This is a genomic window from Vreelandella sp. F11 (genome assembly GCF_042466685.1).
GTDB lineage: Bacteria > Pseudomonadota > Gammaproteobacteria > Pseudomonadales > Halomonadaceae > Vreelandella.
Genome location: NZ_CP170448.1, coordinates 3942245 through 3999635 on the forward strand (window position 1 = coordinate 3942245; position 57391 = coordinate 3999635).

Annotated in this window: 54 protein-coding genes (2 of these 54 cut by a window edge); 15 read left to right on the forward strand and 39 right to left on the reverse strand. The window is 55.9% G+C overall.

Going from position 1 to position 57391, the window contains the following annotated elements:
• A protein-coding gene (locus tag ACFIOZ_RS18055) for a UDP-glucose dehydrogenase family protein (RefSeq protein WP_386080167.1) crosses the window boundary here: on the reverse strand, window positions 1-607 show its start. 719 nt of this gene lie to the left of the window's left edge; only the first 607 of its 1326 coding nucleotides appear in the window; its start codon is at window positions 605-607; its stop codon lies beyond the left edge, outside the window.
• 172 nt (window positions 608-779) lie between these two features.
• Here ACFIOZ_RS18055 and ACFIOZ_RS18060 point away from each other — a divergent pair, with 172 nt between their 5' ends.
• Window positions 780-1121 (forward strand): hypothetical protein, encoded by a 342-nt coding sequence (locus tag ACFIOZ_RS18060; RefSeq protein ID WP_088701960.1) that lies wholly within the window; start codon window positions 780-782, stop codon window positions 1119-1121.
• A 349-nt stretch (window positions 1122-1470) separates the two neighbouring features.
• Here the strand turns inward: ACFIOZ_RS18060 and ACFIOZ_RS18065 are convergent, their stop codons facing one another.
• Both ACFIOZ_RS18065 and ACFIOZ_RS18070 read right to left on the reverse strand, forming a co-directional pair.
• Entirely contained in the window at window positions 1471-2715 is a 1245-nt protein-coding gene (locus ACFIOZ_RS18065; protein WP_386080169.1) for a type II toxin-antitoxin system HipA family toxin, read from the reverse strand.
• Window positions 2712-3008, reverse strand: a complete 297-nt coding sequence (locus ACFIOZ_RS18070; protein WP_386080170.1) for a helix-turn-helix domain-containing protein — start codon at window positions 3006-3008, stop codon at window positions 2712-2714. The genes ACFIOZ_RS18065 and ACFIOZ_RS18070 overlap by 4 nt, the downstream gene beginning before the upstream one ends.
• Window positions 3009-3213: 205 nt before the next feature.
• Between ACFIOZ_RS18070 and ACFIOZ_RS18075 the strand changes: the two genes are divergently transcribed.
• Window positions 3214-4236 (forward strand): serine hydrolase domain-containing protein, encoded by a 1023-nt coding sequence (locus ACFIOZ_RS18075; RefSeq protein WP_386080172.1) that lies wholly within the window; start codon window positions 3214-3216, stop codon window positions 4234-4236.
• A 61-nt stretch (window positions 4237-4297) separates the two neighbouring features.
• On the opposite strand, the gene ACFIOZ_RS18080 is transcribed toward ACFIOZ_RS18075, so the two are convergent.
• The 21 genes from ACFIOZ_RS18080 to ACFIOZ_RS18180 form a co-directional block, all read right to left on the reverse strand.
• The gene (locus ACFIOZ_RS18080; RefSeq protein ID WP_386080173.1) at window positions 4298-4891 is read right to left on the reverse strand and encodes an exopolysaccharide biosynthesis protein; all 594 of its coding nucleotides are present in this window, start codon (window positions 4889-4891) and stop codon (window positions 4298-4300) included.
• The gene (locus ACFIOZ_RS18085) at window positions 4884-5348 is read right to left on the reverse strand and encodes a TerB family tellurite resistance protein (RefSeq protein WP_386080174.1); all 465 of its coding nucleotides are present in this window, start codon (window positions 5346-5348) and stop codon (window positions 4884-4886) included. Before ACFIOZ_RS18085 ends, ACFIOZ_RS18080 begins: the two co-directional genes overlap by 8 nt.
• Window positions 5349-5385: 37 nt before the next feature.
• Window positions 5386-6390, reverse strand: coding sequence for a nucleoid-associated protein (locus ACFIOZ_RS18090; protein ID WP_386080175.1), 1005 nt, complete (start codon window positions 6388-6390; stop codon window positions 5386-5388).
• Between the two features lie 66 nt (window positions 6391-6456).
• Window positions 6457-7218: an ABC transporter permease gene (locus ACFIOZ_RS18095; RefSeq protein WP_386080177.1), complete on the reverse strand. Its 762-nt coding sequence runs from the start codon at window positions 7216-7218 to the stop codon at window positions 6457-6459.
• Entirely contained in the window at window positions 7215-8156 is a 942-nt protein-coding gene (locus ACFIOZ_RS18100) for an ABC transporter ATP-binding protein (protein WP_386080178.1), read from the reverse strand. The genes ACFIOZ_RS18095 and ACFIOZ_RS18100 overlap by 4 nt, the downstream gene beginning before the upstream one ends.
• A 95-nt stretch (window positions 8157-8251) precedes the next feature.
• Window positions 8252-8530 carry a peptidylprolyl isomerase gene (locus ACFIOZ_RS18105; protein WP_211593878.1) on the reverse strand — a complete coding sequence of 93 codons (279 nt, stop codon included), beginning with the start codon at window positions 8528-8530 and terminating at the stop codon, window positions 8252-8254.
• A gap of 77 nt (window positions 8531-8607) precedes the next feature.
• Window positions 8608-9735 (reverse strand): serine hydrolase, encoded by a 1128-nt coding sequence (locus tag ACFIOZ_RS18110; protein WP_386080180.1) that lies wholly within the window; start codon window positions 9733-9735, stop codon window positions 8608-8610.
• Window positions 9736-9764: 29 nt separating this feature from the next.
• Window positions 9765-10874, reverse strand: a complete 1110-nt coding sequence (locus tag ACFIOZ_RS18115) for an acyltransferase family protein (protein ID WP_386080181.1) — start codon at window positions 10872-10874, stop codon at window positions 9765-9767.
• Between the two features lie 187 nt (window positions 10875-11061).
• Window positions 11062-11358 (reverse strand): hypothetical protein, encoded by a 297-nt coding sequence (locus ACFIOZ_RS18120; RefSeq protein ID WP_374694456.1) that lies wholly within the window; start codon window positions 11356-11358, stop codon window positions 11062-11064.
• Between the two features lie 285 nt (window positions 11359-11643).
• Window positions 11644-13050 (reverse strand): sugar porter family MFS transporter, encoded by a 1407-nt coding sequence (locus ACFIOZ_RS18125; protein WP_386080183.1) that lies wholly within the window; start codon window positions 13048-13050, stop codon window positions 11644-11646.
• A gap of 67 nt (window positions 13051-13117) precedes the next feature.
• Window positions 13118-14173, reverse strand: a complete 1056-nt coding sequence (locus ACFIOZ_RS18130) for an ABC transporter ATP-binding protein (protein WP_386080185.1) — start codon at window positions 14171-14173, stop codon at window positions 13118-13120.
• A 4-nt stretch (window positions 14174-14177) separates the two neighbouring features.
• On the reverse strand, window positions 14178-15794 hold the full coding sequence (locus ACFIOZ_RS18135; protein ID WP_386080186.1) for a glycoside hydrolase family 43 protein: 1617 nt from the start codon (window positions 15792-15794) through the stop codon (window positions 14178-14180).
• Between the two features lie 13 nt (window positions 15795-15807).
• Complete coding sequence (locus tag ACFIOZ_RS18140; RefSeq protein ID WP_008959441.1) at window positions 15808-16635, reverse strand: carbohydrate ABC transporter permease; 828 nt, start codon at window positions 16633-16635, stop codon at window positions 15808-15810.
• Window positions 16632-17564, reverse strand: a complete 933-nt coding sequence (locus ACFIOZ_RS18145; protein WP_386080188.1) for a carbohydrate ABC transporter permease — start codon at window positions 17562-17564, stop codon at window positions 16632-16634. Before ACFIOZ_RS18145 ends, ACFIOZ_RS18140 begins: the two co-directional genes overlap by 4 nt.
• Before the next feature lie 66 nt (window positions 17565-17630).
• On the reverse strand, window positions 17631-18920 hold the full coding sequence (locus ACFIOZ_RS18150) for an ABC transporter substrate-binding protein (protein WP_386080190.1): 1290 nt from the start codon (window positions 18918-18920) through the stop codon (window positions 17631-17633).
• Between the two features lie 35 nt (window positions 18921-18955).
• Window positions 18956-19726: an SDR family NAD(P)-dependent oxidoreductase gene (locus tag ACFIOZ_RS18155; protein ID WP_386080191.1), complete on the reverse strand. Its 771-nt coding sequence runs from the start codon at window positions 19724-19726 to the stop codon at window positions 18956-18958.
• Window positions 19727-19766: 40 nt separating this feature from the next.
• On the reverse strand, window positions 19767-20930 hold the full coding sequence (locus ACFIOZ_RS18160) for a Gfo/Idh/MocA family protein (RefSeq protein WP_386080193.1): 1164 nt from the start codon (window positions 20928-20930) through the stop codon (window positions 19767-19769).
• Window positions 20931-20965: 35 nt separating this feature from the next.
• Entirely contained in the window at window positions 20966-22018 is a 1053-nt protein-coding gene (locus ACFIOZ_RS18165; RefSeq protein WP_386080194.1) for a sugar phosphate isomerase/epimerase family protein, read from the reverse strand.
• 89 nt (window positions 22019-22107) lie between these two features.
• Entirely contained in the window at window positions 22108-23061 is a 954-nt protein-coding gene (locus tag ACFIOZ_RS18170; RefSeq protein WP_386080195.1) for an ABC transporter substrate-binding protein, read from the reverse strand.
• Between the two features lie 114 nt (window positions 23062-23175).
• Entirely contained in the window at window positions 23176-24213 is a 1038-nt protein-coding gene (locus ACFIOZ_RS18175; protein ID WP_386080196.1) for an ABC transporter permease, read from the reverse strand.
• Window positions 24206-25717 carry a sugar ABC transporter ATP-binding protein gene (locus ACFIOZ_RS18180; RefSeq protein WP_386080198.1) on the reverse strand — a complete coding sequence of 504 codons (1512 nt, stop codon included), beginning with the start codon at window positions 25715-25717 and terminating at the stop codon, window positions 24206-24208. Before ACFIOZ_RS18180 ends, ACFIOZ_RS18175 begins: the two co-directional genes overlap by 8 nt.
• Before the next feature lie 210 nt (window positions 25718-25927).
• On the opposite strand from ACFIOZ_RS18180, the gene ACFIOZ_RS18185 reads away from it, so the two are divergent.
• Window positions 25928-27154, forward strand: coding sequence for an ROK family protein (locus tag ACFIOZ_RS18185; RefSeq protein ID WP_386080200.1), 1227 nt, complete (start codon window positions 25928-25930; stop codon window positions 27152-27154).
• Window positions 27155-27194: 40 nt separating this feature from the next.
• Here the strand turns inward: ACFIOZ_RS18185 and ACFIOZ_RS18190 are convergent, their stop codons facing one another.
• The 5 genes from ACFIOZ_RS18190 to ACFIOZ_RS18210 form a co-directional block, all read right to left on the reverse strand.
• The gene (locus ACFIOZ_RS18190) at window positions 27195-28940 is read right to left on the reverse strand and encodes an IlvD/Edd family dehydratase (RefSeq protein ID WP_386080202.1); all 1746 of its coding nucleotides are present in this window, start codon (window positions 28938-28940) and stop codon (window positions 27195-27197) included.
• A gap of 63 nt (window positions 28941-29003) precedes the next feature.
• The gene (gene araH, locus ACFIOZ_RS18195; protein WP_386080203.1) at window positions 29004-30014 is read right to left on the reverse strand and encodes an L-arabinose ABC transporter permease AraH; all 1011 of its coding nucleotides are present in this window, start codon (window positions 30012-30014) and stop codon (window positions 29004-29006) included.
• A gap of 54 nt (window positions 30015-30068) precedes the next feature.
• Complete coding sequence (gene araG, locus ACFIOZ_RS18200; RefSeq protein ID WP_386080205.1) at window positions 30069-31562, reverse strand: L-arabinose ABC transporter ATP-binding protein AraG; 1494 nt, start codon at window positions 31560-31562, stop codon at window positions 30069-30071.
• 71 nt (window positions 31563-31633) lie between these two features.
• Window positions 31634-32629: an arabinose ABC transporter substrate-binding protein gene (locus ACFIOZ_RS18205; RefSeq protein ID WP_386080207.1), complete on the reverse strand. Its 996-nt coding sequence runs from the start codon at window positions 32627-32629 to the stop codon at window positions 31634-31636.
• A 114-nt stretch (window positions 32630-32743) separates the two neighbouring features.
• Window positions 32744-33973 (reverse strand): aldose epimerase family protein, encoded by a 1230-nt coding sequence (locus ACFIOZ_RS18210; protein WP_386080208.1) that lies wholly within the window; start codon window positions 33971-33973, stop codon window positions 32744-32746.
• Window positions 33974-34156: 183 nt separating this feature from the next.
• Between ACFIOZ_RS18210 and ACFIOZ_RS18215 the strand changes: the two genes are divergently transcribed.
• The 6 genes from ACFIOZ_RS18215 (at window position 34157) to ACFIOZ_RS18240 (ending at window position 41010) form a co-directional block, all read left to right on the forward strand.
• A complete protein-coding gene (locus tag ACFIOZ_RS18215; RefSeq protein WP_386080209.1) occupies window positions 34157-35098 on the forward strand; it encodes a LysR substrate-binding domain-containing protein in 942 nt (313 codons plus the stop codon).
• 277 nt (window positions 35099-35375) lie between these two features.
• The gene (locus ACFIOZ_RS18220; protein WP_386080210.1) at window positions 35376-36395 is read left to right on the forward strand and encodes a TRAP transporter substrate-binding protein; all 1020 of its coding nucleotides are present in this window, start codon (window positions 35376-35378) and stop codon (window positions 36393-36395) included.
• Window positions 36396-36476: 81 nt separating this feature from the next.
• Window positions 36477-37082, forward strand: a complete 606-nt coding sequence (locus ACFIOZ_RS18225; RefSeq protein ID WP_386080212.1) for a TRAP transporter small permease subunit — start codon at window positions 36477-36479, stop codon at window positions 37080-37082.
• A complete protein-coding gene (locus ACFIOZ_RS18230; RefSeq protein WP_386080214.1) occupies window positions 37082-38383 on the forward strand; it encodes a TRAP transporter large permease in 1302 nt (433 codons plus the stop codon). Before ACFIOZ_RS18225 ends, ACFIOZ_RS18230 begins: the two co-directional genes overlap by 1 nt.
• A 34-nt stretch (window positions 38384-38417) precedes the next feature.
• Window positions 38418-39404 carry an AraD1 family protein gene (araD1, locus tag ACFIOZ_RS18235; RefSeq protein ID WP_386080215.1) on the forward strand — a complete coding sequence of 329 codons (987 nt, stop codon included), beginning with the start codon at window positions 38418-38420 and terminating at the stop codon, window positions 39402-39404.
• Between the two features lie 31 nt (window positions 39405-39435).
• Window positions 39436-41010: an aldehyde dehydrogenase (NADP(+)) gene (locus ACFIOZ_RS18240; RefSeq protein ID WP_386080217.1), complete on the forward strand. Its 1575-nt coding sequence runs from the start codon at window positions 39436-39438 to the stop codon at window positions 41008-41010.
• A gap of 226 nt (window positions 41011-41236) precedes the next feature.
• Here the strand turns inward: ACFIOZ_RS18240 and ACFIOZ_RS18245 are convergent, their stop codons facing one another.
• From ACFIOZ_RS18245 to ACFIOZ_RS18270, 6 genes are all read right to left on the reverse strand, one after another.
• A complete protein-coding gene (locus ACFIOZ_RS18245; RefSeq protein ID WP_386080218.1) occupies window positions 41237-42742 on the reverse strand; it encodes a tripartite tricarboxylate transporter permease in 1506 nt (501 codons plus the stop codon).
• Window positions 42730-43227 carry a tripartite tricarboxylate transporter TctB family protein gene (locus ACFIOZ_RS18250; protein ID WP_386080219.1) on the reverse strand — a complete coding sequence of 166 codons (498 nt, stop codon included), beginning with the start codon at window positions 43225-43227 and terminating at the stop codon, window positions 42730-42732. Before ACFIOZ_RS18250 ends, ACFIOZ_RS18245 begins: the two co-directional genes overlap by 13 nt.
• A 9-nt stretch (window positions 43228-43236) precedes the next feature.
• The gene (locus ACFIOZ_RS18255) at window positions 43237-44223 is read right to left on the reverse strand and encodes a tripartite tricarboxylate transporter substrate binding protein (RefSeq protein WP_386080221.1); all 987 of its coding nucleotides are present in this window, start codon (window positions 44221-44223) and stop codon (window positions 43237-43239) included.
• Between the two features lie 96 nt (window positions 44224-44319).
• Window positions 44320-45117, reverse strand: a complete 798-nt coding sequence (locus ACFIOZ_RS18260; RefSeq protein ID WP_386080223.1) for an HpcH/HpaI aldolase family protein — start codon at window positions 45115-45117, stop codon at window positions 44320-44322.
• A gap of 203 nt (window positions 45118-45320) precedes the next feature.
• Window positions 45321-46247: a tripartite tricarboxylate transporter substrate binding protein gene (locus ACFIOZ_RS18265; RefSeq protein WP_386080224.1), complete on the reverse strand. Its 927-nt coding sequence runs from the start codon at window positions 46245-46247 to the stop codon at window positions 45321-45323.
• A 189-nt stretch (window positions 46248-46436) separates the two neighbouring features.
• Window positions 46437-47570: an iron-containing alcohol dehydrogenase gene (locus ACFIOZ_RS18270; RefSeq protein WP_386080226.1), complete on the reverse strand. Its 1134-nt coding sequence runs from the start codon at window positions 47568-47570 to the stop codon at window positions 46437-46439.
• Window positions 47571-47660: 90 nt separating this feature from the next.
• Here ACFIOZ_RS18270 and ACFIOZ_RS18275 point away from each other — a divergent pair, with 90 nt between their 5' ends.
• From ACFIOZ_RS18275 to ACFIOZ_RS18300, 6 genes are all read left to right on the forward strand, one after another.
• Window positions 47661-47834, forward strand: coding sequence for a hypothetical protein (locus ACFIOZ_RS18275; protein WP_386080227.1), 174 nt, complete (start codon window positions 47661-47663; stop codon window positions 47832-47834).
• Window positions 47835-48018: 184 nt separating this feature from the next.
• A complete protein-coding gene (locus tag ACFIOZ_RS18280) occupies window positions 48019-49548 on the forward strand; it encodes a UxaA family hydrolase (protein WP_386080229.1) in 1530 nt (509 codons plus the stop codon).
• Window positions 49549-49576: 28 nt separating this feature from the next.
• Complete coding sequence (locus ACFIOZ_RS18285) at window positions 49577-50542, forward strand: GntR family transcriptional regulator (protein ID WP_386080231.1); 966 nt, start codon at window positions 49577-49579, stop codon at window positions 50540-50542.
• Between the two features lie 112 nt (window positions 50543-50654).
• Window positions 50655-51533, forward strand: coding sequence for an NAD(P)-dependent oxidoreductase (locus tag ACFIOZ_RS18290; protein ID WP_386080233.1), 879 nt, complete (start codon window positions 50655-50657; stop codon window positions 51531-51533).
• Window positions 51534-51571: 38 nt separating this feature from the next.
• Window positions 51572-52627, forward strand: a complete 1056-nt coding sequence (locus ACFIOZ_RS18295) for an Ldh family oxidoreductase (RefSeq protein WP_386080234.1) — start codon at window positions 51572-51574, stop codon at window positions 52625-52627.
• A 70-nt stretch (window positions 52628-52697) separates the two neighbouring features.
• The gene (locus ACFIOZ_RS18300; protein WP_386080236.1) at window positions 52698-53594 is read left to right on the forward strand and encodes an NAD(P)-dependent oxidoreductase; all 897 of its coding nucleotides are present in this window, start codon (window positions 52698-52700) and stop codon (window positions 53592-53594) included.
• 48 nt (window positions 53595-53642) lie between these two features.
• Here the strand turns inward: ACFIOZ_RS18300 and ACFIOZ_RS18305 are convergent, their stop codons facing one another.
• The 4 genes in view from ACFIOZ_RS18305 to ACFIOZ_RS18320 are tightly spaced (at most 35 nt apart) and all read right to left on the reverse strand, a layout consistent with a single transcriptional unit that may run on beyond the window.
• On the reverse strand, window positions 53643-54569 hold the full coding sequence (locus ACFIOZ_RS18305) for a Gfo/Idh/MocA family protein (RefSeq protein ID WP_386080237.1): 927 nt from the start codon (window positions 54567-54569) through the stop codon (window positions 53643-53645).
• A 35-nt stretch (window positions 54570-54604) separates the two neighbouring features.
• Window positions 54605-55375, reverse strand: a complete 771-nt coding sequence (locus ACFIOZ_RS18310; protein WP_088701807.1) for a FadR/GntR family transcriptional regulator — start codon at window positions 55373-55375, stop codon at window positions 54605-54607.
• Window positions 55376-55406: 31 nt separating this feature from the next.
• Window positions 55407-56351 carry a DMT family transporter gene (locus ACFIOZ_RS18315; RefSeq protein ID WP_386080238.1) on the reverse strand — a complete coding sequence of 315 codons (945 nt, stop codon included), beginning with the start codon at window positions 56349-56351 and terminating at the stop codon, window positions 55407-55409.
• Between the two features lie 17 nt (window positions 56352-56368).
• Window positions 56369-57391: the 3' portion of an IlvD/Edd family dehydratase gene (locus ACFIOZ_RS18320; protein WP_386080240.1), read on the reverse strand. The gene runs 780 nt beyond the window's last position; only the last 1023 of its 1803 coding nucleotides appear in the window; its start codon lies off the right edge, out of view — the gene reads right to left on this strand; its stop codon occupies window positions 56369-56371.

A 57391-nucleotide genomic window follows, 5' to 3' on the forward strand; every position in this document is an offset into this window, starting at 1 on the left:
CGCTCATAAACATCAGTTTTTCGTGGTTGCGATTGTAGGGGGCGTAGCACTCTTGCATACGTGATTTCACGCGTTCGCTTTCGGTGCCGACGATAATCCGCGCGCCGCGGGTAAAGTCCTCAATCGCGGCACCTTCTTTCATAAACTCTGGGTTCGAACAGACGTCAAACGCGAGTGATTCGCCGCGCTGTTGAAGTACATCACTGATCACGGCGTGGACTTTCTCGGCAGTACCCACGGGCACAGTAGATTTATCAATGACCAGCTTATAGCTATCCATATGCTGGCCGATCGTGCGCGCCACCTCTAGCACATAGCGAAGATCGGCACTGCCATCTTCATCGGGCGGCGTTCCCACCGCGATAAATAGCAGTTCACCACTGGCTACCGCTTTAGCAGCATCGGTGGTAAAGCGTAATCGGCCTGCCGCTATGTTGTGGGCAACGATGGTGCTTAGCCCTGGCTCAAAAATGGGTACGTCGCCGCCATTAAGCTGTTCAATCCGCTCAGCATTAACATCCATACAGGTGACTTGATGGCCTACATCGGCTAAACAAGCGCCTGCCACAAGGCCGACATAACCGGTTCCGAATACACTGATATGCATGACTTATTGACTCGCTAAAATACGTGACGACGAGCGTAGCACATTGGCTTAGCGTTGATGAGTTCAATAACGGTAGAGCAACACCAAATGATAGACCTTGGTCTAACATCGACCTTGGTTTATAATGCGCTGCAACAAGCCCGATTTGGTGCTGACCGCTGGAGAACACATGATGACTCCCGAGCCTACGAAAGAACACGCTGCCCCCTCGACAAATGGGCTGTCGACGACTGCGAACGTTCAGCGTAGCCTTCGTCAATGCTTATCAATTGCCGCTGAGCTGCTCTACGACAACGGCCATGTCCTGGAAACCATTACCTTACCCCAGCGCGGTTTAGCCCACCGTGAATTGCTCACACTGTGTGCCGCAACGCCCACCTGGGCAACCTGCCAACAGGTAATGGAAGCCAGTGAAGCCGCCACTTTCAATGAGTATGGTCGCTTTGTTTTGACTCGCCTTGGCCGTGACATAATGTTTGACATGTTCGGCCAGGGGGCTGCTGATTGCGCTTAGGTAAGCTGTTGCCAAACATTGCTGAACACAGCAGCTCATCAAAGATGCTCATAATAAAAACCGCCCGCAAGCAAACGCTTCGGGCGGTTTTTTATTGGCATGTTTTTTGAAACCAGTGCCTAGATGTTAGCGCAGGCCGAGCATCGAAAGAATGAACAGCACAACCACGATAAGACCAATAATGTAAATAATATTACGCATAGGGCGCTCCTTGCTTATTGCGTTTTAGGGAAATCAAAGGCTTGCTTGCCCATGAATCGACACTCCTAGCCTAGCAGGCTTTTTCAGTTTTTGCGTAATATCGCTGCATTTCTCTGTTAGCACATGGCGGAACCCTATGGTCGTATTGCTAGCGTGTTTCAAGGCGTTGACGGTTCTCATCGAATGCTCGCTGAATTATTTGCTGCTGCTTAGCATTGATGTCTAATTCACGACAAAGGGACGACCATTCGGAAAGAGCATCAAGAGTTTGCTCAATATACAGATCTGGATGTAAGTACCTGAAGGAAGCGCAAACCTGATTGAGCTTTTTACGAGTAGCCAAGCCTGCCCCACTGAAAGATGTTGTATGCTCATCTGCGTAGCCCCGGACAGGGGCGTAGGTCAAGTCATACGCTGGCGCTAACGTCCATTGCCCTTGATCATACAGAAAGGCGAAGTTCTTTGCGTGGTCATCATGATTGTGAGTCAGGGCGTTGAACACCATCAACCTGGCCATGCGTTCAACGTCTTCTGCGTGTCGAGTAAAAGCGTTGGTTGCTTTGAGCAGATCTATATAGTCCAGCGATGGAGCACTGTAATCAGCATAGAGAATGCCGCTAGCCGTCATCATATGAATTTTGCGATTACAATCGCGGTCAAAGCGCTGTGTAGCAAAGAAACGCTCGTTTCCCGCTGGGGAGTTAATCTCAATCAGCTTGCTTGCGGCCATTTTCACCCCAGCGCGCTCTGCCAACATCGAGTAGGCATACTCGATGGCGCCGGTATCACGGTGCTCGGTTGGCGCACGAAATTTCACTAGCCAGTGCTGGTAGCTCGCAGGAAGGCGTTTGAAAGATGTGCTGCACTGCTTACCATCTGGGGATAAAGCAACGGCCACCTTGGGCCGAGCACCGCCCGGAGAGCCACCGGCCAGGCGCAGGGTATCTAGAGTAGGTGCGGTTTCCCCTTCGTAGACAGCGTTAGATGCCTGATAGAGTTGGCCTAGGTCAATATCATCTTCGTCAGCGGTGCGCTCAATAGCGGGGTGGTACTCTAATGCCCCCATCCCTCTGTCGGCCATATAAGCTAGCCGATCGAGAGGGGAAATATCTCTTCGGTCTTTTCCATACTCAGCAAGGAAATAGCGATCCATGAGCAACATTCCCCAGCCATCTGGCAACGAGTCAGCAAATGCTCCCGGTAGACCAGCAAAAAGAAGTGGATCCGGCGCCTTTTGTGGTTGGGTAGTAAAATCCATGTTCAGAGGCGACAAATTGAAGCCTTCCGCCACCCAATGGGGGTGGTAGGCAAAGTAGATGCCCTGCCGGCTAGCGACCAGCTCCCCCACAGGATTACCTGCTAGCAGCACCTCGACAGTGTTGATACGCTTCATTTTCGCCCCCGGACACGCCCTGTCTGCTTGATCTCTTCAAGTGATATAGGGCGCTCCTGCTGGAAGAGCTCGGCAATTTGGTGTGTGGCGCCCAGCGCTGTGGCAATGAGCACTAGGCCGTCGAGGGTTATTTGCCCATTGGATTCGAATCGTTTAATGGTGGACTCGGAAACGCCTGCCATCTGCGCCAAGGTTTTACGGGAAAGATTCTTGGCCAATCGAGCTTCTCGAGCATTAGCACCGACCTGCTGAGATAATTCGCCGGGAGCAAGTAGAGAGTGAGTCAGGGCCATAGAAAACCTCTAAATAATGGCTCATTTATAACCTACTATACACCAAAAAATGGTTATAAAATATCAAATATGACCTTTAAGTTCACAGAGATATGACTCCAGGCTCAGAAAGCACTACCTGATCTTACTTCTAGCGAGTATCGGTTGTGGAACCTCTGCTACTTCTAAACCTCGAACCTTTGCCACTTATACCGAAGGTGTTGCGATGCGCGCTACTGCTTTGCTTGTTTCGTTTGCTGTTACTTCGTTGTTACCCACAGCCTATGCAGCCGCCAATGAACCTTCTGCAAACGCACTCCAGACGCTAGACCAGCAAACTAGCCAACTAAACCGCGTACACAGCGTGGTAGTCGCTTACGATGGCGAAATTATCCACGAGCTTCACCAGGGTGGGCCGGGGGTGGCCTCGCCTGCCAACGTTAAGTCGCTGTCCAAAACCGTGCTGGCTGCCATTACCGGGGCAGCAATTGAAGCGGGAATCATTGAATCCGCTGAACAACCTATGGAGACGCTATTTGGCGATCATCTGCCAAGTGGCATCGACCCGCGTGTTAATGAAATTACCGTAGCGCATCTACTCGCCCAGCAGGCAGGGCTAGAACGAACCTCAGGCGGCAATTACAGCGCCTGGGTCGCCAGCGCTAACTGGGTGAATGATGCCATTACCCGCCCTTTTGTGGATGAACCCGGTGGGCGGATGCTCTACTCCACCGGCACCAGCCACCTGCTTTCAGCTGCACTCACCCACGCCAGCGGCGAGTCGACTCACGCCCTTGCCCAGCGCCTATTGGGGGAACCGCTCAATATCACTATTCGCCCCTGGCTACGCGACCCGCAAGGGATCTATTTTGGCGGCAATGATATGCAGCTCTCGCCGCGAGCACTGATAGAGGTGGGCGAGCTGTATCGGAATGATGGCATCGTGTTTAATGAGGCAGGAGACGAACAGCGCGTTCTGCCGGAGGGCTGGGTAGAAGAATCATGGCAGCCGCGGGGTGAGTCACGCTGGACTGGCGACGGATATGGCTACGGTTGGTTTATTACCCAGTTGGCGGGCGAAGATGTTTACTACGGGCGCGGGTACGGCGGCCAGGCGCTGTTCGTTATTCCCGAGCGTGAGATAACCGTAGTGATCACTTCAGACCCTACCCCACCCTCGCCGGGCGGGCAGTTCCAGCAGCGGTTAAATAGCTTGGTAGAAGGTTTGTTAGCCGAAAAGGATGCGTAGCATAGCCCAAGTAGCGGGTGCGATAACGCTTATGCCGCGTGACGCAACCTCACAAGATCTTTTATATCAGACTCATCGTGATGAAGGCGCAGGTGGCGCCGAATAGCGCAAACCCCAGCAACAGCGCAATGCCATCGCGGGCAACCAAGCCTAGCCCCAGTAGCGTCAGCGCCAGCCCAGCACCGTTGGCCGAAAAGGGAATAAACTCCATCGGCGGCATTGCCAGCGCGATCAATAAACAAACGACGGCAGTCACGCGAATACCGATATAGCCCGTCAGCCATGGTAAGCGCACCCGCAATAGTCCATCAATCCAGCGAGCTGGCTTTTTCATCACATGAATGGCTTTATCGAATTTTTGCCGGGAAAGCGAACGCTTAAGCAACCAACGAGGCAACCAGAATGCTTCACTTCCAGCCAGCAGTTGCACAGAAACCAGCAGTACCAGTGCAGCCATCAACGTCGGCATGCCGGGTATATCACCAATGATGGGAGCGAGCGTAATTAGCCCAGCGACCAACAGTAGCGGCCCAAACGATCGCCTACCCACGGCATGAACCACATCGTCAACGCTAACTCGAGAAGCCTCCTGCTCCATTTGCTCTATCGAGCTGATTAAATCCATTAAATTCGAGTCTTCGTTGCGATTATGCATCGTGGTTATTGCGCTCCTCTACCTGCAGTTTGGTACGGATAAAATCGCTGTGGCTAACGTAAAGTAAGTCCGCCAAGCGGCGAATTCGATGCTCCTCTAAGGGATCGACATTGCCGTCGGCCCAGGCCAACTGCCACATTTGCGCGACCAACTCACAGCGCTGGCCGTAATCATAGTGCTCTTTAATCAGGCTTACGAACTGGTAGTGGTCGACCGCCTCGTCCACCTCCGCCTGGGCAAGTGTCATCAGCTCTTCCACATCGCTCGCACTTAGCCGGTAGCGCTCGGTGAGCATAGTACGCAGGGCGGCAAGCTCTTCTTCGCTGGTGTCGTAGTCGGCGCGGATGATTTCACATAGCAGTGCGGCGGTAGCGAGCTCCAGGGTCAGCGCTTGGTTTTCACGCTGTTCAGGGTGCGCCAGCGTGCGCTGGAAGAAATCAGTAATGGCATTCAGCATAGGGGGCTCCTAGGTAGCTACAGCATCCGTCCTTACCTCAATCCTTCTTGGTAAGCTGCTCTCTTAACTGCTTGGGCACTTGCTTGATAATCAGACGATCCTGAGTGGCATCGTACTCGATGCTTGAGCCCAGCAAGTGCGAATCAAAACTAATGGAGACGCCGCCGGCGCGCCCGGTAAAACGACGGAACTGGCTTAAGGTGCGTTTATCGGGAGGGATCTCTGGCGAGAGCCCGTAATCGGCGTTACGTATATGCTCATAAAAGGCTTTCGGCTGCTGTTCGTCTACCAACCCAGAAAGCTCTTCCAGGGTCATCGGCTCGCCACGGCGCAACTGTTCGTTGGCGTAATCCACCAGCGTATCGGTTTTTTCACGACTCACCTCGTCGTCATAATCCTCTTTCTCGACGTAGTCGCTAAACGCTTTGAGCAGCGTACGGGTTTCCGCCGGGGCATCGACGCCCTCCTCCATCCCCAGCAGCGCGACCAAGCCTTCGGCGAGTTTTTTACCGCCACGATCTTTTAAGAACGACACATACTGCGCATTGGGCGCATCGCTCTGCCACTGAGTGAGGTTAATGCGCGCCGCCAGAGTGAGCTGGCTGGTATTGAGCTGAGCAGCGGGCACCGCGTGGTGATCATCGTTAATGCCGATCCCTTCCCGCTGGTGCACCAAAGCCATCAACAGCGTTTCGGTATCGCCCTGACGCTGGTGGCTGATCACTAAGTAACCACTCACTGACAGCTGCTCTTGAAGCTGTTTGGCGAGCCGTCCAGCCAGCGCCACTGACAGCTCAGCAAAGCTCTGCTCACCGGCAAGATAGTCGCGTAGCCATACGGCTAGCGGCCCGGCCTGCTCACCCTCTTCAGCAAAGCGCCCCCAGCCTTTGGGCTTGGTATTGTAGGTGTCGTTGAGCGCACCCACCAGGCTCGCCATCACCGGGTCGTCACTGGGCGAAGGGGCGGGGGCGGCGGTTAGCGTCAAACGCTCACCGTCAAGCGTCGGGTCAAGGCGGTGCACAATACTTTGCATTAACGGCATAAGGGTTTACTAGCGCTCCATGGTGAAGAGTGAGGGGTGAAGGGTGAATAGCGAGCTGGATGGCAATCAGGGTTTGAGGCGATAACCGGTACGGAAAATCCAGCCGATAGTACCCAGGCAAGCAACTAGAAATAGTGCAATCATGCCCACACTCGCCGCCAGGCTAACGTCGCTGATGCCGTAAAAGCTCCAGCGAAAGCCGCTCACCAGATACACCACCGGGTTTGCCAGGGTGAGGGTTTGCCAGAACGGCGGCAGCATATCGATAGAGTAGAAGCTGCCACCCAAAAAGGTCAGCGGGGTAATCACTAACAGCGGCACCAGCTGCAGGCGGTCAAAGCCGTCGGCCCAAATCCCGATAATAAAGCCCAGTAGGCTAAAGGTGACAGCCGTTAGCACCAGAAAGAACAGCATCCAAAACGGGTGGGCGATCTCCAGCGGTACAAAAAAGCCCGAGGTTGCCAGAATAATCAGCCCCAGCAGAATCGATTTCGAGGCCGCTGCGCCTACGTAGCCAATCACAATCTCTAAATGCGAGATAGGCGCCGAAAGCAGCTCATAAATACTGCCGGAAAACTTGGGAAAAAAGATGCCGAAAGAGGCGTTTGAGACGCTCTGGGTCAACAGCATCAACATAATCAGCCCCGGTACAATAAAGGCGCCGTAGCTAACACCGTTGACCTCACTGATGCGTGAGCCAATCGCGGCACCAAAGACCACAAAGTAGAGTGATGTAGAGATCACCGGCGAGACAATACTTTGCAGCAGCGTACGGCGCGTGCGGGCCATTTCCGCCATGTAGATAGCGCGAACAGGGTGAAGGTTCATGCACGCTCCTTAGGATTAACCAGGTCGACAAAGATATCTTCAAGCGAACTCTGCCGGGTATTCAGGTCTTTAAAGGTGATGCCTTCCCGCTCTAAGGCCGTTAACAGTTCTGAAATCGCGTGCCCGTCCTCCTCCTGGCTGCCGTCGTAGGTATAAATCAACTCATACCCCTCCGCCGCAAGACTCAGCTCAAAGCGCTGCAGTGTGGCGGGCATCTCTGTTAACGGGTTGTGCAGATTAAGCGTCAGCTGCTTACTGCCCAGCTTGCTCATCAACGCGGCCTTCTCTTCCACCAACACCAGCTCACCGCGATTGATAACGCCGATGCGGTCAGCCATCTCTTCGGCTTCTTCAATGTAGTGGGTAGTTAAAATAATGGTCACACCGTTATCGCGCAGTTGCCGCACCACCTCCCACATCTCCCGGCGCAGCTCAACGTCGACCCCTGCGGTGGGCTCATCCAGAAACAGTATGCGCGGCTCGTGGGAGAGCGCTTTGGCGATTAGCACACGCCGCTTCATGCCACCCGAGAGTGTCATCAAGCGGTTGTTGCGCTTATCCCAAAGCGCCAGCGACTTGAGCACTTTTTCGATATGCGCTGGGTTGGGCGCCTTGCCAAACAAGCCGCGGCTGAAACTGACGGTATTCCAGACGGTTTCAAACGCTTCGTTGGTTAGCTCTTGGGGCACTAGCCCAATGCGCTCCCTGGCCTGGCGGTAGTGGGTAATATTGTCGAAACCATCTACCAGCACATGGCCAGCGGTTGGATTGACCAAACCGCACACCACGCTGATCAACGTGGTCTTACCTGCCCCGTTGGGGCCAAGCAGAGCAAAGATCTCGCCACGCTGAATGGTTAAATCAATGTGCGTTAACGCCTGAAAGCCACCTTCGTAGGTTTTATTCAGCCCGTTAATGGCAATAATTGGGTCGTTCAAGGCGTACTCCTCACGCCGCGACTCGATAGTTTAAACACCATGGTCGCGGCGCTTGACGGCCTTTTAGGCAGAATTAAGAGCGGCTGGTGGAAAAGTTAAGAGCGTTCGGTAATTTCCAGCAGGTGGTAGCCAAACTGGGTTTTCACCGGGCCGTGTACCTGGCCTACTTCACCGCTGAAAACGACTTTATCGAACTCGGGCACCATTTGGCCGGGGCCAAAACTACCCAGATCGCCGCCTTGACGGCTGGATGGGCAGCTAGAGTGCTCTTTGGCGACTTCCGCAAAGTCACGGCCGTTTTGGATCTCTTCTTTCAGTGCAAGGCACTGCTCTTCACTGCTGACCAAAATGTGGCGGGCGCTGGCGCGTGTCATAACTTTCTCCTGACGAGTTTGATGTTCTTTCGATGATGTTCTATCTGGGGTGTCACTTTTAAAAGGGCAATAGTTTATCACGGCTTGCCGAGAGCACCGCTATAGCGCAACGCTTCACCTACGCGGGTCAAGGCTCGTTCGTGGGCACTCACCGCAACAGGGCCGTGAGTACAGCTGACAATCACCCACGTCCCTTGTGTTGCACTATCGGCGTTGCCACGTTCGGCAACCCCTGCATCGCAGCTCCGCCGCTGCTGAGTGCCGGTTTTGTGGGCAAAGCTTATGCCGCTTCCGAGGCCAGCTTTAAGACGCTGTTTGCCGGAACTGGTTCGCTGCATAATTTCCAAAAGTGCCTGCCGCTGCTCGGCGTCTAACGCCTCCATGGCACGTCCACGTGGGACAGAGCGCAAGCTAGCCAACAGATCACCGTAAGCTCTAAGTGTTCCTACATTCTCACCGGTGGCTTCGTAAGCATCGAAAGCGTGGTCGTAATCCGGCTGAGTAAAGGTATCCGCGTTGACACCCAGGGCGCGGGCTAGCGCTTGCCCGCGCTGGCTGACCGGATGCTGGCGCAGGGCGATAAAATCCATTCCGCCCAGTGCGCGGGCATCCGGGTGCAGCTCGCCGTAAACCCCCTGGCGCACGCCGACCAATTTAGAGATAGGGCCAATGTCATCGGGGTTGCCCCCACTTGCCGCGATCATGGTTCGGGCGCGTTGATTGACCGCTTCCAGTCCCACACGGTCAATCAACATATCGGAGGCGGTGTTATCACTGACGGTAATCATCTGCTCCATTAGGTAACGAATGGAGATTGGCGTACCGGGGTCGTGCCAGTTGGTGGGGCCTGCGCCATCAACAAAATCGCTTTGAGCAAGCGTTAGCCGTTCGTCCAGCGTTAAGGTGCCCGCCTGGCGTTCAGCGAGCACCTGTGCCGCCACCGGTATTTTAATCAGCGAGGCTAAGTACCAAGGGTCGTCGGCGCGCCAGGAGTAGGCCTCGCCACTGTCAAGGTTCTGCACATAAACGCCCAATTCGCCCTCAAACACCCCCTCGATAGCCTGTAGACGTGCGGTTAAGTCTCCCTGCCAGGTGCTCTGCTTATCTACCTCATAGTACCAATTTGTATCGTAGCCCTCTGCATGGACAGGCAGCGCTATGAACAGCGCTATGGCAACCAGCCCACGTTGAATCCAGTGTCGCAAATCGTAAGCTCCAGCAATATAAGTAGTGATTATCGGTGTCTAGCCATCCAGCGGGTCAACCAAATCCACCCCGCGGCACCAAGTATCAACAACCCGCCCACGCCAAGTGCCTGTGGATAGGTGTACATCCCTTCGCCTTCCCATAGAAAGCGCAGCACTAAGAAGATCATCACAATATGGAAGATAAACGCCATGAGGGCGTTAGAGCCAACAATCGTCAGCGGCATTAAAACCTTTGCCGCTTTGGCGCCACCGGCAAGCGCGAGAGCCAATAGCACCAGCGCACCGCCCAGGCTAAACAGCATAAATGCTAGCCCTGGCGGGTGTTTGCCAACATTGTTCGCCACCGCCAGCATCGCCGCATGCACATCACCACTGGCAACTGCCAAGCCATAAAATCCGGCGACCATTAGCGCACCCAGCCCTAGCAGGGTCAACACCAGGCGCCGCCGCATAGCGGGCTCAAAGTAGCAGCGCAGCAAAGCTTCACCAATCAAAAGGCCCGCTAAAATCATGGGGGCACGGCTTATCTGCCCCCAGGTGTAGTGGTCTTCGTGATCTACTAGTAGCGCCTTCAGAATATCGTTGCCACCGAAGGTAAGGCTCTGCAGCCAAACGGTCAGCGCGATTAACACGCCAATCGTGGCTAGTCGGCTCCACAGCGGCGCCCGCGCCCAAAGTGGCAAAATCAGCGGCACCCATAACAGCGCAATGGCGTAGAAGCCTAAGATTTCGACCCAAATCGCAAAGCGCCCATAGAGCAGCGCATCGACAATTTCGCTGGGCGGATAGAACGGCAGCATTTCAATAACGAGCAGCGCTTTGTACCAGAACCACACTTCTACAGCGCGTAGCCACAGCTTTAAACGGCGTTTAGGCCAATCGTCGCTTTGGGTATGAGAAAGAAACGCCACGGCCAGCGCGATGCCAAACACCAGGATAAACAGCGACGAAGAGAATTTGGTCAGGAAATGGATCGGTACCATGCCCCAGTCGGGCACATTGCGAATCCCCACCAACCCACTGACCGCATGGCTTATAATCATTAGACCGATGGCTAGGCCCCGGGCTAAATCTATCGCCTCTATGCGGCCTTCCGCCTTGGGCAGTTGGGGAACTTCCTTCCAGTTCAAAGGCATCGAGACATCCTTGTGGGCACCGTAGGCATTGGTTAAGCATAAAGGTGCTTAACACTTTAGCGTGAAATTATATCGTCCGCTTGGGTTGATAGTGTTAACGGCCACACATAAAGATGCCCCGCAGTTGGCGGGGCATCCGTTGGCTCATCCTTGAGCCCGAGAAAAGTTATTCCTTAAAAAGTTGCAATTACCACCCAGAATCATCCTCCTCTTCATCGGTGGCGGGTACTTCTTGCTCCTCTTCCTCTTCTTCGTAAGTGAATTCTTGCTCTTCCTCTTCGTACTCAGTACCTACATCCGAACCTTTATCTTGCTCAGTGTCGTAGCTGTTGTAGGTGCCTTGATCATCCTGCGTCGTTTCTTCTTGCGGGGTCGGTTCGTACTCGTCGCTGCTGTCCACTTGAGCAAATGCAAGTGGGCTGGCCATTAGGCCAAATGATACACCTAGGATGCCAAGTTTCTTGAGAGATTCCGTCTTCATCATGATACTGCTCCTATCAAACATTGCTACATAAACATCTGTGCGAGCATCGCACTGGGTTTAACGTGTAAGAGCGCCAGGTCATCCTACCTGTGCCACTCTTACTTACTTCATTGCACTGCCCGTGCCAGCCTGTGCCAGTGGCTAATAAAAGTCATTATTAAACAATTGCTTATATGTTTTAAACATGTGCCAACCTATTGATTTTATTAACAAAAACTAGGATTAAACTGTTTAAAATAGGCACATGCCCCCCGATTGATCAGGCCATCGGGGCAACATAGTGGCTTATTCGTAGGCCATCGCCTCCAACTCTTTACCGCGTGTCTCTTTGACGAAGTAAATAACGAAGAAGATCGACGCAACGGCACTGATGGCATAGAAGCCGTAAGCCCCGAATAGCCCGATAGAGGCCAGCATGATCGGGAAGGTCATGGTAATACCGAAGTTGGCCAGCCACTGGAAAAGCCCTGCAATCGCCAGCCCCGAACCGCGCATCTGATTGGGGAACATCTCGCCCAGCATGACCCACATCACCGGCCCCCAAGAGGCGTTGAAGAACAGTACATAGAGGTTGGCGCATAGCAGCGCAAATACGCCCATGTCACTGGATAGCTGTAGGCTTCCATCCACCATCGACGCGGTAGAGAACGCATAGGAGAGGCATGCCAGCGTCGCTGCCATGCCCACCGAACCACCCCAAAGCAGCGGCTTGCGGCCAATTTTGTCGATCAGCGCAATGGCCAATAGGCAAGCGCCAATACTTACGGCGCCAGAGATCACGTTGATCAGCAGCGCATCGCCTTCGGAGAAACCTACCGACTGCCACAGCACCGCGCCGTAGTAGAAGACGACATTAATACCCACTAATTGCTGGAAGACCGCCAAGCCAATCCCCACCCAGACGATAGCGTGCATCTTGCCGGTGCTGCGGTTAATCACATCACTCAACCGTGGCTTGTGATCCTGATCCAGAGTGGCGTTAATTTCATCAATTTTGCTGCTGACATCCCGCTCAGGCATCACTAACCCCAGCACCCGGCGGGCTTCCCCCTGCTTGCCGGTGCTGATCAGATAGCGCGGGCTTTCCGGAATAAACAGCAGTGCCACCAGGAAAACGGCAGCCGGTATCAGCTCAATCCAGAACATCCAGCGCCAGGTTGCGAAACCAAACCATAGTTCGGTGGTTGCTGAACCCGCGACATAAGCCAAGACATAGTTGCTCAGAAAGGCAAAGAACAAACCAGAGATGATCGCTACCTGCTGGATCGTAGCCAAACGCCCACGATAGGCCGATGGCGCGACTTCACTGATATAAGCCGGGGTCATCACGCTGGCGGCGCCTACGGCAAGGCCACCGAGAATGCGGTACACCACAAACTCCATCGAACTACCGGCAACGCCTGACCCCCAGGCACTAATCAGGAAAAATACCGCGGCCACGATCAGCAGCGTGCGGCGGCCAAAGCGATCCGCCAGGCGACCGGCAAAGAAGGCGCCTATCGCACAGCCCAGTAGCATAGAGGCGACATTGAACCCCGTGCCCGCGCTATCCGAGTTAAAAGTGGTCTGCAGGCCATCAACGGTACCGTTGATCACGCCGCTGTCGAAGCCGAACAGGAAACCGCCGATGGCGGCAATACAGCAAATCACCAGAATATAGGATGAGCGGCTAAGCGTTCGTTGTTGTGTCATTGTCGAGTTCCTTGGCTTTGTTATTGAGCGTTTTTGTGCCTATTGATGGCTGGGAAATGGGTAATAGCTAATGGTGTAGCGTGCTCTCGATACTGGTTGAGCGTTGGCGAACCGCGTCGTCAGGCAGCCGCTGTCCGCCGGCATCGAACGCATGGAGCTGGGCCTGCTGGGGAGTAATGAACAGCGTGTCGCCATTACTCAGCTCGGCATCGCCGGAGAGACGCACGGTGAGCGGGCCGGCCTGCTCGCTGTCCACATAGGCGAAGGCGTCAGCGCCGAGCTTCTCAATGAACCGCACACGCCCTTTCCACTCGCCCTGTTCACGACTTACCTCTAGATGCTCGGGCCGGATGCCTAGGGTGGTGGCGCCATAGGCCGCTGCTAGCGGCCCTTCGATTAAGTTCATTTTCGGCGAGCCAATAAAACCCGCCACAAACAGCGTTTCAGGACGCTGATAAAGCGCCATGGGCTTGCCCATTTGCTCAATCTGACCGGCGTTCATCACCACAATGCAGTCGGCAAGGGTCATCGCCTCGACCTGATCGTGGGTGACATACACCATGGTGGTCTCGAGCCGTTGATGCAGTTCGGCCAACTCGACCCGCATGCGGTTGCGCAGCGAGGCATCCAGGTTGGAGAGCGGCTCGTCGAACAGAAACACGCCGGGGCTGCGCACAATGGCACGCCCTATCGCCACCCGCTGGCGCTGCCCGCCGGAGAGCTCAGCAGGTTTACGCTCCAGCAGATCTTCAAGATTGAGCAAGCGAGCGGCCTCGGCCACTTTGGCTTCGCGCTCTTTGGTGGGTACCTTGGCTAGCCGCATGCCAAAGTCGATATTGCGGGCGACCGTCATGTGCGGATAGAGCGCGTAGGACTGGAACACCATGGCAATATCCCGGTCGCTCGGCTCCGCAGTGGTAACGTCTTTCCCGCCGATAGTGATCGAGCCCTGGGTCACAGTCTCCAGGCCTGCAATCATGCGCAGCAAAGTGGATTTTCCGCAGCCAGAAGGCCCAACCAGCACGGTGAAAGAGCCATCTTCGACATGCAGATTCAGATCAGGGATTACCGTGGTTTTGCCATGAAACGTCTTTTCGATGTTGCGTAGTGTTACTTCAGCCATGAGCTTATCTCGTCTCTGAAAGAGGGGCGCGGCGATAGCAAAACGCCTGGAAATCAGCGGGAGTGCCGCGTCCACTAATGTCGTGGGCGGCCATCCCTAAAAAGGTGCCGGTAAAGTAGCCATGGGCGCGACCGCTGCCTTCGTCTGAGAGCAGGCCAGCGTCCAGCACGGGGCCGATCGTCTGCCACGCCTCACCACCTTGGGCATAGCGAAAGCGCAGCTCCCGGGCGTGGATATCCAGCCCGAGCCGAATCGTGGCGCCAGGGGCAAGGCGCACGCACGCATCAGCTATCTCCAGATTCCCGTTAGGCCAATCATCCAGGCAACTGATAACGCTCAGCGCCTTGTCGCCGGTGTCATTCAGGGTCACCGCCAGGTAATGGAATTTGAAGCGGTTGTAGTAGGCGATCAGCCCGGCAAACTGCTGAATATCCTCAGGTTCAAATTCAAGGGTCGTTTCGGCACTGCAGTGGATGTTGTCCTGGCGCCGGGCGACTAACGCCTGCTCAAACCAGGAACCGACCGACTCACGGCCAAACAAGCGCAAGTAGCCGGGCCGCTCGGTAAGCGAAAAGAGCCGATCAGGATAAGGGGTACGCAGCCACTGAAAGTCGGCAGGCAGCGTGTCTGTTTCAAAATCGTAGTGCTCCTCCGGCACAGGGGGCTTTTGCGTTACCCCGCTCACGGCGACCTTTAACGCCGGGGTATTGCCCCCATGATCGAGCCGTAGCCAGCCATCAGCCCCCCACGCCACCCGCTGAATAGCGGTCTCACGCCCCAGCGGTGAAAGCCGGGTTCCCGGCAAGGGGCGGCCACATAAATGCACCAAGTAGGTGTCACCTTCAGGGCTATCGACCAGATCCGCATGGCCCGCTCGCTGAAGTGGGTTATCGGGGTCATGGCTAGCCGTCAGGAGAGGATTTTGAGGGTGTACCTCGTAGGGGCCCATTAGCGTTTTTGAACGCGCCATGGTGACCGCATGCTGGTAGCCCGTGCCACCCTCGGCCACCAGCAGGTGGTACCAGCCATCGCGCCGATAAAGGTGCGGCCCTTCAGTCAGTTTCAGTTCGGTACCGGTGAAAATAGTGGTGATCTCGCCGACTAAGCGGCGCTGCTCCACATCGTACTCTTGCAGCACAATGCCGCCGAAACGATCCCGTCCTTCCCGCTGGCGATAATCCCACTGCAGGTTAATCAGCCACTTGCGGCCATCGTCATCGTGAAACAATGAAGGATCAAAACCACTTGAATTGAGATAGACCGGATCGCTCCAGGGGCCATCTATATGCGGGGCAGTGACCAGGTAGTTATGGCCATCCTTAAAGTTACCCTCGTAACGCTTCATATCGGTGTAGACCAGCCAAAACAGGCCGTCGGCGTAGCTCAAACAGGGCGCCCAGATCCCGCAGGAGTCCGGATTGCCGCGCATATCCAACTGGCTGGCCCGGCTCAATGGCCGTGTAATCAGCTCCCAGTTAGCCAGGTCGCGGGAGTGGTGGATCTGAACGCCGGGGTACCACTCAAAGGTCGATGTGGCCAGGTAGTAGTCGTCGCCTACCCGGCAAATCGAGGGGTCGGGGTTGAACCCGGCCAGAATCGGATTGTAAATAACATCGTTCATTAGGGATCCTCCTTTATCCTTTAACAGAGCCGCCGGTCAGGCCAGCCACAATGTATTTCTGGGCGGCGAGAAAGAAGATAACTGCCGGAATGATGGTCAAGGTCACGAAGGCCAGAATCATGTTCCACTGGGTCAGGTACTCGCCTTGGAACTGCATCATGCCAAGCGGCCAGGTGTAGATAGAGCGGTCGTTTAACACCACCAACGGCAGCAGGAAGTTATTCCAGCTCTGCACAAACACAAACACCCCCACGGTGGCCAGAATGGGGGTCGAGAGCGGCAGCGTGAACGACCAGAAGAAGCGTAAATAGCTGCATCCATCCACATAGGCTGCTTCAAACAGCTCTTTAGGCAGTTGGTCGAAGAAGGCCTTAAACAGCAGGATGGCTAACGACAAACCAAACGCCGTCTGGGGCAGAATCACCGCCCAATAGGTATCCAGCAGACCCAAGTCCCGCACCTTGATAAACAGCGGCAAAATGGCTGCTGCGAAGGGAAACATCAGCCCCAGGAGCAGGTAGGAGAGGATCATCTTGGCGCCGAAGAAGCGGATCTGCGAAAACACGTAAGCCGCAGCGGCCCCCACCACCAGGGTTAAGAACACCGTCATTAGCGAGATGAAAAACGAGTTCCCCAAGTAGCGCCAGAAGTTGCCATCCAGCAGGATGCCGATGTAATTGCCCGCATCCCAACTGTCGGGCAGCCACAGCGGATTGGTACGCAGCTCAGAATTGCCCTTAAAGCCACCGAAGAACGCCGCTAACAGCGGGCCAATAACAACACTTGCCACCACAATCAGGATGATCACGCGCAGAGTGTTTCGGGTAGTGATACTTTTCATGCCTTACTCCCCTTGGCCGTGGTGCGTTGGTAGAAGAAGGCGATCCCGATAGCGAGCACAAACAGCACCACCGCAGCGGCGCTACCGAAGCCAATATTGAGCCGTGAGAGGCCGAAGCTGTAGAGGTAGGTAACGATGGTGTGGGTCGAGTTGGAGGGGCCACCGTTGGTCATCGGGATAATAATGTCGAAAATCTGTAGCGAGCCGATAATGGCAAAGAAACCACTGACGACGAGGGCGTGCTTAATCAGCGGAATTTGCACAAAGAGAGCAACCTGTCTGGGTTTCGCCCCTTCCAGCTTGGCGGCCTCGACAAGATCCTTGGGCACGCTCTGCAGGGCGGCAATATAGATCATCATATGGAAGCCAAAGTACTTCCAAACGATCACGGTCATAATCGCTGGAAACGCCCACTGGTGATTGGCCAACACATACACCGACTCCTGCCCCATGGCATGCAGCAGCGAGCTGGTAATGCCGTAGTCACCGTCGAAAACAAAGCTCCAGATAAGCCCGGCAGCCACTTCCGCCAGAATATAGGGCAGGAAAAATACCAACCTAAACAGGGTATTAGTGGGTGTTTTACGGTACACCAACAGCGCCAGCCCCAGCGCCAGGGGCATCTGGATCAGTAGCGAGACCAGAATAAGCTTAGCGGTATTCCACAGCGCAGTATGAAACACCGAGTGATCCAGCAGACGCTGATAATTTTGCGCGCCGACAAAGTCACTGGGCGCGCCATAGCCATTCCAAGAAAAGCCACTGTAATAAATAGCATCCGCGAGCGGCAGAATGACGAACAGCGAAAACAGAATTAACGCCGGAGGCAGCAGAATAAGCAGCGCGGTGAACTTACCGCTCACCAAGCCTTTCTTCACCCGGTCAGCATTCCCTCTCCGCGGCACGGCGGTTCGGTCAAGCGTGGTCATGGCAAACTCCGAGACAGGACATGGGGGAGCACGAGCGAAAACGCGCGTGCTCTTTTAGCGGGGAGATCATCTAAACTGCCAAGCTTCTTCGACTTGAGCGGCGGCCTCTTCCGGCGTGATAACGCCTTGGGCCAAGTCACCGCTGATATCGTTAATCGTCGCGCCAACTGATGTGCCCAGCGCTTGATCCAGGAACACCTGATGGAACTCGGACTCATCAAGAATCTCTGCGACGCGGCGCGCATAGGGGGTTTCAAGCGCTTCGGCGGAGCCCTCGGCGACCGGCACAAAGATGCCCGTGGCAGCCGCTTTACGCTGATTCTCCGCATTGAGTAGAAAGCGCAGGAACTCTACCGCTTCGTCGGGCGCATCGCGTGTGACCGCAAAACCGTTCATGCCGCCAAAGCTCTGTGCGTTGCCCTCACCACCATCGACCTCGGGGAAAGGAATAAATCGTAAGTCATCATCCAGAACACCCTCTCCGCTCACCGAGCGCTGTTTGGAAGGGAGGTAGTCCCAGTCACCCATCACGTGGAAGGCAGCTTCGCCATCGCCAAACATGCCGCTGGCGCGCTCATAGGAAGTGGCCATAAAGCCGGACTGAAAAGGATCAAGCTCAACCAACGACTGCAGCATTTCACCGGCGCGTACAAAGGGTTCGCCATTAAAGCCGCCGTTGTCACCGCTTTTGGCCGCTTCGATGCCCTCGCCACCGGCCAGGCGGGTGACTAAAGAGCCCCAATAAAAGTGCAGCGGCCAGCCATCCTGACCACCGACTACCAGCGGCGTTATGCCCTCTTCCCGCAGCGCCACCACGGCGTTTTCAAAATCCTCCCAGGTGTTGATCGCTTCTACATCGACCCCTGCCTGCTCCGTGAGCGCAGTGTTCGCCCAGATACCCACCACTGTGGCGTAGAGCGGTGCGCCATAGACACGATCATCCAGGGTAAAGGCGCGCACCGCTGACGCGGGGTAAATATCCTGCCAGCCATCGCGCATCGGCTCGGTTAAGTCGCGGACAAACCCAGCATCCACCTGATCGCGCAGCCCTTCGCCGCCCCAGGTGTAATAGATATCCGGGCGCTGACTGGACTGCAGCATGGTGGGCAGGCGCGTTTTGTAGGCCTCGTTGGCCAGGTACTCGAACTCAACGTTAATATCGGGGTTTTGCGCCTCAAACTCGGCGACCACATCGTTGTAGTACTCTTTTTCAGCGCTGCTGCTCTCAATTCTTAACACTGTCACCGTGGTATCAGCCGCCGCAGCGACTGAACCCAAGGCAGCAGCAACCGCAACGGCGAGTACTAAGTGGCGCGGACGTGAACAGGACACGTTGTCATTGTTAGCTACCTGCATAATATTCTCCTAATATTATTTCAACGTTATCGGACTCAGGCCCAGCCGGCGTCTACCGCCAGCTCCTGGCCGGTAATCGCCTGGCTTTCGGCGCTGGCTAAAAACAGCACAGCAGGGGCGATATGTTCGGCTTCCAGGCGCATTTTTAGGCACTGGCGTTGTTGGATAGCGACTTCATCCTCGGGGCTAATCCACTTTTCAAGCTGACGCTCGGTTATCACCGAACCGGGCACCAGGGTATTAACGCGAATGTTATGCTCACCCAGCTCCCGGGCCAGGCTGCGGGTCAGGCCGTGCGCCGCCGCTTTGGCGGTGACATAAGCGGGTAGTCCCCCCAGCGCCATCTGCACGCTGACCGAGCCAAAATTGATAATCGAGCCACCGCCCGCCTCAATCATCTGTTCAGCCGCCGCCTGGGCAGCAAAAAACATCGGCCGCAGGTTGAGCGACATACGCTCATCCCAATAGGCCACATCTACCTCCCGCCAGGAGTGGCGATCATCGTTGGCGGCATTGTTGACCAGGGTATGAATCGGCCCGATCTCCCGGCCGGTCTCGGCGATGACCTGCTGTAGGCTGGCCACATCACGAATGTCGCAGTGGTGATAACGAGGTGCCTCGCCAGGCTCGCCGCTGAGTTCAGCGACCAGCGCCTCGCTGGCGGCGTCGTTGATATCGACAAACACCACCCGCGCGCCCTGATGATGAAAGGCACGGGTGAGCGCGGCGCCAATGCCGCTGCCACCGCCGGTAATAAAGACCACACGCTGCTCAAGGCTTTCATAGCGCGCTGAGTGCTGGTTCATAGGGTTTCCCACCTCTCTCTTTTGCGTGTTTTAGCGTGTTCTAGACATCCACCCACTGCCCGCCAGCAGCGGACGAAGCCAGCGCACGAGTGATAAATCTCAGGCCGTCAACGCCGTCGGCCACACCCGGCGTGGGCACGGCAAGCGCATCAAGGTTTCCAGCGTTTTGATGGGCGTGGATTTGCACCGCGAAATCGCGGTAAAGCTGGGCAAAGGCTTCGAGATAGCCTTCTGGATGTCCCGCGGGGATGCGCGCTGCTGCCATCGCAGCTTCACCTAAACCTGGGCCATTGCGAGTTAAGATGCGCGTGGGCTCTCCTAGCGGTGAGTGCAGTAACTGGTTAGGGGTTTCCTGGCGCCAAGTAAGGCCACCTTTGCTTCCATAAACGCGCAGTTGTAGACCATTTTCGTTTCCCGGCGCGACCTGGCTCGACCACAGCATGCCCCGGGCACCGCCCTTAAAGCGCAGTAGCATATGCACGTTGTCATCCAGCGCGCGGCCCTCCACAAAGGTGTGCATATCGGCGGCGAGGGATTTCAGCTCCAGACCAGTGACATAGCGCGCCAGGTGGTAGGCGTGGGTGCCAATATCGCCCAAGCAACCCGCCGGGCCGCTGCGTTTGGGGTCGGTGCGCCACTCGGCCTGTTTCACACCACTCTCTTCCAGCCGGGTAGAGAGCCAGTCCTGCGGGTACTCCACCTGCACCACGCGCAGCTCGCCAAGCTCGCCGCTGGCGACCATTTCTCGCGCCTGACGGATCAGCGAATAGCCCGAGTAGTTATGGGTTAAGCCGAAAAACAGCCCCGTGCGTTCCACTAGCTCGGCGAGGGTTTGCGCCTCTTCCAGGGTGATCGTCATCGGCTTATCGCAGATCACATGAAAGCCCGCTTCAAGAAAGGTTCGCGCCGCGTCGAAATGGACATGATTGGGGGTCACGATGGCGACCACGTCGATGGCATCCGACCGCTTGCGCTCCGCCTCAGCCATGGTTTGGTAGTCGGGGTAAGCGCGATCTTCGGCGACGTGTAGTTCCGCCGCGGCGGCTCGGCTGCGCTCGGGGTCAGAAGCAAAGGCCCCGGCCACCAGCTCAAAATGGTCATCCAGCCGGGCGGCGATGCGGTGTACCCCACCAATAAAAGCGCCCTGGCCGCCGCCGACCATACCCAGGCGGAGCCGACGCGGGGTGTCGTGTTGAGTGCTCATGTCGTGTTGTCCTGTCGTCTAGTTGAGTCCCGTGCTTAAAGACCCAGAATGCGTCGATTGGCTGCTTGGTCAGATCCACCGTCAGCAAAGTCATCAAACGCCCGCTCGGTAACTTCAATAATGTGGTCGCGGATAAAGGTCGCACCTTCACGGGCGCCGACTTCCGGGTGCTTCAGGCAGCACTCCCACTCCAGTACCGCCCAGCCGTGGTAGTCGTTGGCCGCCATCCAGGAGAAGATCGACTTAAAGTCGATTTGGCCATCGCCCAGGGAGCGGAAACGGCCAGCACGCTCCGTCCACGACTGATAGCCCGAATAAACGCCCTGTTTGGGGCTAGGGTTAAACTCGGCGTCCTTAACGTGGAACATCTGGATGTGATCGCGGTACACATCCAGAAAGCCGCGGTAGTCGAGCTGCTGCAGAATCAGGTGGCTGGGGTCATAAAGAATGTGGCAGCGGGGGTGATTGCCGACCCGCTCAAGGAACATCTCGAAGGTGATGCCGTCGTGGAGATCCTCGCCGGGATGGATTTCGTAGCAGAGATTTACCCCGGCTTCGTCAAAGGCGTCCAGAATCGGGCGCCAGCGTTTGGCCAGCTCGTCAAACGCAGTGTCGATCAAGCCCGCAGGGCGCTGGGGCCAAGGGTAGATAAATGGCCACGCCAGGGATCCGGAGAAGGTGCCGTGGTCGGTGAGTCCCAGGTTCTGCGATGCCTTGGCAGCCAACATTAGCTGCTCAACGGCCCACGCTTGGCGTGCGTTGGGATTACCGCGCACCTCCGGTGCTGCAAAGCCATCGAACATCTCATCATAAGCGGGGTGCACGGCGACCAGTTGGCCCTGCAAGTGGGTAGAAAGCTCGGTGAGCGTTAAGCCGTGCTCGGCCAGGGTGCCTTTGATCTCATCACAGTAAGTACGGCTCTCGGCGGCGCGTTTTAGATCGATCATGCGCGCATCCCAACTGGGAATCTGCACGCCCTCATAGCCTAGCCCCGCCGCCCAGGCGGCAATGCTCTCAAGAGTGTTAAACGGGGCTTCGTCACCGGCAAATTGGGCGAGAAAGAGTGCTGGCCCTTTGATTGTGTTCATAGGACTCTCTCAATATTGTTTGGATGGAGTGCTTGGGTAGGCGCGGGAAGGAGTGATGCTTTTACCCGCGCCTATTAATCACTACGCAATCAGAACGGCGAATCGGGGAAGTAGTACTGCTCAGCGTTCTCTTGGGTGATCAGCGGTGAACCCAGAATGTACTCGCCCAGCACCGGGCCGTTGGAGACAAAGTGTTGCACGGTCAGATCCATGGCCGTGGCGATCATGGCGGGCGGGTAGAGCACGTCTACCGGCACCAGCTCATCGCCGTCCATGACCCGCTTGATAATGTCCTTCATACCCGCGCCGCCGACGATAAATAGCTCATCTTCGCGATCCGCCTGGCGCACCGCTTCGATGACGCCGAGGGCGATATCGTCATCCTGGGCCCAGACGGCGTCGATTTTTTCGAAGCGCGACAGGTAGTCCTGCATCACTTCAAAGCCATCGTCGCGGTTCCAGTTAGCGTGCTGCATATCGAGGATATTAACGTCAGAGCCTTCGATGGCCTCTTGGAAGCCTTGCACCCGTTCGTCGTCAATCACGGTGGGAATGCCGCGCAGCACCACAATGTCGCCTTCATCGTCCAAACGCTCACGGATGTACTCGCCGGACACGCGGCCTAACTCATGGTTGTTGCCCGCCACGTAGAGATCTTCGATACCCTCTTCGGTCAGGCCACGATCCACCACCGTCACAAAAACCCCCGACTCTTTAACGCGCCGCACCGGGTCAGTTAGCGGGCCAGATTCAAACGGCAGCACCACCAGCGCGTCGATGTTGCGTAGCGATACCAGGTCTTCCAGATCATTGGCCTGCTCACCTGCCGTGCCCGCGGTGGAGATGGTGATTTCGATATCGGGATAGAGTGCCTCAAGGCGTTTTTTGGCCTCTTCAGCGTGGTAATTGACCCCGCCCGTCCAGCCGTGGGTGGCGGCGGGAATGGATACACCGATGGTGACTTCCTGGGCAACGGCGGCGCCGGAAAGGCCTATTGCGGCGGTAGTAACGCAGGTCGCTACTGCTGTTTTGAGGATTCGCATCGTGATGCTCCTTTCGTGTTTGTAATTGTTTTGCTGTTTGTCATTGCTGTGTTGCGAGTTACTAAGGGTTGATACTGCGGACGTTTCCTAGGTTTTTACATTCGTTTCAGTGCCTTAAGGCGCTGCTTTTCGCCACGACGCACGCTGCAGGTAGACCGCCACAATAATGATGATCCCTTGCACCGTACCGTTGAGATAATTAGAGATAGCGTCGGTCAAATTGAGAATATTGCCGATCATGGTGAGCATGATGGCGCCTACCACCGTGCCCCAGATGCGCCCGTGGCCGCCCTTGAGCATGGTGCCACCGATGATCACCGCGGCAATTGCCTCTAACTCCCAGAGCACCCCGGTAGCCCCTGAAGCAGAGCCCAGCCGAGGCACATAGATAATCGTCGCCAACGCCACGCACACGCCCTGCAGCATGTAGGTCATGGTCTTGATACGATCCACGTGAATGGCGCTATATTCGGCGACTTTTTCATTGGAGCCGATGGCAAAGCAGTAGCGTCCGAAGCGGGTGTAGTTGAGGAGGATATAGCCAATAATGGCGACCGCCAGAAACACCCAAACCGGAATGGTGATGCCTAGAAAGCTGCCGTAATAGACCGGGCGATAGATATCGCGCACCGCCCAATCCAGTGTCAGGGTGCCGCCATCGGCGAGGTAAGTGACCAACGAGCGGTAAATCCCCATGGTGCCAAGGGTGACGATAAAGGCTTCGATTTTGCCTTTGGTGGTCACCATGCCGTTGATAAAACCAGCGCACAGCCCGAGTAGCAGTGAGGCGCCCACGCCGAACAGCACGGTGGTCAGCCCCGCGCCAAACTGCTCCACAAGGCTGTTCATCAGAATGATCATTACCCCGGCAATAAAGGCCGCCATTGCCCCGACCGAAAGATCCAACCCGCCGGCGGTAATCACAAAGGTAGCGCCGATGGCGATAATGCCGATAAAGGCACTGCGGGTAAGCATGTTCGAGAGATTGTCCAGCCCCAGAAAAGCCGGATTAATCAGCACACCCAGCAGTGCCAGGGCAAGCAGCGCGACGAAAGGCCCCCAGGTTTTAAGGTCTATTTTAAGGGCTATGGAGAAGCCCTTTTTCTGAGTGGTTGGGTTAGCTGCTTTATTCGTAGTTTTGTTATTAGCCATAACGCTGCTCATCGACCCCTACTCCCTTAATACCGGATGCGTACTGCATGATTTCGTGCTCATTAATCTGCTCGCCTTCAAGCACCCCGGTGAGTACCCCCGCGCACATCACCGCTACCCGGTGGGAAAGCCCAATCAGCTCGCCCATCTCTGAAGAGATCAAGATTACCGAGCAGCCTGCTTCGGTCAGTTCATGGATAAAGTGATAGATCTGGTGCTTGGTGCCCACATCGATGCCCCGGGTCGGCTCGTTGATAATCACGATTTCGGGGTCGATGGACATTACCTTGGCGAGTAGCAGCTTCTGCTGGTTACCACCGGAGAGCTCGGCGGCAGTGCGCACCGCCGTTCGCAGGCGGATATCAAAACGCTGGATAGCCTGCTGGAAGGCCTGCTCTTCACGGCGGCGGTCAATCAGCGGGTGGCAGTGAGCGCGTAAATTGAGCAGGGTAACGTTAGAGCGCAGATCCATATTGAGCACCAGGCCTTTGCCTTTACGATCCTCCGTCAAATAGGCAATCTGCTGATGCACCGCATCACGCAGGTGGCGCAGCTCCACCGGCTGACCGTTGCGCAGTACTTGGCCTGCGCTTTTGCCGCGAAGGCCCAGCACCGCTTCGATCAGCGCGGTGCGTCCGGCGCCCACGATGCCGCCAAATCCCAACACTTCGCCCCGCCGTAGGGTAAAGCTGGCCAGCTTCACGGCACCGGGCACCACGAAGTCCCGCGCTTCCAGTACCGCCGGCGCATCCTCAGCCAGCTGTGTACGCGGTGGGTACATCTCAGTAATCTCACGCCCCACCATCAGCCGCGCCAGCTCCTCTTTGCTGCGCCCGGCCATGGGGCCGCTATCGACCAAATGGCCGTCGCGCAATACCGTCACGCAGTCGGCAATCTGCTCAATTTCACGCAGTTTGTGGGAGATATACAGAATTGCCACGCCCCGCTGGCGCAAACGGTCAATGAGTGCGAACAGCACCTTCACTTCGTTTTCGGTCAGGGTGGCAGTAGGTTCATCCATAATCAGCACGCGCACGTCGCGTGTGATGGCCTTGGCGATTTCTACCATCTGCTGGTCAGAGGTGCTCAAATCCTTCACCCGAGCGCGAGGATCCACGTGGGTTTCAAGCTCCGCCAGTGCAGCCCGGCTGCGTTCCCGCATGGCACGCCGATCCAGGAAAAGCCCACGCCGCAGCTCGCGACCCAGGAAAATGTTCTCCTCCACGCTTAGCTGCTCCGCCAGCGCTAGCTCCTGGTGGATCATGACCACCCCGTCGGCTTCCGCCTCGCCGCTAGAGCGGTAGTATCGTTGTTCGCCGTCGAGAAGCACCTCACCCGAGGTAGGCCGAAGATACCCAGCAAGAATTTTTACCAGCGTCGATTTACCGGCGCCGTTCTCACCCAGCAGGGCGTGCACTTCCCCCGCCTGCAGGTCGAGATCAACGTCGAATAACACTTGGTTGTCACCAAAGGAGCGGCAGAGTTTGCGCGCTGATAACAGCATGGGGCCACCTGAAAATGTCTGTTGTTATTGTGTGGGGCTTATCAGCATCGATTGCGTTAGGATGATGCTTGATTTACTTTAGGCGCTAAAATAAATACTTGCATATGCAACTTAGGTCGTATTTTGACAATCGCGTTAACGCCCCAGGATGAGTGCGCAAGACAATTGGCATGACAGCCTTTTTTCAACACGAACTATAACGGCGACCCTATGGCCCTTCCGTCGACTGATACCAGCCGCCTCGACAACACCCTCGCGGTGATCCGCACTCTGCGTGACCAAGGACCGGTGGCGCGCATCGACCTGGGGGCAATCAATGGCATTAGCTCTGCCACCGTCACCTCGATCAGCGCCGAGTTACTCCAGCAGGGATTGATCACTGAACGCCCGCCTGAAGCCCCCCGCCCCAACGGGCGCGGTCGACCAAAAACCTTGATTGGACTCGACCCCACTGCCGCCTGCGTGGTGTGTATCAAGCTGTCGATCAATGAGATCCAGTTGGTAGTGGGCGATTTTGCGGGCCAGATACACCATAGCGAGCACCATGCAGTGAACACCTTGACGTTGAGCGCCGACGATCTGGAAGCACTGCTGGAGGAGAAGATCAGCGCTGTTTGCACTCAACAGTTGACGGGGTTTCAGCGCTTGGCGGGGATCTGTTTGGCGGTACAGGGGGTGGTGTCGTCGCAAAGCGGTACGATCATCTGGTCACCCGCTTTAAGCTTTCGTAACGCCCCGATATCGGCGCGATTAGCGGAGCGCTTTCACTGCAGCGTGCTGCTCGAGAATGATGCCAACTGTATCGCCAGCGTGCTGGCGGCTCAGCCCGCCTATGCAGACTGCCCCAACTTAGTGGTGATTATGCTGGGCTACGGTATCGGCATGTCGGTGTTGATTAACGGCGTGCCTTATCTCGGCGCCAATGGCTCGGCAGCCGAGTTTGGGCATAGCAAATATCAGCCCGACGGCGCCCTTTGCGCCTGCGGGCGACGGGGGTGCATTGAAGCTTACACCAGTGACTACGCGCTCTATCGCGCCGCCGCCGAGCACCTAGAACTCCCCTCCGGCGATAGCGCACACCCCTCTGAGCAGCAGATGCAGGCGCTAACCCAGCTTGCGTTACAAGGAGACCCGGTGGCTCAGGAAATCTATGCAGAGGCAGGCCGCGCACTGGGGATCGGTATCGCCAATGTGCTGGCGCTGTTCAACCCCGATTTAGTGCTCATTACCGGTTCCGGCATACGCGGCTTTGACGCTATGCAGACCGCCATGCATGGCGCCATCGACGAAGCCCTAGTGGCCGAACTAATGGGCTCCACCCGCATCGAAAGCTGCGCCTGGGATCGCGACATGACCTGCATGGGCGGTATCGCGATAGCGCTGAACGCCACCGATGGCGAGACGCTGCTCGAAAGCCAAACTGCTAGAGAAGCTTAACCAAGCTTGGGGCGAATAATCATTAGCACCGGGTAACCAATCAGTGCGAATGACGCGGCACATCAGCGCCTCGGCAGCCGACCAGAAAGTCGAAGTCGCAGCCTTCGTCTGCTTGGAGTACACGCTCGATGTACAACTGACGGTAGCCGCCCTGGCTGGCGATCAGCGTTGAGGCGGCGGTGGGGTCGCTTTCCGCCAGACGCGACGCCAGCTCTTCATCGCTGACCTCCAAATGCAGTCGACCACTTTCGCAGTCAAGTTCAATCCAGTCACCGTTACGCACCGCGGCCAGCGGGCCACCAGCGGCGGCTTCCGGGGCGACGTGCAGCACCACGGTGCCGTAGGCAGTGCCGCTCATGCGCGCATCAGAAATGCGCACCATATCGGTAATCCCCTGGGCGAGGATTTTGGGCGGCAGGCCCATATTGCCTACCTCCGCCATACCGTGATAACCGCGGGGGCCACAGTGTTTCATCACCAGAACATCGTTGGCTTCCACGTCCAGGTCTGGGTCGTTGATGCGTGCTTTGTAGTCGTCAAAGTCCTCGAATACCACCGCTCGGCCGCGGTGCTGCATCAGCTCCGCCGTCGCCGCCGAGGGCTTAAGCACCGCACCGTTGGGGGCCAGGTTGCCGCGCACCACGCAGATACCGCCATCCGCGGTGAGCGGATTATCCAGCGGACGGATCACCTCGTCGTTATACAGCGGGGCGTCTTGGACGTTTTCCCAAAGTGTTTTGCCGTTGACAGTTAAGGCGTTCTTGAAGGGCAGCCGGTCGGCCTCGCCCAGGCGCCTGAGTACCGCGGGCAGCCCTCCAGCGTAGTAGAACTCCTCCATTAGAAAACGTCCCGAGGGCTGCAGATCCACCACCGTCGGGGTGCCGCGGCCTACCCGGCTCCAGTCGTCCAGGGTGAGGTCCACACCGATGCGCCCGGCAATCGCCTTAAGGTGGATCACCGCGTTGGTGGAGCCGCCGATAGCGGCGTTGGTGCGGATGGCGTTATCGAAGGCTTCCTTGGTGAGGATTTTGGAGAGTCGCAGGTCTTCATTGACCATCTCGACGATCCGGTTACCCGAAAGGTGGGCCAGCACGTAGCGGCGGGAGTCCACCGCAGGAATCGCCGCATTGTGCGGCAGCGAGGTGCCTAGCGATTCGGCCATGCAGGCCATGGTGGAGGCGGTGCCCATGGTGTTGCAGGTGCCCGCGGAGCGGGACATGCCCGCTTCGGCGGCCATAAAGTCGTGGAGTGATATTTCACCGGCTTTGACCTGCTCGGAGAGCTTCCACACCACGGTGCCGGAACCAATATCCTTGCCCTTGTGCTTGCCGTTGAGCATCGGCCCGCCGGTGACCACGATGGTGGGAATATCACAGCTCGCCGCGCCCATCAGTAGCGCCGGGGTGGTCTTGTCGCAGCCCACCAGCAGCACTACGGCATCGATGGGATTGCCGCGAATGGCCTCCTCCACGTCCATGCTCGCCAGGTTACGGGTGAACATCGCGGTGGGGCGCAGGTTGGATTCACCGTTGGAGAACACTGGGAACTCCACCGGGTAGCCACCCGCCTCCAATACGCCCTGTTTCACGTGCTCCGCCAGCTTGCGGAAATGCGCATTGCAGGGCGTCAACTCCGACCAGGTGTTGCAGATACCGATAATCGGCTTGCCCTGAAACTCATGGTCAGGAATACCCTGGTTTTTCATCCAACTGCGGTACATAAAGCCGTTTTTATCGGCGGTGCCGAACCACTGGGCAGAGCGTAATGGGCGCTGGCGATCAGACATAACAAAGCCTCCGTACAAATCGGAAAAAAGTAGCAAACAAATAAAGGAGTAACGCTTTAAGCGTTAGGCTCGTTGACGGCGGGTCTGTTTCCAGCGGTCAAACATCACCGCCAGCAGCAGAATCGCGCCACGCACCAGGTATTGGTAAAAAGTGGGGACGTTAAGCAGCCCCATAGCATTCTGCACGCAGCCCATAATCAGCACCCCGACCACCACGCCGGTAATGGTGGCCACGCCACCGGATAGCGCCACGCCACCCAGTACACAGGCAGAAATGACCGCCAGCTCCAGGCCCATGGAGGTATTGGGGTCACCCAGCCCCATCCGCGAAGCCAGCAGTACACCTACGACCCCTGCCACTACGCCCTGGAGGCCAAAAACAATAATCTTTAGGCGGCGGACATTAACCCCGGCCAGAGCGGCGGCTTCCGAGTTACCGCCGGTAGCCAAAACGTTGCGCCCAAAGGCGGTCATATTGAGTATCACGCCAAAGATCACAAAGCAGGCCAGCATCGTCCATACCGGCAGGGTTAGGCCGAGGAAGGAGGCGCTGCCCAGATCAAAGAAGCCCGGCACGGTAATCATCACCGCGTCGCCGCCGGAGGTGATGTAGGCCAGACCGCGCACAAACTCCATTGCCGCAAGAGTGGCTATTAAAGAGTTAATGCCAAACTTGGCAATCACCAGGCCATTAAAGGCACCCACCGCGCCCCCGGCGACAATGCCTCCTATCACGCCGATAAAGACGCTACCGGTACTGGAGGTCACCACCGCTGCAACCACCCCTGCGAAGGCCACCGTGGAGGCCACCGATAGATCCACCTCCCCCAGGGCCAGCACCAGCATCATGGTGGTGGCCAAACTGCCGATCAGGGTGATCGAGAGCAACAGCCCGACCATATTGCGGCCGGTCAGAAAATCAGGGATGAGTACCGCTAGAGCGATAAACAGGAGCAGAAAAATCGCGATCAGTCCCGAGGTATCCAGCAGCGTGCGCAGCGGTTTTATCAGTCCCTGGCGCCCCGCTGGGCGGGCAGGTGTCGTCTCACCTTGGGTTGCGTTGTTCGTTGTCATGGTGTTTGTCCTGAGCTTCTTCTTTTAAGAGCCAATAGCGTGTAAAAAACTGACTTAGGCGGGTAGTGCCAGCCCCAGTAGACGTTCCGGCGTAGCCGACTCCCGCGACACTACTTCCACCAGTTCCCCGTCGCGCATCACGGCGATGCGGTCACAGATGGAGCTGACTTCCGCCAGATCACTGGAGATCACCACCACGCTTTTGCCCTGTTCCGCTAGGTCGTAGAGCAGCGAGTAAATATCTCGGCGTGCGCCTACATCAATCCCTCGGGTCGGCTCGTCCATCACGAACAGGTCAATCTCTTCAGCGAGCCAGCGGGCCAGAATCACTTTCTGCTGATTGCCCCCGGAGAGCTTGCCAATCGGCGTTCGCGGGCCGGGAGTTTTAACGCTGAGTTGCTGGATATAGGCTTCGGCATTGCGCCGTTCGCGACCGGGGTGGCGGAAAACGCCCCAACGTTTAAAAAAGCGCCGACAGCTAATATTGAGGTTGTCGGCCACGCTGGCCACCGGAAAGATCCCCTGAGACTTGCGATCCTCCGGGCACATGGCAATACCGGCACGAATTGCCTCACCCGGGCTTTTAAAGTGCCGAGACTTGCCGTTAAAGGTCACGCTGCCGGCTTTGGGTGATTCGACGCCGCAGACCAAACGCAGCAACTCACTACGCCCGGCGCCCACCAAACCAAACAGCCCAAAAACCTCACCGCGTTTCACTGAAAAACTCACCGGGGCTTTTAAGCCGCGCCCCTGAATCCCCTCTACGTTCAAGACAGTTTCACCCTGCTCACGCGCCCGGTAGCCGTAAACATCGTCGATATCGCGGCCGACCATTTCACTGACTAACAGGTCATGGTTCAGCTCAGACATGTCCTCATGGGTACGGATGTGCTGCCCGTCGCGGAAGATGGTGACCGCGTCGCACATCTCGAATACTTCCTCCATACGGTGGGTCACGTAGAGCACCACGCGCCCCTCGTCGCGCAGACGTTGGACGATGCGCTTTAGCTGACGAATCTCCTGAATGGAGAGGCTGCTGGTAGGTTCGTCAAAAGCGATCACCTTGGCGTCGCGCAGCAGCGCACGGCCAATCTCAATCATCTGCTGCTGGCCGATGGAGAGCTCGCGCACCTTGGTTGAGGGGTGGATCTCCCCCTCGCCAAGATCAGCCAGAATCGCCAAAGCCTTTTGCTTTAACTCGCGGCGATTAACAAACCCCTGCCGCGTAGGCAGTTGGCCCAGCAGCAGGTTTTCAGCCACCGACATATTGGGCGAGAGCGTCAACTCCTGGTAGATAATCGCGATGCCTTCCCGCAGCGCCTCCCGGGCGTTGCTGAAGACGTGGCGCTGACCATCAATCCACAGTGCGCCTTCGGCGACACGGTTAACGCCACTGAGCACCTTGAGCAGGGTGGACTTACCCGCGCCGTTCTCGCCCATTAACGCATGCACTTCACCGGCGTGGGCGGCAAAGCTCACCCCATCCAGCGCGCGCACCCCGGGGAACACGACGCTAATTCCGTCGAACCGTAAATAAGCATCAGACATGCTTGAATACTCCGCAGATGGCCTGTAACAGCGAGCCCGTTACAGGCCTCTTTTATTGCCAACCAAGCGCTTTATAGACCGAGCGCTGCGCGTACTTCTTCCCAGTTGTCGCGCGTCATTAACGTGCCGGAGGTTTCGGTGTTGGCGGGAGGCTCTTGATCCTCGCTAATCCAGCGGTAGAGGTCTTCGGCGGTCTGACGGCCGTGCATGGTGGAACTGACCGCTACCGTGCCGTGAAAGCCAGTGGGGTTATCCCGAGAAAACTCGGCAAAGGCGGCGCCGGAGCCATTGATACCCACGCCGATCACATCTTCCGGCGCTAAGCCATACTGCTCGGTAGCCCTAACACCACCCAGCACGCTCTCTTCGTTAAGGGCATAGATCACCCAGTGCTCATAATCGCCACGCTGGGAAAGCACCGGCGATGCGGCGGAGAAAGCCCCGCTGGTATCAGTGCTCTGCTGGGGCGCATCAAAAATATTGTCTTCCGGGAAGCCTGCCGCTAACAGCGCCTCGGTGGCGCCATCGGTACGCTCAACGGCGGTAGGTAGTTCGTTGTTGGTGATGCGCAATGCGGCCACCTCTTCGGGGTTCCAACCACGGGCTTCCATTTCGGCGGCAATGGCTTCGCCAACTTGTCGGCCAATCTTGGTGCCCGACATCCCCAGGTGCGGCACGCCCTCCATGGGTTCACCGCTGGAGTTAACAAACTGGTCGTCCACAGTGACTACTTTCATACCGTACTGGTTGGCACGGTTCATGATTGCGGGCCCCAAACGCACATCCGGCGGGCAAATCACAAAGCCTTCGGCACCCTGGGCATAAAGGTTATCAATGGCGCTGAGTACCTCCTGACCATCCTCACCGCCGAGGCGCACCACTTCGAAGCCGAGCTCTTCGCCTACCTCGGTAGCAGCCTGCTGTTCGTTAATGAACCATGCCTGCTCGGGCTTTTTAACGATAAAGCCGATCTTCACTTCGTCTTCCTGGGCCTGTACGGTTCCCAGTGAGGCCAGCATAATCGCGCTGCCGAGAGCTAAACGGGCAAATGTCTTAGTCAATCTCATTGTTATACTCCTACGATTTTTAGCGCTGTTTTGATTGCTACTTCAGCTTTTATTGCTATTTCAGCTTTTATTCCCAAACCACAGGGAGTTAAGAACCGGTGTTAAGAACCAGGCTTACGAACCCATATCTTGTTGCGCTGAGAAACGGTAAACCGTGCGCGAACGATAGGTGTCACCGGGTTCTAAAATGGTGCTGGGAAATGCCCCTTGGTTGGGTGAATCGGGATAGTGCTGGGTTTCCAGCGCAAAGCCAGAGCGGTGCCCGTAGGCTTGGCCCTGTTTGCCGGTCAGATCACCGTTAAGGAAGTTGCCGGAATAGAACTGTATCGCGGGCTCAGTGGTGGTGATCTCCACCATGCGGCCACTCTCGGGCTCCCACACCTTGGCAGCCAGCACCAGTTCATCCGCTGACGCGTTATCCCGGGCCAGCACAAAGTTGTGGTCGTAACCGCCGCCAAAACCGAGCTGCTCGTTCTCCTGATCAATCCGCTCGCCAATCGTCGTCGCCTGGGTAAAGTCGAACGGTGTGCCGTCTACCGAGCGAATCTCGCCGGTGGGAATGAGGCTGTCGTTAACCGGGGTAAATTCAGGGGCGTTGATCATTAGCAGATGATCGAGAATGGTGTCACTACCTTCGCCCTTTAGATTGAAATAGCTATGTTGGGTGAGGTTGATGGGTGTGGCCTTATCGGTCACGGCCAGGTAATCGACCATAAGCTCGTCGTTATCGGTCAACGTATAGGTCACCTCGGTCTCTAATCTACCGGGGTAGCCCTCTTCGCCATCCTCGCTGGTATAGCGCAATACCAAACCAGAGCCTGCTTCGTTTTCAAATGGTTCGGCTTGCCACAGCACTTTATCGAACCCTTGATCGCCGCCGTGAAGATGATTGCTGCCATCATTGGTGGCCAGTGAATAGCTTTCACCATCAAGGGAGAACTGGCCATTCGCAATACGATTGCCGTAACGCCCAATGATGGCGCCGAAATAGGGATTTGCCTGGTGATACTCATCAGAGAGATACGCTTCCAAAGAGTCGAAACCCAGCGCGATATCGTCAAATTCGCCATCCACGTTGGGGGTCTTCAGCGACAGGATGATGCCGCCGTAGTTGGTCACCCGCAGTTCGATGCCGTTGGCGTTGGTAAATTGATAGACATCGACCTGACGGCCATCGGGCAAGTGGCCAAATACCGATGTCTGTATTCCGCTATCGGCACCACTGCCCGCTTCGGTGTCAGAACTACTCTGAGCTTGCGCAGCGTTTGCCAACAGCGCTGCGACAATGGCAGCGAACATCAGTGGCGAACCCTTTTGTAATCGTTGGCTATACATGAGAGGCATGAGCTTCCTCCTGGAGGCGTACTTTATGTTGCTAGCTTATTGTTGTTAGGTCGGTGCAGTTAACTTAGGGCGTTATCACCGATACAGAGACTACAGTAGCCATGTCTGGCATAACCAACCAATATACAAATACCTCACTATCGATATACTTCTTAGTATCAATAACAACTCAAGGCTTATTCTATGGGCGTTCTCGGTGAGAACTGGTTTTTAGACGTGCGACTAAAGTTGCGCCATTTTCAGCTATTTTTAGCGCTGGATGAGCAGCGCAACCTGCATCGCGCTGCGGCCCAGCTCAATATGAGCCAGCCCGCCGCATCAAAACTGCTCAGCGATCTGGAAGCCAATCTGGGTATTCGCCTGTTTGATCGCCACCCCCGGGGGCTAACGCCTAACTGGTACGGCGAGATTATGATCCGCCACGCCCACAGCATGCTTTCAGCGCTACGTCATACCGGTGAGGAGTTGAGCGCCCTCGGCGAAGGCAATGCGGGCACGGTAGCAGTCGGTACGGTAATGGCTCCGGCGGTCACACTGCTTACCAGCGCGATTGAGCGGGTGCACCGCGACCGGCCGGGGTTAAAAATCAGCGTGGATGTGGATGTCAGCAAGGTGCTGGTGCCGCGTCTGCTCGAAGGCGAGTTGGATTTCGCGATTACCCGTATTCCCGCAGGCGTCGATGCCGAGCATTTCGTATTTGAAGAAATCGGTGAGGAGGAACTTTGCTTTGTATGCCGCCAAGGGCATCCATTATCCTTTAAGAAAACGCTGAACCTTGCGGATATGACGAGCTACCCCTGGTCGCTGCAGCCTGCCGGTGCGCTGATGCGCCAGCGGGTGGATAGCCTGTTTTTACACCATCAGGTCGCGCCGCCCCGCCAGATCATTGACACCGCCGATCTGCTGCTCTCGCTGGCACTGGTGGATAAATCCGACACCATTACGGTGACCACACGGGAAGCCGCTGATCTACTCTGCCCGCCGCAACGTTTTCATCTTCTGCCCTTCAGCGAGACGCTAAGTGTTCAACCCTACGGACTGGTGAGCTTGCGCCACCAACGCCTTTCTCCCGGTGCCGCCGCGTTAATGAGCACCCTGCGCGACATCATTGCCCAGTCCAATTAACGCATTGTTATTAAGGCATTGTTTTAGTTCGATGGCGGCTGACGAGCTGATCGAAAGCATGATTTCTTAACCAAATGCGCAAAAGAGTAAACTCCCCCGCCAACCCCATGACCATACAAAAGTATATGTTGAACAATTACTCTTAATGTTCAACATTACCTTCCCGCATGGTTAATTGCTCCGTTGCATCACCATGTTCACTGCGATGTTCATAACAACGTCCTCCACACCGCTTTTCACAACGTTTTTCACAACAATAACCTTGAGGAATAGTGCCATGCTCAAATCCAAGTACAGCTTTCTACTCACTGGCTCAGCACTGCTGCTAGGCCTTTCAACGGCCCAGGCGGCCGAGTATGAATGGAAATTTCAGGCTTCAGAAACCTCGGGCGAACCCAGCTTTAAGATCAAGCAGGAGTGGGCCGAGCGAATCACGGCGATGACCGATGGTCGCGTCGAGATCGAGGTAATGCCGATTAACTCCGTGGTGGGCCCGACCGAAACGTTGACCGCCGTGAGCTCCGGGATTCTGCAGGGTCATATGACCGACCCTAGCTACTTCTCTGGCCAGGATCCCGCTTTTGGCATGCTCGGCAACCTTGTCGGCGCTTGGCAGAACCCCTACGACTTCCTGGAGTACATGAAGTACGGCGGCGGTGAAGAGCTCTACAACGAACTGGTCGAGCCCTACGGCGCGCATTTGATCAGCGCAGCTACCTTCCCGCTGGAGTCGGTGCCTTCTACGGTGCCCATCGAATCCATCGCCGATTTTGAAGGGCTAAAGATTCGCGCCCCCCAAGGCATGGTCTACAACATCTTCGAGCGCATTGGTGCCACGCCAGTTAACCTGCCAGGCTCTGAGGTGTATACCGGGCTGGAAAAAGGCGTGATCGACGCTGCGGACTCCACGGTACTCTCGAATAACGACGCCATGGGCCTGCACGCTTTCGCCCCCTACCCGCTCTACCCTGGCTTTCACTCCATGCCCATGATCGCCGTATCGATCAATAAAGACATCTGGGATGGCCTGCCCGAGGAGCTACAGACAACCCTAAATACCGCCTTTGACGGCATGGCCTACGACCTAATTGCCCGCCTCAAGGAGCAGGATATCGAGACCCTGCAACGGCTTCAGGATGACCCCGACGTGCACCCCTTCGACCTGCCTGCAGAGGAGCGCCGTAAGTTCCGCGCCGCGGCTGAGCAAGAGTGGCAAGAGTGGGCCGGAAGAAATGAGATGACCCAGAAGATTTATGACTCGGCGACCGCCTTTTTGCGCTCGCGCAATCTGCTTTAACTTTTTGCTCTCAACTAGGCCTTATTAACCTAACCAGCGCATCGCTCGGGAGCCCCCGAGCGATGCGCGTAGAGTCGCGCCATGTCTCAAAAAACACCTGACAATCAATACCGCTCTCCTCCTACCCACGACCTTCCCGAGATTCTCGAAACGGTTGAGGAGATAGCCCCTGAACGCAATGCCTTAGACCGCTTGATTGCACGGGGTGGTCGTGCCGTTTCCTGGCTGGTGCTGGTGGCAATGGGGATCAGCGTCGTCGAGGTCTTTATGCGCTACGGTTTCAACAACCCCACCTCCTGGGTACACGAAACCGTAGTGTTTCTGATCGCGGTTATCTTTGTGCTGGGCGGCCCAGCGGCCATGGCGCGCAATAGCCATATCCGCGTCAAGGTGCTCTACGACAGTGCCGGGCCCAGGCTGAAGTGCTGGATGGATCGTTTCAACGACCTGCTTACTCTGATTTTCTGCCTGACGATGAGCTATGCCGCTTTTCATATGTTCTGGGGAGCGTCGCATAACCCGCTCGGCGAGTGGTCGCTGGAGCGCTCCGGCACCTCCTGGAACCCGCCCTTTCCCGCTATGGTCAAGGGCATGATTCTGTTCGCCCTGGTGTTGATGACCCTGCAAGCCTCATTGCATCTGTGGCAGTCGCTCAAGGCGAAGCCCCGCACCGAGGAGGCGCGCTGATGGATATTTCAACCGCTACGATCCTCATGGTAGGGGCAATTTTCGCGCTGCTGGTCACCGGTCTGCCGCTGGCGTTTATCACCGGTTTGGTGGCCATGGCCTTCACCTTCGGCTGGTTCGGCGAGGCGGCACTGCCACTGGTCACCAGCCGTGTCTACGGGTTTATCACCGAGTATTCGCTGGTGGCAGTGCCCATGTTCGTATTGATGGCGTCACTGCTGGATCGCTCCGGCATCGCCAAGGATCTGTTCAACGCCATGCGCGTTTTTGCTGGCCGCCTGCCGGGTGGCGTGGCGGTGCAGACCATCGTAGTGGCGTTTTTCCTGGCCGCCCTTTCGGGCATTATCGGCGGGGAGATCGTGCTACTGGGGATTCTGGCGCTGCCGCAAATGCTCCGCCTGGGCTACGACAAGCGCCTCTCCATTGGCGTGGTATGCGCTGGGGGCGCCCTGGGCACCATGATGCCGCCGTCCATCGTGTTGATTATCTATGGCCTGATCGCCAGTGTATCGATTGCCGACCTGTTCGCTGCTGCCGTTACCCCAGCCATCATCCTGATGGGCTCCTATATCGCCTACGTGCTGGTGCGCTGCCTGAAGAATCCCGCGCTGGGCCCGCCGCTGGATAAAGACACTCAGGACAATCCTTTTGCCAGTAAGCTGGACGCCGTTAAAGCCATTCTGCTACCAGGGCTAATTGCCTTTCTCGTGCTGGGCACGATCTACGGCGGCATCGCTTCGGTCACCGAGGCCGCAGCCATGGGCGTCTTCGGCGTACTGCTCGCCACCATTGTGCGTGGCGAGTTCACCCCCAGCATGCTGCACCATAGCTTGGGTCAGACCATGAACACCTGTGGCATGATCATCTGGATCGGCATCGGTGCCGCCGCCCTAGTAGGCGTCTACAACCTGATGGGGGGCAACCGCTTTGTGTCGAGTTTGATTCTCGGGCTCGACGTCGCGCCGATTGTAATTATCCTGGTAATGATGGCGATTATGCTGGTATTGGGGCTATTTCTCGACTGGATCGGGATCGCCATGCTGGCCCTGCCGATCTTTCTGCCCATCGTTATTCAACTCGGTTTCGACCCCATCTGGTTTGGCATCCTGTTCGCCGTGAATATGCAGGTGTCGTTCCTGTCACCGCCCTTCGGGCCCGCCGCCTTCTACCTTAAAAGCGTGGCACCGCCGGATATCAGCCTGAAGGATATCTACCTCTCTGTACTACCCTTTATGGCCATTCAGCTGTGCATACTCGCGGCGCTATTGATCTGGCCGCAACTGGCCATTTGGCCACTCTGATAACGTCTAAACTGGGCTTCATAAGGAGATCACCATGCGCCTGATTCAATGTGACCACGACGGCCAGGTTCGCGCCGCGCTGGTCGAGAGCGAAGAGCAGGTCAGACTGCTCGACGGCGACACCTACACCCTGGCCAGCCGGGCGATTAGCGCCGGTAAGCCGCTCAGCGAGATAGTGACGGAAGCGCTAACCGACACCCGCCTTGATTACCAAGCGCTGGTCGACGCCAAGCGCCTGCTGCCACCGCTGACGCATAGCGACCCGGCCCACTGCCTGGTGACCGGCACTGGCCTCACTCACCTGGGCAGTGCCGATACCCGCTCGGCGATGCACGCCAAAGCGCAAGCGGCTGAAGAGGATATGACCGACTCCATGCGCATGTTCAAGCTGGGCGTGGAGGGCGGCAAACCCGACGCAGGCCGGCCAGGCGCTCAGCCGGAGTGGTTCTACAAGGGCGATGGCCAGTGCGTAGTGGCACCGGAAGCCGAGATCCCCTCCCCCGCCTTTGCTGAAGATGCAGGCGAGGAGCCTGAGCTGGCAGGGCTTTATGTGATTGGCAACGATGGCCAACCCTGGCGCGTCGGCTATGCTTTGGGTAACGAGTTCTCTGACCACGTCACCGAGCGCTTCAACTACCTCTGGCTAGCTCACTCAAAGCTACGCGCCTGCAGCTTTGGGCCCGAGCTATTGATTGGCGAGCTGCCCGCGCACTTGGAGGGCACCAGCCGTATCCAGCGCAGTGGCGAAGCGGTTTGGGAGAAGCCCTTTCTCACCGGCGAGGCCAATATGGCCCACAGCCTAGCTAACCTGGAGTATCACCACTTCAAATACCCAGGCTTCCGTCGCCCCGGCGATGTGCATGTGCACTTTTTCGGCACCGCAACGCTGAGCTTCGCCGACGGCATTAAGGTGCGCGAAGGCGATCGTTTTGAGATCCAGATCAGCGAGTTTGGTCGCGCCCTGCGCAACCCGCTCCGGGTGGAAGCAGACGCACCGGCCATCAGCGTGAAACCGCTTTAACACCTGAATTTTTACACCAACAGGAGGTTGTATGACTCTGGAAGGCAAACTACTCATCGGCCAGCAGGCCATCAGCGGCCAACAGGCCAACATTAATGCAGTGAATCCCGCCACCGGCGAAACACTTGCACCCGCCTACCCTGGCGGCAGCAAGGCCGAGGTCGAGCAAGCCTGTGAACTTGCCGAAGCGGCGTACGCCACTTACCGCGAAACGTCGCTTGAAGAGCGCGCTGTATTCCTCGAAACCATCGCCGCCGAGATCGAAGGGATCGGTGATGAGTTGATTGAGCGCGCCATGGCCGAAACCGGCCTACCGCGCCCGCGCTTAGAGGGCGAACGCGGCCGCACCTGCGGTCAGCTACGCTTGTTCGCCAACGTGGTAAGGGCCGGCGAGTGGCTCGATGTGCGTATCGATCCCGCCCTGCCTGATCGTGAACCCCTGCCCCGCGCCGATCTGCGCCAGCGGCATATTGCCCTGGGCCCGGTGGCCGTGTTTGGCGCCAGCAACTTCCCACTCGCCTTCAGCGTGGCCGGTGGTGATACCGCATCGGCACTGGCCGCAGGCTGCCCGGTGGTCGTTAAGGGCCACTCCGCCCACCCCGGCACCTCCGAGTTAGTAGGCCGTGCTATTCAACGCGCCGTTGCCAAGTGCGAGCTGCCTGAGGGTGTTTTCTCACTACTGTTTGGCTCGGGCCGCGAAATCGGGCAGGCGCTGGTGGCTGACCCGCGTATTCAAGCAGTGGGTTTCACCGGTTCACGCAGCGGCGGCACCGCCCTCATGGCAACTGCCCAAGCGCGGCCGCAGCCGATCCCGGTCTATGCCGAGATGAGTTCCATCAACCCGGTGTTCCTGCTGTCGGAAGCGCTCAAAACTCGTGGCAAAGCCATCGCTGAAGGCTTTGTTGGCTCACTCAACATGGGTGCTGGGCAGTTCTGCACCAACCCCGGGCTGGTGATTGCGGTTCAGGGCCCAGAGCTGGATGCCTTTGTTGAAGCGGCCGGAGAAGCGGTTAAAGGCAGCGCAGCCCAGACCATGCTGACACCGGGCATTCACGACGCTTACCAGCAGGGTGTTGACCGACTCGCCCACCACGCCAACGTCACCGAAGTGGCTCGTGGCCAAGCCGGTGAAACGGCTAACCCTTGCCAAGCAGGACTGTTCGTTACCCAGGCCGAGGCGTTCCTCAACGAGCCCGCCCTCCAAGAAGAAGTGTTTGGTTCGACGTCGCTGGTCATCGCCTGTACTGACGCCCAGGAAGTGGCGAAGGTGGCTGCCCAGCTCGAAGGTCAGCTCACCATTACGCTACAGATGGATGACGGCGATTTGGCGACCGCCAAGCAGCTGCTGCCCACCCTGGAGCGCAAAGCGGGGCGCATTCTGGCCAACGGCTGGCCAACCGGGGTGGAAGTGTGCCACGCCATGGTGCACGGCGGCCCTTACCCTGCAACGTCGGACTCCCGCACGACCTCGGTGGGCAGTGCGGCGATTTTCCGCTTCCTGCGCCCGGTGTGCTACCAGGCGCTGCCGGAAGGGTTACTGCCCGAGGCGATCCGCGACGGTAACCCCTATGGGGTATCACGCCTGGTCGATGGCAAGCGTGAATAAACATCGTTTTGAAGGTCATGCCGCCAGCTTTGAGATAGTGCTGACACCGAACCCTTAGTAATTCAAACGCAGCGAGGATCCCATACTTCGTTGCGTTTTTTTGTACCTAGCTGATATGCCGCTAAGCCACTGCTCCCTTGCTTGGCGACTTGCATCCTACTTGTTCGAACAGTTCGATGGGGTATTCAGTCCACAGTCCTGACACTTGAATGCCCCTCAAAGCTCATTACGCCGAAGAGTGCTGAGACTTTGTCTGCAGGTAACGATACGCTTTGATCAGAAGCGGTGAACACCACAGGAGTATCACGGCGATACCCAGGCCTGCACTGATCGGACGTGCAAAGAAGCTCGTCAGATCTCCCCCTGTACGCAGCATTGCGCTCATAAAGTTGTTCTCGACCACGGATCCTAGCACCAGCCCCAGTATGGCCGGCGCCATGGGGAAGTCATTGACTGCCAGAACATAGGCTACTAGTCCTACAATCAACATCAGCCAGACATCGACGATACTGTTGTTGATGGCAAAGGCGCCTACCACACAAAAACAGAGTATAACCGGCATAAGTATTCGACTGGGCGTGAGGATAAAGAGCTTGGAAAGCCGAATCGCAATGTATCCGATAGGCAGCATCATCAGGTTGGCCAGGATGAACACGATGAACAGCGCGTAGATCAAGCCACTGCCATCCATAAAGATAGTCGGACCGGGGTTCATTCCCTTCATGTACAAAACGCCAATAACGATAGCCGTAATGGAATCACCTGGGATGCCGAACACAAGCGCAGGTACCCATGCACCGCTGATACCCGAGTTATTGGCGGAACTAGCATCCACGATGCCTTCGATATTACCCGTACCATATTTCTCTTTTTCCTTGGATCGTCCCTTACCCACGCCGTAGGAGATCCAGGCCGCGATATCGGCTCCCGCGCCGGGCAATGCCCCAATCAGTGTACCTATCGAGCTGCCACGCACCATGTTGCGCCAGTAACGCTTCATGTGACCAGGCACGTTGTGAAACACGCTGTCCTGATCGACAACGCTGATGGTCTTTTTCTCGGACTTGGAGCCGTAATAGCTCATCAGTTCATTGAGTGCGAACATGCCGATCATGACCGGAATGAAGTTGATGCCCGCCATTAGATCGGGCACGCCGAAGGTGAAACGCGGCGCGCCGCTCATCATGTCCAGACCGACCGTCGATAGCAAAATGCCAAAGAGCAGCGATAGAAAAGCTTTTATTCGGGAGCCGACGGAGATGAATATTGAGCAGCTCAACCCCAGTATTGCCAGCCAGAAGTATTCAAAGGCACTGAATTGCAACGCGACTTCAGCAAGCGACTGCGCCACCACGATCAAGACGAGAGTGCCGAAAATACCGCCAAAGACAGAGCAGGCAAGGTTGATGCCCAACGCCTCGCGTGCCCTTCCCTTCTTGGCTAGTGCATACGATTCCCCGACATAGGCAGCAGAGGCAGGTGTACCGGGTATGTTCAGGTAAGTACCGGGTATATCGCCAGCAAAGATCGCCATGGCCGACGTTGTGACAATGGCGGCGATGGCGGGAATGGTGTCCATATAGAATGTCAAAGGCACCAGTAGGGCAACGGCCATCGTTGCCGTAAGCCCCGGCACGGCACCAACAAATATGCCGAAAAGCGACGCCAGCAAGATGACCAACAGGGTCTCAAAATTCAAAACCAGGCCGACTCCATTCATCAGAATATCCATGGCAGACGTCCCTCTAGAAGAACTCCTTGCGGCAATGGAATAAGCAAGTAGTGTGAAAAAATGAAATAGATCGCTAGAGCCACTAGTAACGAGGCAACTAGCGCCACCCAGGGGACAGTTTTTCTCATGATCATCAGGACAAACATGATGACCGCCATCGTAATCATCGCACCCAGGTAGCCGCTGGCGAAGATGTAAAAGACAATGGCGATGGGCGGTAGCAGCATTGCCAAACCGGATTTTCCTGAGGAGGGCTCTTTCAGGGTAGTGGCCTCCGTCGATGCTTGTGGAGCCAACACCCTTTTTCTATTCCATAATGTATTTGCCGCCAGGAGCGCACCCCCGAGACAAAATCCCGCTCCAACAATTGAAGGGAAAAGCGAGGGCCCATACTGAAGGCTGGGTAGCGTCGGAAATTTCTGGGCCGTGACGATCGTTGCGATCCCGGCAATAACAAACGCTAACCCGGTAAACAAATCCCTCATGGTCACTCCTTAGTTAGCCAAGCCAACTTGTTCGACGATTTCGCCTAGCACCGTATCCATCTCTTGCATCAGCTGGCCGAACTCTTCCGCGTTACGCCACACGGTTCCAAACCCTCGCTGTTCCATGAAATCCTGGTACGTGTCACTTTGATAAGCAGCCTCGAGCGCTGACTCAAGCGTTGCGACAACCTCTGCGTCCATTCCTTGAGGACCAACGATTCCTCGCCACGCACCGACTTGGTAGTCACTACCCACAAGTTCGTTGGTAGTAGGAATATCTGGGAAGGCTGAAAGACGCTCTGGGGCCATGACGGCAAAGCTTTTTACACGTCCCGCCTCAATCATCGAACGAGCCTCAGGCACCGACGTAGAAACAATATCAATCCCTCCAGATGCCAACTCTGTCATCGCGGGCGCCGAGCCTTCGCTGGGGATCCAGATAACCTGATCGGCAGGAATATCCTGATCCATCAAAAAGCCCGCAAAGGCGAGATGCCAGATGCCACCCTGCCCGGTTCCCGACGCGGTGAGGCTGCCTTTAGGCTCAGTACGAATGGCTTCCATCATCGCATTAAGACTTTCAAACGCTCCGTCGGTGGCTACCTGGATGCCGGGAGAGTCGTAGTTGATTTGCGCGATGGGGGTAAGATCTTCGTACGTCAGATCCGTCAACCCCAGCCAGTGCATGGTATTGACCTCGACGGTGGCCAAGCCGATGGTATAGCCATCAGGTGCCGCGTTGAGCATGGCGGTATGGCCCACGACACCACTACCGCCGGTGCGATTCACCACGTTGACGTTTTGCCCCAATTGCTCTTCCAAGGCCCGAGCAATGGTGCGTGCCGTTGCATCCGTTCCCCCGCCGGCAGCCCAGGGCACGATCAAGGTAAGAGGACGTTCGGGGTAATCGGCAAAAGCCGAGGTAGACACTAACGCGATTATCGCTGTCAAAAGCGAGTAACGAAGGATTTGGAATCTGGCACTGATCTTGTTCATGATGAAAATCCTTAAATATTTACCGTCTGTTTAGTTGTTCTTGTCACACGTTTTTCATACTTACGGCATCAATATCCGCCCAGCCAAATAACAGGCTTAATAAGTTCTTGATGGGCGCTCAGCGGGCTGCTCCTTGTATCGGCCAATGGTGGCAAGTGCTCCTTGTCGAAGCAGGCTGATATCGATTCCGACGGCAATAAACTGGCAGCCAAGCTTCTGGTAGCGGCGGGCGTCCTCTTCGACCGGTGCTAAAATTCCTACCGGTTTGCCCGCGTCGAGTGCCGTTCGAATGATCCTTTCGATGGCGCGTTGAACGTTGGGATGGGTCGGATTTCCGGGATAGCCCATTCCAACCGAAAGATCTGCTGGCCCAATAAACACGGCGTCTACACCTTCGGTTGCTGTGATAGCCTCTACCTGATCGACGCCTTTGGGGGACTCCACCTGGACGATCAGGCAAAGGGACTCATGTGCTTTGTTCAAGTAGTCGTCCACGCCATCCCAGCGTGTAGCACGCACGACCCCACCGCCAACGCCGCGTATCCCGTGCGGAGGATAGCGGGTTGCCCGCACCAGCGCGGCCGCCTGATCACCGCTCTCCACCATCGGTATCATCAGCGTTTGTGCACCGATGTCGAGCAACTGCTTGATCAGCGCCGGATCCTGATTAACGCTACGAACCACCGGCGCCGTCGAATAAGGGGCTACCGCCTGTAGCTGGGCCAGGATGGAAGGGAGCGTGTTAGGTGCATGCTCACCATCGATCAATAACCAATCGAATCCTGTGCTGGCAACGATTTCGGTGGCGTAACCCGTGGCAAATCCGGCCCAGCAGCCCCACATCGGGGCTTGCTGGGTCAACGCCTGCTTGAATGTGTTGGTAGGTACCTGCATCCTTTGGCTCCTCTAGAGACGTGGACGGTTATTCACTCCTGCACCTGACAGTCAATAGCGATGACTCACACCATAGACCCAGGCAACACAGTCACTGACCGTTACCGCTAAAACCAACTTCTCTTTAGTGCGATCGCGTTACGGTCAGTGACTTTCGAGCGGGTCTCTCTTTCCCCGACAGGCAAGAGAAGAGAGCAAGCCTATTAGTTAGCCAGCCCCACCTGTTCGACGATTTCACCGAAAACGTCGTCCATATCTTGCATAAGCTGGCCAAACTCTTCAGCGTTGCGCCATTCAGTACCAAAACCTTGCTGATTCATGAACTCCTGATACGTATCACTGTTGTAGGCGGCTTCAAGGGCTGATTCGAGCGTTGCCACCACGTCCGGATCCATACCTTGAGGACCGGCGATTCCGCGCCACTCACCTACTTGATAGCTACTGCCGATTACTTCATTAGTGGTGGGCACATCAGGAAAGCTGGGGATACGCTCTGGAGACATTACCGCAAAGCTCTTAACGCGACCGGCCTCGATCATTGAGCGGGCTTCAGGCACCGAGCTTGGTACAATATCAATCCCCCCAGAAACCAGCTCAGTCATCGCTGGTGCTGCTCCTTCACTAGGAATCCAAGTCACTTGGTCGGCGGGAATACCTTGATCCATCAAAAAGCCAGCAAAAGCTAGATGCCACACACCGCCTTGGCCAGTACCCGAAGCAGTAAACGTGCCTTTAGGCTCAGAGCGTATCGCTTCAAGGAGCTCTTCAAGGGTTTCATAAGGGGAGTCTGCTGCTACCTGTATGCCTGGAAAGTCATAGTTGATTTGAGCAATAGGCGTAAAGTCTTCATACGTAAGGTTCGTTAAACCCAACCAATGCATCATGTTAACTTCGCCAGTAGCCAAGCCAATCGTATAACCATCCGGCTCAGCATTAATCATGGCGGTATGACCAACAACGCCACTGCCCCCTGTTCGGTTGACAACATTGACGTTCTGCCCCAGCTCTTCTTCCAGAGCACGAGCGATAGTTCGCGCCGTCGCATCAGTGCCACCACCAGCAGCCCAAGGCACAATCAACGTAAGGGGGCGTTCAGGGTAATCCGCAAGGGCAGAGCCAGACGCTGTCATAACAGCTGCTGCTATACTTGAAGCAAAAATAGTTTTAAGGGAATGGTTTGTAATTATCATATTCATTTTCCTTTAGTAATGTATTGCTTACAATTGATTATCTTTTTTTGAACTGCATGCTTTATTACTTTACGTTTTTCTTATCAAAAGCCTCCTTTACGCACTATTAAGTGGACAGAACTCTATTTATCAGAAAGCTTCTTTGAGCATGTTATAAAAGTCTTCCTTAGAGGGCGCGCGCGGATTGGTCGCCGTGGAATGATCTTCCAATGCCCACTGAGCTAGTTGATCCAAGTGCTCTTCCATGACGCCCATTTCGCTCAAGCTAGCAGGCATTCCCAATTTCACATTGAGCTTTTCAAATGCTTCAGCTAAATCGTCGCTAGGATTGAGACCCATCGCGTCTTTGAGGCAAGCATATTTTTCCTCACAGCCGGGGTGGTTAAACCTTAGAACAGTCGGCATCAACACAGCATTGAGCGTACCGTGATGAAGTTTTAGTTCGTGCAGGCCGCCTAATGCATGAGATAAGGAGTGCACTGCTCCCAGCCCTTTCTGAAAAGCCATGGCGCCTTCAAGGGCCGCCATCATCATTTCATTTCTCGCCGTTAAGTTTTCGCCGTTTTCAACTGCCTCTACTAGATGTTTGCTAGCGCGCGTCAGCCCATCCAAAGCAATCGCTTCAGCCGGAGGATTCACTTTGGGGCTTAAAAAGGTTTCAACGCAGTGAGCAATCGCATCCATACCCGTGGCGGCGGTCAAAAAAGGTGGTAGACCTAGCGTCAAACGAGGGTCACAAATAGCGACCGAAGGAATCAGGTAAGGAGAGAGAAAGCCAAGTTTGCGGTTGTCTTTCATGGTAATCAATGAGGCTCTTCCCACCTCACTACCGGTTCCTGCCGTTGTCGGTATTGCTATTAATGGCAGCACATCGGCTTTAATTTTTGTTACGCCGCCTTCAATCGCAGCGTATTGGCGTAACGGCCCAGGATGATTAAAAAGTAAGGCGACCGCTTTAGCTAAATCAATGCTGGAACCACCGCCAACGGCAATAATGCCGTCACATTTGCTTTCACGCAGGTAAGTAAGCGCTTGCTCCACCGCTACTTCCGTAGGGTTGGACGGCGTATCATCGAACACACATGCGCCATCATCAAGCTGAGCAGACTCAATAACGTGTGTGATAAGAGGGGTAGCACTGAGCCCCTTATCAGTCACAAACAACGGTCGTTTTATCTTCAGCAATTGCAGCTCATTGGCTAATTCAGCAATAGTGCTTTCACCGAACTGAATTTTTGTTAAATAATTGATTATGTGGGGCATTGTCATTTCTCATTATTGTTTTGCTCGTGAACCCAGCAATCTCTTCACTCAAGGTGTCATACAGTATGACTGCATTACAACAGTCTAGTAATGTATTTTGCAGCTGCCAAGGCCTTTACAAAAACGCCTAGCAAAACTGTGAACGGCGGCTCAAATATGGGGTTGCTCACGCTGCCCATCCACCAAGCGGATTACCTTCAGGGGATTGCTGTCCTGCAGCGTAATGGTGAGCTGGCCTTCCAACTGAGTGCGATCGGCAATTAGCATTGTGGGCCGGGTGTATGAAAGCAATCTAGACTAGATGACCATTGCGCTCAATGAACATTATATAGAACAATAGTCTAATCGACGTACGCGGCCGACTTGCTAGAGTGCACCCACAATGATCGCTTTTAAGCTTGCGCCTGGCCCTTGCAACAAAAGCCCAATAATCAGCTTGAGGTAAACGATGAATCTCATTAATTCCCCGTCAGTTATTATTCATCTCAATCCGCGGGATAACGTAGGCGTTGCCTCAAAAGCAGTTCCAAAAGATATTCCCATTGATAAACAGGGCACGCTTGCTCAAGAAAATATTGATGCGGGACATAAAGTTGCGCTCACACATATCAAAAATGGCGAGGCCGTTTTTAAATATGGCCAACTGATTGGGCTGGCTGCACGGGATATTAATCCTGGTGAGCATGTGCACACCCACAACCTCACCATGATTGAACTCAGCTCTTCTTTAGAAGATTTTCAGCCCCATCAAAAAACCGTCACCGTTAGCCATTCACGGACGTTTCAGGGCTACCAACGGGCTGATGGTAGCGTGGGAACGCGTAACTATATTGGTATTCTCTCTACCGTGAACTGTTCTGCCACGGTGGCTAAAGCCGCTGCGGACGTGCTCAATCAGTCTGGGGAATTAAGCCAAATGGGGTTCGATGGTGTAGTGGCCATTACCCATGGTTCTGGTTGCGCCATGAATACTGACTCAGAAGGTTTTGCCTTTCTTGAGCGTGTTATCGCGGGGTATGCCCAGCACCCCAACTTTGCTTTTGTACTCATCATTGGCCTGGGTTGTGAGACCAACCAGGTCAAAACATTAGTCAAAAGAAAGGGGTTGGAAGATGCCTCGCGGCTGGCTTACTTTAATATTCAAGACGCGGGAGGGACACGCACTAGCATCAAAACGGCCTGTGATCACATCATGCAAATGGCCACCCAACACGGCCAACAGCAGCGTGCACCTGCGCCCCTTGAGCACTTAGTGGTTGCCTTGCAGTGTGGCGGGTCAGACGGCTACTCAGGTATTACCGCGAACCCAGCTTTGGGCCATGCCGCCGACCTTATCGTGCAACATGGTGGCAGCGTTATACTCGCCGAAACCCCCGAAATCTATGGCGCTGAAAACCTCCTGATAGACCGCTCCATTAATGAGAGCGTCGCACAGAAACTACTCGACCGGATCACCTGGTGGAAACATTACACTGAGATAAATGGCGCTGAGCTAAACAACAACCCTTCCCCAGGCAATAAAGCGGGTGGGCTATCAACTATCCTTGAGAAATCATTGGGCGCAGTAGCTAAAGGTGGAACGTCGAGTCTTAACGACGTGCTGCTGTATGCTGAGAAGATGACAACGCGCGGTTTTAACTTTATGGATAGCCCTGGCTATGACCCGATTTCGGTCACGGGTCAAATCGCCTCCGGTTCTAACGTAGTCTGCTTTACCACTGGACGAGGTTCAGTCTCAGGCTTCAAACCCGCCCCCTGCCTTAAGCTCGCAACGAATACCTCCATGTATGAGAAAATGCATGAAGACATGGATATAAACTGTGGCGTTATTGTTGATGGCACTGACAGTGTAGAGAGTGTTGGAGAGCAGATTTTTGAGCGCATTATTGCCATCGCTTCAGGCGATATGAGCGCCAGCGAATCACTGGGTTACGGTAATAATGAATTCGTTCCATGGCTGGTAGGTGCCGTCACCTAAACTCCCATTAAAGAGCAATTAACTGACTATGACACAAACGCTGCGCGACCAACTCTACACGGCTCTTAAGCAGAGTATTGTTGGGAAACGTCTTGAACCCGGTTTAGTACTGCTTGAGGGAAATATAGCTGAGCTGTTTGGTATTAGCCGCTCGCCCGTTCGGCAAACATTAAGCCGGTTGCACGAAGAGCAGTATATCTGCCGTTTCGAGGGGCGCGGCTATTTAGTAGGCGCATCGCCAGGTGAGGTAGTGCGACGTGCGCTCAGTGAGCATGATTTCAAACAACTCGGCCATGCCCCAAAAGTAGATCGTATCGTTTCTTGGCGGGCGCATATCGACAGCGTTGAACATGACATCGTTTTATGTTCGATTAAGGGTGCGTTTGAACTCAATGAGCTGCAGCTTTCCAAAACGCTTAATGTCAGCCGCACGGTCACTCATCAAATCTTGCTCTATTTACAGTCTATCGGTTTAGTCGAGAAGATTAAATATAATAGCTGGAGCGTGGTGCCTCTTAATGATCAGCGGTTACATAATCTTTATGAAGCACGTCGCCAATTAGAGCCTTATATGATTGCGCGGGCCACACAACATATGCCAGAAAGTGCCATTAAAGGCTATATCACCAAACTCAAACACGCTGCTGAGAGCTATCCGGATATAAAAGGGGAGCTACTAGATGAGTTAGAAAATGATCTCCATCATACCGCCGTTAGTTTAGGTGATAACCAGGAGGTCATGAATATGCTCCGGCGCACGCATCCTATCTTATTAGTCAGTAAACACCTGCTTGGACGAGTACTAAAGCTTCCCGATCAAGACCCTTTCTTCGATGAACATTTATGGATATTTGAAAAAATTCGCCTGCAACAACCTGCGCAAGCAGGCAAAGCCCTGGCAACCCATTTAGAGCGTTCAGAATCCAAGGTGCTCGACCGGCTGATTAACTTCCGAGAATCAGGTGATATCGATATACCGCTTTACCTGCGCTAACAACAAATAACGAACGTGGATGCCCCATCTCTTCAATTGAAGCAATGTATCGACCTGCTAAGCAAGGATTACGGGAAGCCTTGACGGGCTCATCTAGATAGAGGAACGAATAATGACAACGTCACGTACTATCGGATTTATTGGCACGGGCATTATGGGTGCGCCGATGGCAGCACGCTTGGCACATGCAGGACACCAAGTGCTTGTCTGGAATAGAACAAAAAGCAAAGCCAACCGTTTAGAGTCGGTGGGTGCCACACTCGTAGAAAAGCCCGAAGAAGCCGTTGCCGAAAGCGATGTCGTTATCGTTATGCTTAGCTCTGGGCCTGTGTGTGATGAAATGCTGCTGGGCCCTAACGGTCTGCTCAATGCCATGCAGCGCGACACCACACTTATTGTCATGAGTTCAATACCTGTCGAAACCGCTCGCCGTCAAGCAGAAGAAGCCGCCAAGAGTCAGATTAATTACCTTGATGCGCCGGTTTCTGGCGGTGAGCAGGGAGCGATCGACGGCACGCTGGCCATTATGGTGGGCGGCGATGCCGTAAGTTTTAAGGCAGTAGAACCCACTCTCTTATCTCTCGGCAGGCCCGTCCATGTTGGCCCTGCAGGTAGCGGGGAACTGGCTAAGCTCGCCAATCAAATGATTGTGGCCAACACCATTGCTACCGTGGCAGAAGCCATACTATTGGCAGAACAGGGTGGGGCAAACCCAGAGCGAATGCTCAGTGCGCTTGAAGGTGGGTTTGCTGACTCGACCATTTTGCGTATACACGGGCAACGTATGATTCAGGAAAACTTTACCCCGGGTGGACCAGCGAAATGGCAATTGAAAGATACCCAGACCGCGATGGCTTTTGCCGACACGCTACATCTTAAACTACCGGTTTCGTCGTTGGTCAACACACTTTTTGAAGAGCTCGTCGATCAAGGGGATGGCGAGTTAGACCATAGCGCCTTAATCAATCAACTCAGACGGCGCAATGACTAAGAGAGCCTGACAACAACAAATTTAGGAGAATAAATACAATGAGCCACCATTACGACGTTCAGGAAATCACTCAATTCAGCACCGCTTTACTTGTGGCAGCCGGGCTCGATGAAGAAAAGGCTCAAGCAGTTGCCGAGATACTCGTCGAAGGCGATTTGATGGGGCACACGACTCACGGGCTTCAGCTACTATCCCCTTACCTTGGCGAGATTCAGTCTGGCCGGATGCCTGTGTCAGGTGAGTATGAGGTAATCTCCAAACGCGCTGCCGTGCAGACATGGGATGGTCGTTATCTTCCCGGCCCCTGGTTGATCATTAAAGCAATGGAAACCGCCGACTTGATGGCTCGCTCCTGCGGCACGGGGACAGTCGTGATTCGATGCTCAAATCATATCGCCTGCTTGGCGGCCTATCTGAAACGTGCCACTGATCAAGACCTCGTGGTGGTGATCGAATCATCCGATCCGGCGACTAAATCGGTTGCCCCGTATGGCGGTTTGCAAGCGACCCACACCCCTAACCCTATCGCTGTGGGCTACCCGACGACTTCAGGCCCGGTTCTGTTAGATGTCAGCACATCCATTACCACTAATGGCATGGTCGGCCGACTTCACAAACAAAACAGCCAACTGCCATATCCGTGGCTTAAGGATCACCAGGGCAATGCGACCGACCAACCTACCGTGCTGTTCGATGATCCTAAGGGGAGCATCATGCCAATTGGTGGGCTTGACCATGGCCATAAGGGTTATGCACTGGGGCTAATGGTGGAAGCCTTAACGTCTGGGCTCGCTGGGTTTGGCCGTGTGCAGGCACCTTCACAATGGGGTGCCTCTGTTATGGTGCAGATCATGGATCCAGAAGCCTTTGGTGGGCTTGACGCCTTCAAACGCGAAACCGGCGCTTTGGTGGATGCCTGCCGTAACAACCCTGTTGCGGAAGGTAGCCCTCCAGTACGGATTCCTGGCGAGCGTGGGCTTGCCCTCCATAAGCGTTATGCGCAGGAGGGCGTGCCTCTTCCAGACGGTGTTCCCGAAGCTCTAGCCGATTGGTCGGAACGTCTGGGGGTTACTTTCCCTCGGGCGCTGCAATAACAGCCACTCATGCATGAGTCTAGTGGGCGATATTTCAGGTGTGGTGAACCAACTCTCATCAGAGGCGACTATGAAACAAGAACGCATCGGATTCATTGGGCTCGGCTTAATGGGCAAAGAAATGGCCAGACATATCGTGCGTAACGATTATCCACTAACGGTTATGGCCCATAGGAATCGATCCCCCCTTGAAGCGCTATGCCAGGAAGGCGCGACGGAAGTTAGCACTCCCTCAGAGATGGCAAGAAATAGCGATATTGTTTTTATCTGCGTTAAGACATCCGAACAGGTTAGAGAAATCGTCAGCGGGGCTGACGGTTTAATGGTTGGAAGCCATGATGGGCTTATTATTGTCGACTGCTCTACGGCTCATCCCGAATCAACTGAGCGCCTTGCGAAAACCGTAGAACACCAAGGTGTGATACTCGTTGACGCGCCTTTAGCACGAACACCTCGTGAAGCCAGAGATGGACGACTAAATGTCATGGTGGGTGGCGATGCCTCCACAGTGGCGCGTATTACGCCGGTCATGAAAAGTTTCGCGGAAAATATTTTTCATGTGGGTAAGGTTGGTTCAGCACACAAACTGAAACTGATTAATAATTTTCTCTCGTTAGGGGCTGCTGCTCTAGTTAGTGAGGCGGCCACTATGGCGGCTGGCATGGACGTTTCACAAGACAAACTCCTGAAAATCTGCTCACAAGGGGGAGCCAACAGCGCGATGCTCGCTCCCGTTATGGAGTGGGTACTGCAGAAGGAGTGCACGAAGTTACAGTTCAGTCTTGGTAATGCTGAAAAAGATATGCGCTACCTGACTGAAACGTTAAACGCCTATCAGCTAGCCCTCCATATGCTGCCACCGCTTTGCGAGTTTCTTACGTTTGCTCGAGACGACGTGGGGGAAGATAGCTTCGTTCCCCAAGCTTACGACAGCTGTATAAGGCGAAATAAGATCGTATCCGATTGAGGCCACTAAAATAGCTTCGTGGCTACCTTATATTTCCATATAAAGCCTTCACTCGATAAACGCTTCGGTAGCCTCACGATGGCCGTATAGAAACGCATCGGCGACCTGGCGCAGCGGGGCAACATCCACCTCGCTGCGTTTTTTTGCGATCAGTTCGCCAAAGCGCGCGTAGAGGCCTTGGTACTCCCGCTCTTCGTCTTCAATGATCAGTTCATCATCGATGACCAATCGGCAGCCACCCTGAGTAAGACTTAAACGGCCTTTATCGGTGTCGATATGCATATCCCAGGTGGGAGAGCCACTCTGGCGAAAGTCAAACGCGGCCTCAATGGACGCGCCTTCTGGGTCGGTAAAAGTAAGATCCGCGGCAATCGGGGTTTGCGCGTTGCTCGGCACCAACAGCTGCGCCTGTTGCAGAAAGAACGGTTGGGGCAGGATTTCAGTCGCAATCGACAGCGCATTAATACCGGGATCAAAAACCCCCATGCCACCGGGCTGCCAGATCCAGGCCTGGCCGGGATGCCATACCCGCACATCCTCTTTCCACTCGATCTCCACCCGCTGCACCTGCCGTTCGGCTAGCCACTGCCGAGCCTGCTCCACGCCGGGAGCAAACCGCGAATGCCAGGCGGCAAACAGGCTAACGCCCTGCTTGGCCGCGGTGGCAATCAAGTCCTCCACTTCGCTAAGCGTCGCCCCCGGCGGCTTTTCAAGCAACACGTGCTTGCCGCGCATCAGTGCGGCCCGCGCCTGGGAGTAGCGCAGATGTGTTGGCGTGCAAATAGAGACGGCGGTGATTTCCGGGTGAGCGTCTAGCATCGCATCAAGATTCTGATAGGCCGGCACATCGGGTAGTTCCGCGTAAGGATCCGCCGTGGCGACAAGTTCGCAGTTCGGGGTGGCGGCTATCGCCGGAAGGTGTTGGTCGCGGACGATTTTACCTACGCCCACTAAGCCGAGGTTGAAGTCAGACATACGCTTGCCTTTGTATTTGCCATTGAAAAGAGGAGTTAGGGGGCGGTATGGGGCAACTCAACGCTGCGCCCTAATGAACTAACGCTGTGCTCAAGCCCTAGCGCCGCGGCAGTACCTGCGAGCACCGCTTGGGAGGCTAAAAACGCCTCACGGGGGCGGCGTAGACGGATACTCTCCATCAGTTGACGGTGGCGCTCCAGGCTCTCTTCAGGATCCGGGGCGTTCTCGTTGGACATGGAGATCAGCATGTAGATGGAAGGGCGTAGGATATGTGATAGCTGCGCCCAGACAATATTGTGGGTCGCCTTGAAGATCGCCTCGTGGAAAGCGACATCGCACTCACTATGTAGGCGCCGCTCCTCTTCGCAGGTGGCATTGCGCAGATTCTGCCCTAGCCCTTCAAAGGCTTCTTCGATGGCGACTAAATCACGCGCCTTGGCCCGCTTGGCGGCGGTCATCGCCACATAGGGTTCCACGTCCAGGCGGAAGGCGAGAATTTCGCGTTGAATATCCGGGTTGGGCGCCGCATAGCGGGTCAGCCAGTCGGTTACCTGAGCATCAAGAATATGCCACTCTGAGTACTCGCGCACCTTGGAGCCGTGCCCGGAGATACGTTCGATAATACCGGCATCGACCAGTTGGCGCAGGTCGCTACGCACCGCCGAGCGGTTAATGGCGAAACGTTCGCATAGATCCATTTCCCGGGGTACTAAGTCACCGGGGTGATAGCGTCCACCAAAGATCTCCTCGGCGAGATGTTCAGCGATACTGGGGCGAGCGGCTGGCTTACTGGGAGATGACGTCACTGCGATAAGGCCCTATTTCAATTCCTGTCAATCATACCGTACTTGACCGGTCGACTGTTACCGACGGGGTAGCTTCGAGCCTAGCGCGCATCCTCATTTCAAGCCGCCGTTCATAGAGGCCCTTAGCACTCAGCGTGCCCAGCACCAGTGCGCCGCCGACCATGGCCATTGGCGCGGGCTGCTCTGCCAGTATCCACCAGGCCAACAGCGTACCCAGCACCACTTCCAGCAGTATCAGCAAACCTACTTCCGCGGAGGGCAGATAGAGCGGCCCGCGCTGCAGCAGCGTCACGCCGCAGGGCACAATAATCAGGCAGAGCAGGATAACGACAGCAAGCTGGTTGGCTGCAGGCAGGGTTGGTTCGCTGCCCGCCAGCCAAAACAGCCCCGCTGTGCTGCCCACAATAAGGCCGTTAAACACCAGCATGGGGCTCATATCCACCCCCGGCCGCGTACGGCAGAGGGTAAAGTTAATCGCCAGGGTGGTTGCCGCCATCAAAGCGAAAGCGTTGCCGACCCAAGAGCCTGCGCCCGCGTCATCGAGGGCGATCAGAGCAACACCTGTCATACACAGCAATATCGCTAACCAGGTACGCCTTGGCAGTTGCTCCTTGAGGATAATCCAGGAGAGCACAGCCGCGATCAGTGGCGAACTAGCCAGTATCATCAGTACGTTGCCCGCTTTGGTGTACTGGTTGCCCAGCACGAAGCCACAGGTGGTCAGGCTGAACAGCAGCGCCACGGCGATGCCTGTCCAGCCGCAGCGGCGATAGGCTGCCAGCGTGCCACGGCCATAGCGCATTAGGGCGATCAGTAGAAAACCTAACCCAGAAAGAAAGCCACGCCACATCAGGATCTCTGCATCGGGCAGGTTGGCGACCTTAATCAACAGGGCATCCGGCGCCATAATGATCGCGCCACCCGCGGTGAGCAGCAGGCCCTGCTGGCGATGGGACAAAGTACTTAAACGACTCATCTTAGTGCTCGGCCCCTTCAGTGATTATCCCGGGGCGGATGCTGGCGAGCCACATCGCGGTACTTGGTGGCGGGTTCCAATGTCATGCCGCGATCCAGCGGCTCGACCATACTGCGCTGGATCTCCTGCCAAGGGGTCTGGTGGCCGGGGTAACGGTAGCCGCCCTGCTGGGCTAAACGCTCGCGGCGCGCTTCCAGTTCGCTGGCGTCAATCAGCAGCTGTACCTCACCGCGTTTAAGATCGACCCGCAGCCGGTCGCCGCTCTCCAGCAGCGCCAAACCACCGCCGGTAGCCGCTTCCGGGGAGGCATTGAGAATCGACGGTGAGCCGGAAGTACCCGACTGGCGGCCATCGCCCAGGCACGGCAGCGATTCGATGCCCTGTTTGATAAGCGCCTCCGGCGGCTGCATATTGACCACTTCGGCACCGCCAGGGTGGCCTACCGGGCCAGCGCCGCGCATTACCAGAATGGTACGGGCGTCGATGTTGAGCGCCGGGTCATCAATGCGGGCGTGGTAATCTTCTGAGCCATCAAACACCACCACCTTGCCTTCAAAGGCTTCTGGGTCATTGGGGTCATTCAGGAAGCGCTCGCGGAAATCCCGGGAGATCACGCTGGTTTTCATCAGCGCCGAATCGAATAGATTACCCTTGAGGTTGAGGAAGCCCGCGTGCTCCACCAGCGGGTCGCTATAGCGGCAGATCACATCAGAGTCTTGGGTTTCACGACCTTGCAGATTATCGCCGATGGAGCAGCCATTCACCGTCAGTGCATCGCTGTGCAGCTTACCGGCGGTGTGTAGCTCATGGAGGATCGCGGGCACACCACCGGCGCGGTAGAACTCTTCGCACAGGAAAGCACCGGCGGGCATTACGTTGGCAAGCAAAGGGATTTCATGACCCAGGCGCTGCCAGTCGTCGTTATCCAATTCAATGCCCGCATGGCGGGCGATGGCATTGATATGCACAGGCGCGTTAGAGGAGCCGCCCAGGGCCGAACATGCGACGATGGCATTTTCAAAGGCGTCACGGGTCAGGAT

Bases quoted from the DNA above. Each gene is read 5' to 3' on its own strand.
- ACFIOZ_RS18060 (WP_088701960.1), top strand. From the start codon at position 780: ATGACTCCCGAGCCTACGAAAGAACACGCTGCCCCCTCGACAAATGGG.
- ACFIOZ_RS18065 (WP_386080169.1), bottom strand. From the start codon at position 2,715: ATGAAGCGTATCAACACTGTCGAGGTGCTGCTAGCAGGTAATCCTGTG.
- ACFIOZ_RS18070 (WP_386080170.1), bottom strand. From the start codon at position 3,008: ATGGCCCTGACTCACTCTCTACTTGCTCCCGGCGAATTATCTCAGCAG.
- ACFIOZ_RS18075 (WP_386080172.1), top strand. From the start codon at position 3,214: ATGCGCGCTACTGCTTTGCTTGTTTCGTTTGCTGTTACTTCGTTGTTA.
- ACFIOZ_RS18080 (WP_386080173.1), bottom strand. From the start codon at position 4,891: ATGCATAATCGCAACGAAGACTCGAATTTAATGGATTTAATCAGCTCG.
- ACFIOZ_RS18085 (WP_386080174.1), bottom strand. From the start codon at position 5,348: ATGCTGAATGCCATTACTGATTTCTTCCAGCGCACGCTGGCGCACCCT.
- ACFIOZ_RS18090 (WP_386080175.1), bottom strand. From the start codon at position 6,390: ATGCCGTTAATGCAAAGTATTGTGCACCGCCTTGACCCGACGCTTGAC.
- ACFIOZ_RS18095 (WP_386080177.1), bottom strand. From the start codon at position 7,218: ATGAACCTTCACCCTGTTCGCGCTATCTACATGGCGGAAATGGCCCGC.
- ACFIOZ_RS18105 (WP_211593878.1), bottom strand. From the start codon at position 8,530: ATGACACGCGCCAGCGCCCGCCACATTTTGGTCAGCAGTGAAGAGCAG.
- ACFIOZ_RS18115 (WP_386080181.1), bottom strand. From the start codon at position 10,874: ATGCCTTTGAACTGGAAGGAAGTTCCCCAACTGCCCAAGGCGGAAGGC.
- ACFIOZ_RS18120 (WP_374694456.1), bottom strand. From the start codon at position 11,358: ATGATGAAGACGGAATCTCTCAAGAAACTTGGCATCCTAGGTGTATCA.
- ACFIOZ_RS18125 (WP_386080183.1), bottom strand. From the start codon at position 13,050: ATGACACAACAACGAACGCTTAGCCGCTCATCCTATATTCTGGTGATT.
- ACFIOZ_RS18130 (WP_386080185.1), bottom strand. From the start codon at position 14,173: ATGGCTGAAGTAACACTACGCAACATCGAAAAGACGTTTCATGGCAAA.
- ACFIOZ_RS18135 (WP_386080186.1), bottom strand. From the start codon at position 15,794: ATGAACGATGTTATTTACAATCCGATTCTGGCCGGGTTCAACCCCGAC.
- ACFIOZ_RS18140 (WP_008959441.1), bottom strand. From the start codon at position 16,635: ATGAAAAGTATCACTACCCGAAACACTCTGCGCGTGATCATCCTGATT.
- ACFIOZ_RS18145 (WP_386080188.1), bottom strand. From the start codon at position 17,564: ATGACCACGCTTGACCGAACCGCCGTGCCGCGGAGAGGGAATGCTGAC.
- ACFIOZ_RS18150 (WP_386080190.1), bottom strand. From the start codon at position 18,920: ATGCAGGTAGCTAACAATGACAACGTGTCCTGTTCACGTCCGCGCCAC.
- ACFIOZ_RS18155 (WP_386080191.1), bottom strand. From the start codon at position 19,726: ATGAACCAGCACTCAGCGCGCTATGAAAGCCTTGAGCAGCGTGTGGTC.
- ACFIOZ_RS18160 (WP_386080193.1), bottom strand. From the start codon at position 20,930: ATGAGCACTCAACACGACACCCCGCGTCGGCTCCGCCTGGGTATGGTC.
- ACFIOZ_RS18165 (WP_386080194.1), bottom strand. From the start codon at position 22,018: ATGAACACAATCAAAGGGCCAGCACTCTTTCTCGCCCAATTTGCCGGT.
- ACFIOZ_RS18170 (WP_386080195.1), bottom strand. From the start codon at position 23,061: ATGCGAATCCTCAAAACAGCAGTAGCGACCTGCGTTACTACCGCCGCA.
- ACFIOZ_RS18175 (WP_386080196.1), bottom strand. From the start codon at position 24,213: ATGGCTAATAACAAAACTACGAATAAAGCAGCTAACCCAACCACTCAG.
- ACFIOZ_RS18180 (WP_386080198.1), bottom strand. From the start codon at position 25,717: ATGCTGTTATCAGCGCGCAAACTCTGCCGCTCCTTTGGTGACAACCAA.
- ACFIOZ_RS18185 (WP_386080200.1), top strand. From the start codon at position 25,928: ATGGCCCTTCCGTCGACTGATACCAGCCGCCTCGACAACACCCTCGCG.
- ACFIOZ_RS18190 (WP_386080202.1), bottom strand. From the start codon at position 28,940: ATGTCTGATCGCCAGCGCCCATTACGCTCTGCCCAGTGGTTCGGCACC.
- araH (WP_386080203.1), bottom strand. From the start codon at position 30,014: ATGACAACGAACAACGCAACCCAAGGTGAGACGACACCTGCCCGCCCA.
- araG (WP_386080205.1), bottom strand. From the start codon at position 31,562: ATGTCTGATGCTTATTTACGGTTCGACGGAATTAGCGTCGTGTTCCCC.
- ACFIOZ_RS18205 (WP_386080207.1), bottom strand. From the start codon at position 32,629: ATGAGATTGACTAAGACATTTGCCCGTTTAGCTCTCGGCAGCGCGATT.
- ACFIOZ_RS18210 (WP_386080208.1), bottom strand. From the start codon at position 33,973: ATGCCTCTCATGTATAGCCAACGATTACAAAAGGGTTCGCCACTGATG.
- ACFIOZ_RS18215 (WP_386080209.1), top strand. From the start codon at position 34,157: ATGGGCGTTCTCGGTGAGAACTGGTTTTTAGACGTGCGACTAAAGTTG.
- ACFIOZ_RS18220 (WP_386080210.1), top strand. From the start codon at position 35,376: ATGCTCAAATCCAAGTACAGCTTTCTACTCACTGGCTCAGCACTGCTG.
- ACFIOZ_RS18225 (WP_386080212.1), top strand. From the start codon at position 36,477: ATGTCTCAAAAAACACCTGACAATCAATACCGCTCTCCTCCTACCCAC.
- ACFIOZ_RS18230 (WP_386080214.1), top strand. From the start codon at position 37,082: ATGGATATTTCAACCGCTACGATCCTCATGGTAGGGGCAATTTTCGCG.
- araD1 (WP_386080215.1), top strand. From the start codon at position 38,418: ATGCGCCTGATTCAATGTGACCACGACGGCCAGGTTCGCGCCGCGCTG.
- ACFIOZ_RS18240 (WP_386080217.1), top strand. From the start codon at position 39,436: ATGACTCTGGAAGGCAAACTACTCATCGGCCAGCAGGCCATCAGCGGC.
- ACFIOZ_RS18245 (WP_386080218.1), bottom strand. From the start codon at position 42,742: ATGGATATTCTGATGAATGGAGTCGGCCTGGTTTTGAATTTTGAGACC.
- ACFIOZ_RS18250 (WP_386080219.1), bottom strand. From the start codon at position 43,227: ATGAGGGATTTGTTTACCGGGTTAGCGTTTGTTATTGCCGGGATCGCA.
- ACFIOZ_RS18255 (WP_386080221.1), bottom strand. From the start codon at position 44,223: ATGAACAAGATCAGTGCCAGATTCCAAATCCTTCGTTACTCGCTTTTG.
- ACFIOZ_RS18260 (WP_386080223.1), bottom strand. From the start codon at position 45,117: ATGCAGGTACCTACCAACACATTCAAGCAGGCGTTGACCCAGCAAGCC.
- ACFIOZ_RS18265 (WP_386080224.1), bottom strand. From the start codon at position 46,247: ATGACAGCGTCTGGCTCTGCCCTTGCGGATTACCCTGAACGCCCCCTT.
- ACFIOZ_RS18270 (WP_386080226.1), bottom strand. From the start codon at position 47,570: ATGCCCCACATAATCAATTATTTAACAAAAATTCAGTTCGGTGAAAGC.
- ACFIOZ_RS18275 (WP_386080227.1), top strand. From the start codon at position 47,661: ATGTATTTTGCAGCTGCCAAGGCCTTTACAAAAACGCCTAGCAAAACT.
- ACFIOZ_RS18280 (WP_386080229.1), top strand. From the start codon at position 48,019: ATGAATCTCATTAATTCCCCGTCAGTTATTATTCATCTCAATCCGCGG.
- ACFIOZ_RS18285 (WP_386080231.1), top strand. From the start codon at position 49,577: ATGACACAAACGCTGCGCGACCAACTCTACACGGCTCTTAAGCAGAGT.
- ACFIOZ_RS18290 (WP_386080233.1), top strand. From the start codon at position 50,655: ATGACAACGTCACGTACTATCGGATTTATTGGCACGGGCATTATGGGT.
- ACFIOZ_RS18295 (WP_386080234.1), top strand. From the start codon at position 51,572: ATGAGCCACCATTACGACGTTCAGGAAATCACTCAATTCAGCACCGCT.
- ACFIOZ_RS18300 (WP_386080236.1), top strand. From the start codon at position 52,698: ATGAAACAAGAACGCATCGGATTCATTGGGCTCGGCTTAATGGGCAAA.
- ACFIOZ_RS18305 (WP_386080237.1), bottom strand. From the start codon at position 54,569: ATGTCTGACTTCAACCTCGGCTTAGTGGGCGTAGGTAAAATCGTCCGC.
- ACFIOZ_RS18315 (WP_386080238.1), bottom strand. From the start codon at position 56,351: ATGAGTCGTTTAAGTACTTTGTCCCATCGCCAGCAGGGCCTGCTGCTC.